The sequence below is a fragment of the Kutzneria sp. NPDC052558 genome, from assembly GCF_044547355.1.
Classification (GTDB): domain Bacteria; phylum Actinomycetota; class Actinomycetes; order Mycobacteriales; family Pseudonocardiaceae; genus Kutzneria.
Genome location: NZ_JBIUAG010000036.1, coordinates 57,672 through 114,552, shown reverse-complemented (window position 1 = coordinate 114,552; position 56,881 = coordinate 57,672). Strand labels below are relative to the sequence as shown.

Below are 56,881 nucleotides of genomic sequence, written 5' to 3'. Positions count from 1 at the left end.
GTGGCGAGGTGGTGGGCGATGAGTTGGCCGAGTTGGCCGGTGCCGCCGGTGATGAGGACGGTTTTGGTGGGGTCGAGCGGTGAGGGCCGGTCGGTCGCCGGCAGCCGAACCAGGCGAGGTTCGGTGATGGTGTCGGGTTCGGTCATGAGCAGGAACTGGTTGGGGTGTTCGGATTGTGCGGTGCGGACGAGTCCGTGGATGGGGGCGTGGTCGAGGGTGTCGTCGGTGACGATGGCGAGTCGGTGGTCGGCGGGGTGGTCGTGCTTGAGCCAGTCCTGGATGACGTCGAGGGTCTCGTGCACGTCGATCGCGTGATGGCGGACGAGGTGCAACCCAGAGTCGGGAGTGACCGGCACCCAGTCGACGCCGTACAGCGGCAGCGCCGGCCGGTTCGACATCGGACGTAGCGCAAGGGAATCGACCGCCGCGACCGGCTGACCGGACTGGTCGGCGATGGTCAGCGCGACCGTGTCCGAGCCGGTGGAGACCAAGCGGACGCGCAGCGCGGTGGCGCCGGTCCTGTGATTGCGCACACCGGACCACGAGAACGGCAGCAGGAGACGGTCACCAGCCAGCGGATGCAGGGCCGCGTCCAACAACGCGGGGTGGAGCGCGAATCGGTCGGCCGAGGCCTGTAGTTCCGTCGGCAGCTCGACTTCGGCGAACAGATCCGTGCCCCGTTGCCACAGGCGGCGCAGGCCCTGGAACGACGGTCCGTAGGCATAACCCTGGTCGGCCAGCGCGGTGTAGTCCACTGGGAGTTCGGCCGCGTCGTTGGGCGGCCACTCCGCCAGTTCGACGCCCTCGCCGGCCGTGGCGCTCAGCGTTCCGGTGGCGTGCTTGGTCCAGTCCGCCGGGTCGCCGTCCGTGGGCGCGGAGTGGATGGCGATCGACCGGCGGCCGACGTCGTCCGCTTCGCCGACGGTCACCTGGAGCCGGATCGCCCCCTGCTCCGGGAGAACGACCGGAGCGAGCACGGTCAGCTCGTCGACGGTCGGGGTCTCGGTGCGTTCGCCGGCCTGCACGGCCATTTCCACCAGCGCTGCCGCCGGCAACAGCACGGTGTCGGCGACGACGTGGTCGGCCAGCCAGGGATGCTCGGACCGCGACAGTTCGGCGGTGAGCACCAGGCTGTTGCTCTCGGCCAGCTCGACCTCGGCGCCCAGCAACGGATGCCGCACGGCCGAGACGCCGAGTCCGCTCGCCACCCCGGCCGGGGCGTCCAGCCAGTAACGGCGACGCTGGAACGCGTAGTTGGGCAGGGGAATCCTTTGCGCGCCGGGAAAGACTCGTGACCAGTCGACGGCCGCCCGGCGCAGGTGCCCGTGCGCGATGGCGACGGCCAGGGTCTCGGCCGTGGGCTTTCCCGGTCGGAGGACGGCAGTGGCCGCGTCCGATGCCTCGGTGAGGGCCGTGAGGGTGGCGTCGGGGCCGAGTTCCAGGTAGCTGGCGACCCCGAGGTCGGCCAGTGTGCGCAGGCCGGTGTGAAAGCGCACCGGTGCGGCGATGTGCTCGGCCCAGTAGTCGGGGCTGGTGAGTTGCTCGTCGGTGGCGGGCGTGCCGGTCAGGTTCGAGACCACCGGGATGGTCGGGTGGTGGTAGGTGATTTCGGCGGCGATGGCGCGGAATTCGGGCAGGGCACTGGCCATGTGCGGGGAGTGGAAGGCGTGGCTGACCCGCAGGCGCTTGGTGCGTCGCCCGCTGGCCCGCCAGCTGCTGGCCATCCGCTCGGCTTCGTCCGCGTCACCCGAGATGACGACCGCCTCCGAGCCGTTGACGGCGGCGAGGGTGACGGTGTCGGTGAGGGTGGGGGCGATCTCGGTTTCGGTTGCCTGGATTGCGATCATGGCGCCGTCGTCGCGGGCGGCTTGCATGAGTCGGCCGCGGGCGGCGACGAGTTTCGCGGCGTCTGGTAGATCGAACACGTCGGCGACGTGGGCGGCGGCGAGTTCGCCGATCGAGTGGCCGGCCAGGTAGTCGGGAGCCAGCCCGTAGGAGCGGACAAGGTGGTACAGGGCGACTTCGAGGGCGAACAGGGCTGGTTGGGCGTATTCGGTGCGGTGCAGGAGGTCGTCGGGGTTGGTGAACATGATGTCGCGGAGCGGTTGGTCGAGGTGAGGTTCGAAGGCGGCGAAGATCTGGTCGAGGGCGGCGGCGAATACAGGTTCGGTGGTGTAGAGGTCGTGGCCCATGCCGGTTCGTTGGCTGCCTTGGCCGGTGAAAAGGAACGCGGCCTTCCCGGCCAGGTCGCCGCGGATCAGCTGGTCGCCGACGAGCACCGCCCGGTCGGGCAACGCGGGTCGTGTGGCGAGCGTGTAGCCGATGTCAGTTCGATCGGAATCGGGATGAGCCGCGAGAAAACCGCGCAACTGGTCGACCTGGGCGTCCAACGCCGCCGTGCCCCGGGCCGACACCACCAGCGGCAGTGCCGTTCGACCGTCACGCGGCCGTTCGATCCGGGGCTGCCCGGCTGGTTCCTCGATGATGACGTGGGCGTTGGTGCCGCTGATGCCGAACGAGGAGATGCCGGCCCGGCGTGGCCGGTCGCCGGCTGGCCACTCCACCGGTTCGGTGAGCAGTGCGACGGCACCCGCCGACCAGTCGACGTGCGGGGACGGCTCGTCCACGTGCAGGGTGCGTGGCAGTGCGCCGTGCCGCATCGCCTCGATCATCTTGATCACGCCGCCGACCCCGGCCGCCGCCTGGGAGTGGCCGATGTTCGACTTGAGCGAGCCCAGCCACAGCGGCTGGTCCCGGTCCTGGCCGTAGGTGGCCAGCAGGGCCTGGGCCTCGATCGGGTCACCCAGCGTGGTGCCGGTGCCGTGGGCCTCCACAGCGTCCACATCGGACGGACGAAGTCCCGCCGCCGCGAGTGCGGCCCGGATGACCCGCTCCTGGGACGGGCCGTTCGGCGCCGTCAGACCGTTGCTGGCCCCGTCGGAGTTGACCGCCGACCCGCGCAGGACCGCCAGCACCTGATGACCGTTGCGCCGGGCGTCGCTGAGGCGCTCGACCAGCAGCAGGCCGACTCCCTCGCTCCACCCCGTGCCGTTGGCGCTGGCCGCGAAGGAGCGGCAGCGGCCGTCGGGGGACAGGCCGCGCTGCCGGCTGAACTCGATGAACGTACTCGGGCTGGACATCACGGTGACGCCGCCGGCCAGGGCCAGGTCGCATTCGCCGGTGCGCAGCGCCTGCGCGGCCAGGTGCAGGGCGACCAGCGAGGAGGAACACGCGGTGTCCACGGTCAAGGCGGGGCCGGTGAGGCCGTAGGTGTAGGCGATACGACCGGAGACCACGCTGGAGGTGTTGCCGGTCAACAGATAACCCTCCACCTCCTCGGGGGTCCGGCCGAGCCGCGCGGCGTAGTCGTCGTACATCACGCCGCTGAACACACCGGTGTTGCTGCCCCGCACGGTCGCCGGGTCGATACCCGCGTTCTCGAACAGCTCCCACGCGGTTTCCAGCAGCAGCCGCTGTTGCGGGTCGGTCGCGGTCGCCTCGCGCGGGGAGATGCCGAAGAACTCGCGGTCGAACTGGTCGGCGTCGTGAAGGAAGCCGCCATGGCGGCTGTACGTGGTGCCGATGTGGTCGGGGTCCGGGTCGTACAGCGTGGTCAGCGGCCAACCCCGGTTGACCGGGAACTCGCTGATCGCGTCGACTCCGTCGACGACCAACCGCCACAGGTCCTCCGGCGATCGCACACCGCCGGGGTAGCGGCAGGCCATGCCGACGATCACGATGGGATCGTCGTCGGACTGTCGGACGGCCGGACGCGCGGGTTCGGGGAGGGCGGGTTCGGCGAGCCGGCCGAGCAGGAACTCGGCCAGGGCGCTGGGGGAGGGGTGGTCGAAGACCGCGGTCGCGGGGATCGGGAGACCGGTCACCGCGACGAGGCGGTTGCGCAGCTCGATCCCGGCGAGCGAGTCGAAACCCTGTTCCTTGAACGCGCGGGTCGGATCGAACGTGGCCGGATCGGCGTGCCCCAGCACGGTCGTGGCCGCGCCGCGCACCGCGTCCAGCAACGCGACCCGCTGCTCCTCGGCCGGACGTTCGGCCAGCGCCGCCCCCCATGAGTCGCCGGTGGGCCGAGGTGCTGCCCGCCGCCGCCCCACGGCGGCCTTGGTGATCTTGGCCGGCACCAGCAACGGCCGGTCGGCGCGCAACGCCGCGTCGAACAGCGCCAGTCCATCCTGAGTGGACAGTGGGGCCACGCCGTTGCGGGCCCATCGGGCCACGTCCGCGTCGGCGAGCGAGTCGCCCATGCCGTGTTCCCACAGGCCCCAGGCCAGGGACACCGCCGGGAGTCCGAGGGCGCGCCGGTGGTGGGCCAACGCGTCCAGATAGGTGTTGCCGGCCGCGTAGTTGGCTTGGCCGGCGTTGCCGATGACGCCGGACATCGAGGAGAACAGGACGAATGCCGAAAGGTCGAGGTCCCGGGTGAGGTCGTGCAGGTGTCGGGCCGGTTCGATCTTCGACCGCAGCACGTCGTCGAGCCCCTCGTGCGTGAGGGCCGTGACGGTCGCGTCGGCCAGCACGCCGGCGAGGTGGAACACCGCGGTCAACGGGTGTTCGGCGGGAATACCAGCCAGGACCTCGGCCAGGGCGGCGCGGTCGGCCGCGTCGCACGCGACGACGGTGACGTCGGCATCGATGTCGGGGACGGGCCCGCCACTCCGGCTGAGCAGGAGCAGATGCCGCGCGCCGTGTCGGGCTGCCAGGTGCTGAGCGAACAGCCGGCCGAGCGCGCCGGTGCCACCGGTGATCAGCACTGTGCCGTTCGGGTCGATCCGGGGAGCGGCGGCGGCCTCGTCCGGCTCGGCCGTGGCGAGCCTGGGCACATGCAGACTCCTGCCGCGCACCGCCACCTGAGGCTCCCCGCTGGCCAGCGCGGCCGTCAGCAGAGGTGAGTCCGGCTGGTCGACGTCGACCAGGACGAACTGGTCGGGGTGTTCGGTCTGCGCCGTGCGCAGCAGGCCCCAGACCGACGCTGCCGCCAGCCCGGTCACCTGGTCGTCCGGCAGTACGCCCACGGCGTTCGTGCTCACCACAACCAGGCGGGCACCGGTCGCCCGGTCGTCGGCCAGCCAGGTCCGCACGAGATCCAGGGCCCAGGCCGCGACCGCGCGTGGCGACAGGTCCGACGGCACGTGCTCCACGCGGAAGCCCTCTGATGACGGGGAGTCCGGCACCGGGACGGTGGGCCAGGACAGGTGGCGCAGTCCTTCGACGCCGGTGGTGCGGGCCGGTCGAAGCGTGAGCGAACCGATGGCGGCGACCGGTGCGCCGCTCTGGTCGGCGATAGCCAGGGCGGCGGAGTCCGGGCCGGTTCGGGTGATTCGGACGCGCAGCGCGGTCGCGCCCGCGGTGTGGACGGTGGCCCCGGTCAGCGCGAACGGCAGCAGCAGCCGGTCGGCCGCGGCGTGGACGAGCGGGTGCAGGGCGGCGTCCAGCAGAGCGGGGTGCACGCCGAAACCGCGCGGCTCGTGCGGCAACGCGATCTCGGCGTACAGGTCGTCGCCGGCTCGCCAGCAGGCCCGCACGCCCCGGAAGGCCGGGCCGTAGACGTAGCCGAGATCGGCCAACCGGTCGTAGAACCCATCCAGGCCAACGGATTCGACGTCGGCCGGCGGCCACGCGAACAGCGGTTCCGGCGCGCTCGACGCCTCGCCGAGCACGCCGGCGGCGTTGTGTGTCCATTGTGGATCTTCGATGTCGGCGGCCGAGTGAATGCCCACCGGGCGGCGGCCGTGCGGGTCGGGCGGTCCAACGGTGATCTGGAGGTGCAGCCCGCCCCGGTCCGGCACGGCCAGCGGGGCGGCCAGCGTCAGCTCCTCGACGCCCGGCAGCCCGATCCACCGGCCGGCCGCGACGGCGAGATCGAGCAGGGCAGTGGCCGGGGCCAGCGCCCGGTCGTCGATGACGTGATCGAGTAGCCACGGGTGCTCGTCGGCGGAGATCCGGCCGGTGAACAGGAATTCGTCGCGATCGGCCACGCTGATCGCGGTGTCCAGGAACGGGTGGTCGAGGGTGGTCTCGGTGGTGGGCGCGGTGAGCCAGAACCGGGTGCGCCGGAACGGATAGGTCGGCAGGTCCACCGGCCGGCCGGCCGGGCACAACGCGAGCAGGTCCGGATCGGTGGCTCGGGCGACCGCTGCCAGCAGGGTCGCCTGCTCCGGCTTTCCCCGGCGCAGCACCGAGGCCGCGACGATCGGCTCGTCGGCCAGGGTCTCCCGGGTGAGCGAGGAGAGGGTGGCGTCCGGGCCCAGTTCGAGGAAGTGGGTCGTGCCGGCGGCGCGCAGGGCCCGCGCCGAGTCGCTGAACCGCACCGGCGCGGTGATGTGCGTGGTCCAGTACTCGGGATCGACCAGGTCCGCCGCCGAGGTCGTGAGCGGGATGGTCGGGTGGTGGTAGGTGATTTCGGCGGCGATGGCGCGGAATTCGGGCAGGGCACTGGCCATGTGCGGGGAGTGGAAGGCGTGGCTGACCCGCAGGCGCTTCGTGTCTCGCCCACGCGCCCGCCACGCCGTCGCGATCTCCTCGGCCTCGTCGGCGTCGCCGGCGATGACCACGGAGTGGGGACTGTTGACGGCGGCGAGGGTGACGGTGTCGGTGAGGGTGGGCGTGATCTCTGCTTCTGTTGCCTGGATGGCGATCATCGCGCCGTCGTCGCGGGCGGCTTGCATGAGCCGTCCGCGGGCGGCGACCAGCTTCGCCGCGTCGGCGAGGTCGAACACGCCGGCGACGTGGGCGGCGGCGATCTCGCCGATCGAGTGGCCGGCCAGGTGGTGCGGCGTGGCGCCGAATGAGCGAACGAGGTGGTACAGGGCGACTTCGAGGGCGAACAGGGCCGGCTGGGTGTACTCGGTGCGGTGCAGCAGGTCGTCGGGGTTGGTGAAGATGACGTCGCGCAGCGGTTGGCCGAGATAAGGGGTGAAGGCGGCGCAGATCTCGTCGAAGGCCGCGGCGAACACCGGTTCGGTGACGTAGAGGTCGTGGCCCATGCCGGCTCGTTGGCTGCCCTGGCCGGTGAACAGGAACGCGGTCTTCCCGGCGGCGGGGCTGAAGTCCGGCTGGCCCAGCGCCGCCAGCAACTCCTCCCGATCGCCGCCGAGGGCGATCGCGCGATGGTCGAAAGCGGGGCGGCGAGCCAGGGTGTGGCTGACATCGCGGAGATCGAGATCCGGGTGCGCGACCAGGTGGGAACGCACCCGAGCCAGTTGCTCGCGCACACCGGACTCGTCCTGGGCGGAGACAACCAGCAGAACCGGTCGGGTCACCGCGGCCGGCCGCGTGCTCAACTCCGGCGCTTCCTCGATGATGACGTGCGCGTTGGTGCCGCTGATGCCGAAGGACGAGACGGCGGCCCGGCGCACGCGGTCGCCCGCCGGCCACGGCACCGGTTCGGTGAGCAGTGCGACCGCACCCGCCGACCAGTCGATGTGCGGGGACGGCTCGTCCGCGTGCAGGGTGCGCGGCAGGACGGCGTGCCGCATCGCCTCGATCATCTTGATCACGCCGCCGACCCCGGCGGCGGCCTGGGTGTGGCCGATGTTCGACTTGAGCGAGCCCAGCCACAGCGGGTGGTCGCGGTCCTGGCCGTAGGTGGCCAGCAGGGCCTCGGCCTCGATCGGATCGCCCAGCGTGGTGCCGGTGCCGTGCGCCTCGACGACGTCCACATCGGACGGCCCGAGCCCGGCGTTGGCCAGCGCCTGCCGGATGACCCGTTGCTGGGCCGGGCCGCTCGGGGCGGTCAGGCCGTTGCTGGCCCCGTCGGAGTTGATCGCCGAACCGCTCAGCACCGCCAGGATCGGATGGTTGTGGCGGAGCGCGTCGGACCTGCGCTCCACCACGAGCATGCCGACGCCCTCGGCCCAGCCGGTGCCGTCGGCGGCCGCGCCGAACGCCTTGCAGCGGCCGTCGGGGGACAGGCCGCGCTGCCGGCTGAACTCGAGGAACATGCCCGGGGTCGCCATCACGGTCGCTCCGCCGGCCAGGGCCAGGTCGCATTCGCCGGTGCGCAGCGCCTGCGCGGCCAGGTGCAGGGCGACCAGCGAGGACGAACACGCGGTGTCGACCGTCACCGCCGGACCCGACAGGCCGAGCGTGTAGGCCACCCGACCAGACGCGACGCTGGCCGAGCCACCGGTCAAGAGGTACCCCTCGGCCCCGTCGGCGCGCTGGTGCAGCCGAGGGCCGTAGTCCTGCGCCATCACGCCGGCGAACACCCCGGTCGAGCTCTCCCGCAGCCCGGTGGGGTCGATGCCGGCCCGCTCCAGTGCCTCCCATGAGGTTTCCAGCAGCATCCGTTGCTGCGGGTCCATGGCCGCGGCCTCGCGCGGGCCGACACCGAAGAACGCGGCGTCGAACTGGTCGGCGTCGTGCAGAAAACCGCCGTGGCGGGTGTAGGACTTGCCGGGCCGGCCCGGTTGCGGGTCGTACAGGGCGGCCAGGTCCCAGCCGCGCCCGGCCGGGAACTCGCCGATCGCGTCCACGCCCTCGGCGACCTGGCGCCACAGGTCGGCCGGCGATCGCACGCCGCCGGGGTAGCGGCAGGCCATGCCGACGATCACGATCGGGTCGTCGTCGGCCGCGCTCGCCCGCGTGACGACTTCTGTTGCCGTGCCGGACAGTTCGCGCGCCAGATGCTCCGCGAGCGCGGCGGGGGTGGGGTGGTTGTAGGCCACGGTCGCGGGCAGCGCCAGGCCGGTGACCCCGGCGAGCCGGTCCCGGAACTCGACCGCCGTGCGCGAGTCGAACCCTAGATCCTTGAAGGTGCGCCGCGGATCCACCACGTCCGCCGTGACGTGCCCCTGCACGATCGCGACTGTGGTGCGGACCAGTTCGAGCAGGTCGGTCGCGCCGCCGCCGGAGTTGGTCGGGGCAACTGGCGACGGGGCGGGCGCGCGTTTCCCGGGTGCGGCCACGTTGCCGACCCAATGGCGCTCGCGTTGGAAGGGATATGTCGGCAGCGAAACGACCTGGGCCGGGCCGAACAGCGGGTCCCAGCGCACCGGGACGCCGTTGGCGAACAGCGTGGCTAGCGCCGCGAGCAGCGCAGTCGATTCGGGATGGTTGTGGCGCTGCGCCGGCACGAGCAACGCGTCGGGAGCCACCGCTCGGGCCAGGCCGGTGAGCACGGCGTCCGGGCCGAGTTCCAGGCCGCGGACCGCACCCAGCGAGGCGAGACCGTCGCCGAACCGCACGGCCGACCGGACGTGGTCCACCCAGTACTCGGGGGACGCGATGCGGTCGGCGGCCACCAGTGCGCCGGTCACATTGGAGACGACGGGAATGCGGGGCGGCGCATAGGAAAGACCAGCGGCGATCGCGCCGAACTCGGCCAGCATCGGCCCCATCAACGCCGAGTGGAACGCGTGGCTGACGGTCAGTCGCCGGGTGCGTCGGCCGTGCGCGGAGAACACCCCGGCCAGGGCCAGCACCGCGTCCTCGGCGCCTGAGATCACCGTGGCCGTCGGGCCGTTGACCGCGGCGATGTCGACCAGTGGGGTGAGCGCGTCGCGCACCTCGTCCTCGGTGGCCTCCAGCGCGACCATCGCCCCGCCGGCCGGCAGCGCCTGCATCAGCCGTCCGCGCGCGGTGACCAGCCTCGCTGCGTCGGTGAGGTCGAGCACGCCGGCCACGTGCGCCGCGGCGAGTTCGCCGATGGAGTGGCCGATGAGGTGGTCCGGTCGAACGCCGAACGCGGTGACCAACCGGTACAGCGCCACCTCGAAGGCGAACAGCGCCGGCTGGGTGTAGGCGGTCTGGTCGACGGCGGTCGCATCGGCGAACATCACCTCGCGCAGCGACCGGTCCAGGTGCGGATCGATGGCCGCGCAGATCTCGTCCAGTGCCTCGGCGAACGCCGGGAAGTCGCGGTACAGCCCGGAGCCCATGCCGGCCCGCTGACTACCCTGGCCGGCGAACAACATGGCGAGCGGCACGGCGTCCGACACGCTGCCGGTCACCAGGTTCGCCGCGGGCAGGCCGGCGGCCAGTGCCGACAGCCCGGCGCGGAACTCGGCCGGGTCGGTGCCGAACACCACGGCCCGGTCCTCGAACGCGCTACGGGTGCTGGCCAGCGCAAGGCCGATGTCGGCAGGCGACGCCTCGTCGCCGACCAGCGGCAGGAGCCGGGCCGCAGCGGCCCGCACGGCCGCCGTTCCCCGGCCGGACAGGACCCACGGCAGTGGTCCGGCGGTCGTACGTGGTGGTGCGGGTGGACGGGCCGGGCCCTCGGTCAGCACCAGGTGGCAGTTGGTGCCGCCCATGCCGAACGAGCTGACGCCGGCGACCAGCCGGTCGTCCGCCCACGGCGCGTGCTCGGTCTGCACGCGCAGGTTCAGTTCCGTGAGCGGGATGTCCGGGTTGGGGGTCTCGTAGTTCAGGCTCGGCGGCAGCTCGCGGTGGGCGATGCTCAGCGCGACCTTGATCAGGCCGACGATGCCGGCCGCGCCCTCCAGATGGCCGACGTTGGTCTTGGCCGACCCGACCGGCAGGGGGGTCTCGCGGTGCCGGCCGATGGCCGCGCCGAGCGCGGCCGCCTCGATCGGGTCGCCGACCCGGGTGCCGGTGCCATGCAACTCGACGTAGCCGATCTCGGCTGGGTCGATGCCGGCCCGCCGGTGGGCCGCGGTGATCAGCGCGGCCTGCGCCCGCGCGCTCGGCACGGTGAGGCCGTCGGTGGCGCCGTCGCTGTTGACCGCGTTGCCGCGGATCACGGCGTAGACCGGATCGTTGTCGGCGACGGCGGCGGCCAGCGGCTTGAGCACGACCAGGCCGCCGCCCTCGCCCCGCACGTAGCCGTTGGCCCGGGCGTCGAAGGTGTAGCAGCGGCCGTCCGGGGACAGCGCCCCGAACCGCGCGGCCCCGATCGTCCCCTCGGCCAGGATGTTCAGGTTGACGCCGCCGGCGATCGCCAGCTCCGACTCGCCGGTGCGCAGGCTCTCCACCGCGGCGTGCACGGCGACCAGCGCCGAGGACTGCGCCGAGTCCACGGTGACGCTGGGGCCGTGCAGGTCGAGGGTGTAGGAGACGCGGTTGGCGATGACGCCGCGATTGAGCCCGGTGACGGAGTGCGAGGTGATCGCGTCGGGGCCGTGGGAGTGCAGGAGTGCCGCGTAGTCGTCCCAGATCGCGCCGACGAACACCCCGGTTCGGCTGCCGCGCAACCGGTCCGGCACGATCCGCGCATCCTCGACCGCCTCCCAGGCCAGCTCCAGCACGAGCCGCTGCTGCGGGTCCATGGTCGCGGCCTCCCGCGGCGAGATGCCGAAGAAGCCGGGATCGAATTCGTCGACCTGGTCGAGGAAACCTCCCCGGGATATGCCGACGCCGGCCAACGACGCGCCGTTCCAGCGGTTCGCCGGGACGTCGGTCACGGCGTCCGTGCCCTCGCGCAGCAGCCGCCAGAACTCGGCGGGACCTCCGGCCCGCGGCAGTCGACAGGAAAGACCGATGATCGCTACCGCGTCGGACGCGGTGCCGGGCTCGATCGTCATCGCGGGCTTGTGCCTCCTCGTGCGAAGCGGACGACTCAGGAACTTGCGGCGGAACGCAGCTCGACCAGGGACCGGACCATCCAGTCCCTGGTCTGCGCGGCATGGGCCGGCGCGCCATGCACGTCGTCGTGCTCCAGCACCCGCAGATCGCGGATGTGTTCGCGCAGCAGGGAAAGATCGGTGGCCGGGACGATCTCGTCGCGGCTGGAGGCCACGTAGCGCACCGGAACGTCCACTCGGGACAGATGGGCGTCGGACAGGGCGAAGGGCGGCAGGGCGGTGTCGAGGCGTGCGCGGGGCACGCCGACCAGATGAGCCAGCGTGTCCACGGTGACCGCGGGCAGGCCCGCCTGCCACGAGCGGTCGGTGAACAGGTCGCGGACCGGCGCGCCGGCCGTGATGATCGCGCGCACCCGGTGGTCGTCGGCGGCGGCGCGCAGCGCCAGATGGCCGCTGAAACTGATCGCCATCACGTACGTTCGCGCGACTTCGGCCCGGTCGGCCAGCGCGTCCAGGACGGCCGGCAGCATGCGCCAGCTGTGCTCGTCGTAGCGCACGGTGTTCTCACCGACACCGGGCATCTCGGTCACGACGCCGGCCAGGCCGAGATCGCGGGCGGCCAGCAGCACTGGCGCCCATTGCTCCTTGAGGCTGACGATCCCGCCCAGGATCAGCAGCAGCGGCCTCGGGTCCGTTGTGGACAGTCCGGTGGTCCAGGCGCCGACCCGCCCGCCGAGGATCTTCCAGTCGGCGCGCTCGATGCCGGGGACCGCCCGTCGCCACTCGTCCAGCGCGTCGACGCAGTCGGTGAGCGCCGCGGCCCGATCCTGGCCGTCCACGAACGGAAAGCGGGCGAAGCCGTAGTACTGGCTGGCGGCCAGCGGCTCACCGGCGTCGAGCAGCGTGTCGGCCGCGCGGCTCCACTCGAGCGTCCACGAGCCGGGGCCGACGCCGTCGTGGCGGATCGCGGCGAACAGCGCGCGGTACCGCTCGGCCGGGATGCCCAGGGATTCGGCGTGGGTGGCCACGTAGCGTTTCAGCTCCTCGACGTCGTTCACCGCCGCGCCCCGTTCGCCGTCGCGGAGACCCCGGTCACCGCGAACTCCTCGAGTCCCTGCTTGATCTCGGCCAGCACGTCCGCGGCCGCCGCGCCGTCGATCACCCGATGGTCGAAGGCCAGGCTGAGCCGCATGACCGGCGCGATCACGATCACGCCGTCCCGCACCACCGGCCGGTCGACCACCTGGCCCAGCCCCAGCGTGATCGTGGTGCCCCCGACGGAGTGGAACGAGTCGACTGGCCGGTGGCCGAGCGAGGTCACCGAGAACGTGCCCCAGATCGCCGCGCGGCGCTCCAGCGGGCGCACCACCTTGCGGAACGCGCGGAAGGCGCCGCGCCAGCGCAGCCCGTGCAGTGTGCGCACACCGCTGAACTCGGGCGCGGTGTCGGGGTCGAGATCGCGCAGGCGCGTCACCTGGGCCTGGATCTCGTCCAGGCCGGCGGTGTGCAGGTCGCGCAGCACCACGGAGAGCACGACCCGCTCTCCGGCCATGGTCTTGTCCAGGGTGAGCTTGCCGTGCGCGCCGGGATACCGGGCGATCCTGGGCCGGACGCCGTCGAGGATGGCGGCGTTGGCCTCGGGATGCCGGACGAGCACCCGAGCCGCCGTGTGCAGCACGAAGGTGACCGGCGAGATCCGGCGCGTGGCGCGGATCTCGCCGATCCGACTGAAATCCACCTCGGTGTCCAGGAACACCGGCGCGAACTCACGGGTCTGCCGCAGGAAGTAGAGGGTGTGCCGGCGCTGCCGCGCGATGGTGCTGATGATCGGCTCGCTCACCAGCGTCTCACACCCTTTCCAAGGCGAAGCCCGCCTTGATCCACTTGCTGGACTCCACCGCGATGCCCAGCACCCGGTCGCCGTCGACCAGTCGCGGCAGCACCCGGGCCAGCTGCTGGAAGGGCAGCGCGTTGGCGTTGTTGCCGGTATCGGCCACCACGCTGATCTCCTCCGCGCCGGGCACGTCGAGCCGGGCCGTGATCTGGCTGGTCATCCGGCCGGACAGCTGCGGCGGCAACAGGTAGTCCACGTCGGTCGCGGTCCAGCCCAGCTCGTCCAGCAGCTCCTTGAGGATCTCCTCGGCCATCGCCGGCACGGACTCCTCTATCGCCTTGTAGTCCTCGCGCGACCCGGTGCGGCCGGGCGCGTGGTCGGCCGGCCCGAACCATTCCAGGATCTGGCCCGGCGCGCGGTCCTTGCCGGTCAACCGGGTCAGCACGGTGCGCAGCACGGTGGTCTCCACGCCCGGCTCGGCCGGCGCGCCGGACAGCACGGCCGCGCCGGCCCCGTCGCCGAACAGCGCGATGTTCACCAGTTCCGCCGGGGGCAGCGAACGCAGGTCCAGATCGAGGTCGTAGTGCTTGGCGATCACGTCGCCGCCCAGCACGAGCGCGGTGCGGTACCCACCCGCGGCCATCAGCCGCCGGGCGACGTCCAGCGCCTGGAACGCGCCGGCGCAACCGGACTGCAGCTGGAAGGTGGGCACGCCGTCGATGCCGAGGCGGTCGGCGATCACGTTCACGGTGGCCGGCATCAGGTTGTCGGGGGTGGCCGTGCCCAGCACCACCAGGTCGACGTCCGCGCCGGTCAGCCCGGCGTCGGCCAGAGCGCTGCCCCCGGCGGCCGTGCCGAGGTCGGCGAGGGAGTAGCGCACCTCGCCGCTGTCCAGGTCGACCGCGAGATGCCGGGTTCGGGTGCCCACGAACGCGTCCACCCACTGCACCCACAGCTGATCCATACCGAACCGGCGGGCCAGTTCGGCATTGCCCACGGGTGGCCCGGGCAGGGCGGTGCCGACCGAGAGAAGGCGGATTGACGACGAATCCATGTCGTCCAGCATCGGCACGGGCGCTAAAGCGGCGCTTGCGCCCGACTTGGCGTCCCACTCCGTGCGCACTAAGCGTTTTCGCTGATGTGGTCACGCCGCGCCGTCGGTACGGTGCCGATCAATTCGACCGGGCGCGGAATGGAGTGCGGATATGCACACGCGGAGGCGATTTCTGTCGCTGTCGGCCGGGACGATCGCGGTCGTCGCGAGCGGCGCCGGACTGGCCGCGTGCAGCGCGGCCCAGGGCCGCTCGGACAGCGGCGACGCCGGGCCACCCCGGGCCGGCGGCACGCTCACCGTGGCCGAGCCGACCTCGCCGATCGGCTGGGATCCGCACGTCGGCACGGAGGACCTGCTCGGCCTGATCCTGCGCCCGGTGTTCGACTCGCTGGTGGCGCAGAAGGCCGACGGCACGTTCGCGCCCTGGCTGGCCACGTCGTGGACGATTTCGCCGGACGGACTGAACTACACCTTCGTCCTGCGCGAGGACGTCACCTTCACCGACGGGACCCCGTTCGACGCCGCGGCCGTGCAGGCCAATCTGGAGCACGTGGTCGCGCCGAGCACGGCCTCCCGGTACGCGAAATCGCTGCTCGGTCCCTACAGCGCGACCACCGTGCTGGACGCGCACACGGTGCGGATCACGCTGAGCCGGCCCTATTCCCAGTTCCTCCAGGCCGTCAGCTCCACCTATCTCGGCTTCCACTCGCCGAAGGCGTTGCGGGAGCACCCGAACGACCTCGGCGCCGGCGGCCGGCACACGGTCACCACCGGCGCGTTCACCTTCGATTCGGTCACCCAGGGGCAGCAGGCCGTGTTCAAGCGCCGCCCCGACTACAAGTGGGGGCCGGGCTCGGCCAACCACACCGGACCGGCCTATCTGGACGGTTTCACCGTGATGTTCGTGCTGGACGACCAGACCCGGGTCGGCGCGGCCACCTCGGGCCAGGTCGACATCGCCGACCAGGTGCCGGCCAGCCAGCTGGTTGTGGTGCGTGACGCGGGCAGCGTGAACCTGGTCAGCCGGGACAGCCCCGGCGCGCCCTTCTCGTACTACATGAACACCCGCCGGCCGCTGTTCTCGGATGTCAATGCGCGCAAGGTGTTGCTGCACGGCGTGGACGTCGCGGGCATCACCAGGGGCCTGTTTCAGAGCCAGTACGCGCCGGCGACCTCGGTGCTCAGCTCCTCCACCCGCGATTTCGCCGACCAGAGCGGCCAACTCGGCTACCACCCCGACCAGGCCGAGTCGTTGCTGGCCACGCTCGGCTACACCGGCCGCGACGGCGCCGGCTACCGCACGAAGAACGGCCAGCGCTTCACCGTGCAGCTGCCGTTCGCCACGGCGAACACCACCGATGAGCGGCGCGCGTTCAACACGGCCGTCCAGGACGGGCTCAAGAAGATCGGCGTGGACCTGGTGCTCACCGAGCTCGACGCGCCGACCTACATCAACCGGGCCAGGGCCGGCGACTACGACCTCTCGGCGATCGCCTGGGGCGGCTCGGACGGCGCGGTGCTGTGGAACCTGTTCTATTCCAAGAACCTGGTGCCCGCCGGCGGAGCCAACGTGTCCTGGGTGGACGACGCCACACTGGACTCATTGTTGACCGGAGCGGAGAACACCGTCGAACCGGCCGAGCAGCGCCGGTTCTACCAACAGGCGCAGGCGCGGGTGATCGCCCAGGCGTATTCGCTGCCGACCTATGTGGCCAAACGCAGTCTCGCCGTCCGGCCCGTGGTCCACGACTTCGGTTTCGACGCGGCCGGCTGGCCGTTCATCTACGACATCTGGCGCGGTTGATGCGAGTAATGCGACGGATTCTGGCCGGGCTTCTGGTGCTGTGGGGCGCGGCCACGCTCACTTTCCTGGCCCTGCACCTGATTCCGGGCGACCAGGTCGATGCGATCCTCGGCCCCAGCCTCAGCGTGACGCCGGAGTTGCGCGCGCAGATCACCGCCCAGTACGGCCTCGACCATCCGCTGGTCGTCCAGTACCTCGACTACCTCGGCCAGCTGCTGCGCGGCGACCTCGGCCGGTCCTACCAACGCGATATGCCGGTGAGCGCGCTGCTGGCCGAGCAAGTCGGGCCGACCGTGCAACTGGCCCTGTCCGCCGCGCTCGCCGCGTTCGTGGTGGCGGTGCTCGCCGTGCTGGTCACGGCGGGCAGTGGCCGGTTCGGCCGGTGGACGGCCACGGCGATCGAGCTGCTCGCCGTGTCGGTGCCGAATTTCTGGCTCGGCCTGATCCTGCTCACCGTCTTCTCCTTCACCTTCCCGATCTTCCCGTCGGTCGGCGCGGGCGGACCGCTCGGCCTCGTCCTGCCGACCGCGACGCTGGCCCTGCCGTTGGGTGGCGTGCTGGCCCAGGTGATCCGGCAGGAGCTTGAGCTGGCCAACGGCCGGCCGTTCGCGGTGAGCGTGCGGGCCCGGGGCGCGAGCGAGTTCCATCTCACGCTGCGGCACACCCTCCGGCACGCCGTCACGCCGGTGGTCACCCTGTCCGCGTGGGTGGTCGGATCCCTGATCGGCGGCACCGTATTGGTGGAGAACATCTTCGTGCGGCCGGGCATCGGCCGGATACTGGTCGGCGCGGTCGTCTCCCGGGACATCCCGGTGGTGACGGCGGTGGTGCTGCTGTCCGCGGTCGCCTTCGTGGTCGTCAACACGGCCGCCGACCTGCTCTACCCGATCATCGATCCCCGACTGCGCGCGGAGAGCCGAGCATGAGCGTCGAACTGGCCCTGCCGGAGCCGCCGGCGAACGCGGTGTCGGCCCGGGCCGCCGGGCGGATCGGGACGTGGCTGGGCGTCGCGCTGGTGCTCTTGGCATTGGCCGTGCTGGCGTTCCCCGGCTGGTTCGCCGGCGGCCAGCCCAACGCCACCGACGTGTCGCACGCCTTCGAACCGCCATCGCCGGGACATCTGCTCGGCACCGACGAGCTCGGCCGCGACGTGGGCGCCCGCGTGGTCTACGGCGCGCGGATCTCCCTGTCCGTCGGGGTTCTCGCGGTGGGCATCGGGATGGTCGGCGGTGTCCTGCTCGGCCTGCTGTCCGGGCTGGGGCGCGGCTGGGTCGACACCGTGGTCATGCGGGTGCTCGACGTCCTGCTGGCCGTGCCCGAACTGCTGCTCGCACTGCTGGTGGTGGCGATCATCGGACGCGGCTCGCTGAACGTCGCGGTGGCCATCGGCGTGGCGGCCGTGCCGCATTTCGCGCGCCTTGTGCGGGGCCAGGCGCTGTCGGTGCTGCGGTCGGAATATGTGGAGGCGGCCAAGATTCTCGGCGTGCCGCCGGCGCGGTACCTGGTCCGGCACGTGCTGCCGAACGTCGGCGGCCCGCTCGTGGTGATGGCGTCCATCGGAACCGGCTCGGCGATCACCGCCGCGGCCGGGCTGAGCGTGCTCGGACTGGGACCTTCCGCGCCGTCGCCGGAATGGGGCGCGATGCTATCGGAGGGGCAGGCCTACCTGGGCACGGCATGGTGGATCGCGGTGTTTCCCGGCCTCGCGGTGGTCGTCGTCGTGCTGTCGCTGACGCTGCTCGGCCGCAGCGCGCAGGCGCGGCGGCTGCGCTGAGCGCCCGCCGCCGCGTGCGCCCGGCTACGCGGCGACCGGCGCGGCCAGCCCGACGGCGACCGCCAGGCGGTGGCAGGAGGCGATGCGGTCGTTCGGGTCGTAGGTGTTGCTCACCACCATGACCTCGTCCGCGCCGGCCGCGTCGGCGAGCTCGGTGAGCTGGGCGCGCACCAGATCGGGCCCGCCGGCCAGGTCGGAACGCAGGTCCAGCGGCTCGGCGACCCGCCGCTCCGCCGCGGTGTACCGGTGCGCCAGCGCCTGATCGGCCGGCCGCAACGCCTGCGGGTCGCCGGCCAGCTGCTGCACGTTGGCCAGCCGCTCCGAGGCGGCGATCGCCGCGCCGTGCTCGTCGTCCTCGCCGACCCAGGCCCGTAGCACCAGGATCGCGTGCGCCCGTTCCCCCTCGAACGCTTCGCGGTAGCGGCGCAACGCGGCCACGGCCAGCGCGGGGTCGCGGAAGCCGGCCGACAGCGCGTACGGCAGGCCGAATCGGGCGGCGGACTCGGCCGAGGACGTGCTCGCGCCCAGCAACACCACCGGCGGCGACGGCACATCGTCGGGCATGACCTGGATCCCCGCGGGTGCGCCGGCCGGGAATGGGCCGAGGCCGGCGAATGCCAGCACCAGGGCGAGTTGCCGGTCGAACGACGACTGGCCGCCCGGCTCCCGCAGCAGCGCGGACGCGGTGAGGTCGTTGTTGGCGCCGGTCGACCGACCGATGCCCAGATCGATCCGGCCCGGGAACAGCGCCTCCAGCGTGCGGAACTGCTCGACCACGTGCAGCGGTGCGTGATTGGGCAGCATGATGCCGCCGGCCCCGACCCGCAGCCGTTCGGTGACCGATGCCAGCCGGCCGATCAGGATCTCCGGTGCGGCGATCGCCCGGCTCGCCGTGCCGTGGTGCTCGGCGACCCACATCCGGGCGTACCCGAGCCGGTCCAGCGCCTTGGCCAACGTGAGGGAATCACACAGCGCCTGCCGGGGGCCGACATCGTGGCGGACCGGCCCCTGGTCAAGAACGGAGAAGATCGTCAACGGAACTCCTCAATGGTTTCTCTTCGCGGACCGACCGCAGATTAGCGTCGGCGCTCTCATTGCTTCTGAAGTCGAGCTAAAGCTGGGACAAGGAAAGGATTGGCTCCGGCTCGACCGCGCTTGCCCGGTCGGCGATCCGCTGGCTAGCGTCGAATCGGCGCAGGTCATGGCGACTGGTCGTCACATCCATTCCAAGGCGCGCGGAGGCCGTTTTGTCACTCCCATCAGCGGCGTTGTCGGCCGAGTTCGTGGACGCGCCGGCGTTTCCGCAGCGGCGCGTGTGCCCGTACGAGCCGCCGGTCAGCTACACCGAGCTCAGCGAACGGGGTCCCATCAACCCGGTCACGCTGTGGAACGGCCGGCGGGTCTGGGTGGTGACCAGCTACGCGCTCGGCCGCACCCTGCTGTCCGATCCGAGGATGTCCTCGGATCGCAGCCGTGACGAGTACCCGTCGATGGCCCCCAACCTGTCGGCCGAGGCGGCGCGCAAACTGGTCCTGGTCGGCATGGATCCGCCCGAGCACGACGTGCACCGCCGGCTGCTCTCGCCCTACTTCGGCCTGAAGCAGGCCCGAGCCATGCGACCGGCCGTGCAGGCGATCGTCGACGAGCTCGTCGACGGCATGCTGGCCAAGGGCCCGGTCGCCGACCTGGTCGCCGATTTCGCGCTGGCCATTCCCAGCCGCACCATGTTCGCGCTGATGGGCATTCCCGACGACGAGGCCGAGTTCTTCGAGTCGGTGACCTCGGGCATCATGCAGGGCGTCGACGCCGCGGGCGCGCAGGAGGCCGGCGCCCGGTTCGTCGCCTACCTGGACCAGCTGGTCGCGGCCCAGGAACGCGAGCCCGGCCGCGGTCTGATCGGCGAGCTCGCCCGGCTGGTGGGCGCCGGCGAACTCGACCACGCCGAGCTGGTGCAGATCACGATGGTGCTGCTGATCGCCGGGCTGGAGACGACGGCGTCGATGATTCCGGTGGGCGCCCTGGTGTTGCTGCGGCATCCCGAGCAACTGCGGGAACTGCAGGCCGGCACGGTGCCGCTGCCGGCGGCGGTCGAGGAGCTGCTGCGGCTGGCGGCCGTGACCGATTTCGCCGCGATCCGGTGGGCCAAGGAGGACATCGAGGCCGACGGGCACCGCATCGCCGCTGGTGAGGGCGTGGTGGTGTCCTCGCCGATGGTAAACCGGGATCCGGCCGTGCACGAGGATCCGTACGCCTTCCGGATCGATCGCGGCAGCCGCAAGCACATGACGTTCGGATACGGCATTCACCAGTGCCTCGGCCAGAACCTCGCCCGGCTGCAGCTGGAAGTGGCCTACGAGACGCTGTTCCGCCGCATCCCCGGGCTGCGCCTGGCCGTGCCGGCCGAGCAGGTCACGGTCCGGCCGGTGGGCACCATGCAGGGCGTGCGCGAGCTGCCCGTCACCTGGTGACGGCGGACGCCGGAATCCCCTCAGCGACAACACAAGGATGTGTGGTGACCCGTGGCTAATCCGGTTCAGGTGCATCTGGCGATCGCGCTCGACGGCGCCGGCTGGCATCCGGCCGCGTGGCGAACCGCGGACGTGCCGGCGCACGCGTACTTCGGCCTGCGCTACTGGGCCGACCTGGTGGCGGAAGCGGAAGCGGCGTGCGTCGACTACGTGAGCTTCGAGGACGAGTTGACCGTGCAGTCCCCCCTGCCCGCCGGTCGGGACGACCGCGTGGATCTGTTCCGGGGCCGGTTCGACGCGGTGCAGCTGTCGGCCAGTCTGGCCGCGCGCACCCGGAACCTGGGCTTCGTGCCGGTCGCGACGACCACCCACACCGAGCCGTTCCACGTGTCCACCGCGATCGCCACGCTCGACCACGTGAGCCTCGGCCGGGCCGGCTGGCAGGCCCGGGTGTCGCGCAATCCCAGTGAGGCCCGCAATGTCGGCCGCCGCACGATTCCCGAGATCGAGCTGCCCGGCGTCACCAGCCCGACCAAGACGAAGCTGCGCGCCGAGTTGTACCGGGAAGCCGGGGACTTCGTCGAGGTCGCGCGCCGGCTCTGGGACTCCTGGGAGGACGACGCGGTCATCCGGGACCTGCCGACCGGCCGCTACCTCGACCGGGACCGCTTGCACCACATCGACTTCACCGGTTTCGCGTTCTCGGTGAAGGGCCCGTCGGTGGTGCCGAGGCCGCCCCAGGGGCAGCCCCCGGTGGCGGTGCTCGCGCACGAGCCCAACGCCTTCGCGCTGGCCGCCCGGTGCGCCGACATCGTCTACGTGACGCCCACCGACGAGCACGATGCCGCCCGGATCGTCGGCGCGGTCCGGACGGCCGAGGCCGAGGTGGACCGCCGCGGGCCCGCGTTGAGGATTCTCGCGGATCTGGTCGTCATCCTGGGCCCCGACGCGGCCGATCGCCGGGCGCGCTTGGACGAGCTGGCCGGTGCGGCGCTGACCAGCGACGCCGCCGTCTTCGTCGGGTCGCCGGCCGAACTGGCCGAGACGGTGCTGCGTTGGCGGGCAGCCGGGATCGACGGCTTCCACCTGCGACCGGGTTCGCACGCCGACGACCTGATCGCCATCACCCGGGGCCTGGTGCCCGAACTCCGGGCGCGTGGGGCGTTGCGCGCCGAATACGGGTCGCCGACCCTGCGCGGCCGGTTCGGCCTGTCCCGCCCGGAAAACCGTTACGCGGCAGTGTGATCCTCGTTCGAGTGCCAGGGGAGTAGCATGGTGTCCACAGTGGAGCGCAGGTCGGGCGACAAACAGGTGATCCTGGCCGCTGGGTTTCCCCACGGCAGTCCGTGGATCATCTGGAGCGACCCGGAGTCCGGTCCGCAGGTCGACCTCGCGTCGTTCCAGCACGCGGTGCGGACGGCGGAGGACGGCAAGCTGGACTTCTTCATGCTGGCCGAGGCGCTGCGCCAGCGTGAGCACAAGGGGAAGCTGTTCGACCTGGACATCACCGGCCGGACCCACGGGCTGACCCTGCTCAACGCGCTGGCCGCGGTCACCGAGCACATCGGCCTGGTGGCCACCATCAGCTCGACCTACAACGAGCCGTACGAACTGGCCAAGCAACTGTCCACACTGGACCATCTGTCCGACGGCCGGGCCGGCTGGAACATCGTCACCACTTCCGATCCGGCGTCGGGGGCCAACTTCCGCCGGGGCGGCTTCCTGCCGCACGCCGAGCGCTACCGCCGGGCCGGGGAGTTCCTGGCCACCGCGCGGCAGCTGTGGGACAGCTGGCCGATCGACAGCGTGGTCGGCGACGGCGAGACCGGCCGGTTCGTCGACGATCCCGAGGTGGGCGGCTACCGGCAGGTCGGCTCGCAGTTCGACATCGCCGGCCGGTTCTGTCTGCCCGCCAGCCCGCAGCGGCGCCCGGTGCTGGTGCAGGCCGGCGACTCGGCCGACGGCCGGCAGTTCGCCGTGGACAACGTGGACATCGTCTTCAGCATGCACGCGGAACCCCACGCCGGCCGAGCGTTCTACGCGGACGTGAAGGCCAGGGCCAAGGCGGCGGGCCGGGACCCGGATTCGATCAAGATCATGCCCGGCACCCAGTTCGTCATCGGCGACTCCCGTGCCGACGCCGAGGAACGCTCCCGCGAGCTGGCCTACCGGCAGATCACGCCGCAGAACGCGATCGCCCGGCTGGAGCAGGTGTGGGGCCGGGACCTGTCCGACCACGACGCCGACGGACCGGTCCCGCCGGTGCTGGACAACCGGGGCGCGGCCCACTCGGGCGGCTACGCCCTCGGCGGCAAGCCGCCGTCGGCACAGGCGCGGGCGTGGTTCGAACGGGCCGAGGCGGAGCGGCTGACCATCCGGGAGCTGATCATCGCGGTGACCCTGCGGCACACGTTTCTCGGCACGCCCGGCCAGATCGCCGCCCAGATCGCCGACGCGGTCGCCACCGAGGCCGCCGACGGGTACGTGCTGGCCGGCCTGACCCAGCCCACCGGCCTCGACGAGTTCGTCAAGTCGGTGGTGCCCGAGTTGCAGGACCGCGGGGTGTTCCGCACCGAGTACACCGGCGCGACCTTCCGCGAGAACCTCGGCCTGCCACCGGTTCCCGGTCGCTGAGCGTTCGTGGGGGGGGGGGCCCGGGGGGGGCCCCCCCCCCCCGGCGCGCCACCACCCCCCCCGGGGGGGGTTTCTTGGGGGGGGCCCGGGGGCCCCCCCCCCCCCCCCCCCCCCGCGCCCCCCCCGGGGGGGGGGGGGGGGGGGGGGGGGGGGGGGCCGCGGGGGCCCCCCCCCCCCCACGACTGCGGCGAACTCACCGGGCCGGTTGCGGCCGGGGCGGGGTCTTGATGCCGAACAGCGCCAGCGCCAGGCCGAGCAGGGTGTAGACGATGCCGACCTGGAACGCGACGTGGTAGCCGTGCACGGCGGCCGACGCGCTCGGGTGGGTCGCGCCGCCGATCACCGCCCCGAAGATGGCGACCAGCACGGCCAGGCCGAGCGAGCCGCCCAGCCGCTGCGAGACGTTGAGCAGCCCGGACGCCGCGCCGGCGAAGCGGGGCTCCACATCGGTCAGGCCGACGCGGGTGACCAGGGTGAACAGCAGCCCGGCGCCAGTGCCGAACAGGATCATCGGGCCGAACAGCGAGACGAAGTAGTCGCTGTCCGGGGTGACGAAGGTCAGCCAGGACGTGGCGGCCACCGTCGACAGGCTGCCGATGATCAGCACCGGCTTGATGCCCAGCCGCGCCGTCAGCGGCGAGACCAGCTGGGCCGCGGTGAAGATCATGACGCCCCACGGCACGAAGGCGAACCCGGCCGCCAGCGGGTCGAGGCCCTGGATGCTCTGCAGGAACTGGGTGACGAAGAAGAAGACGCCGAACATGGTGCCGCCCAGGAACAACAGGATCAGGTTGGCGCTGACCCGGTTGCGGTGCCGGAACAACAGCAGCGGCATCAGCGGCGCGGCGACCCGGGCCTCGACGGTGACGAACACCGCGAGCAGGACGACGGCGGCGGCCAACGAGGCCACGGTCTGCGGATCGGTCCAGCCGTCGCTGGTGGAGCGGATCAGACCGTAGGTCAGCGCTGACACGCCGAGGGTCGACAGCAATGCGCCGGCGATGTCGAAGCGGCCCTTGGCACGCGCGCTGCCGGCGATGTAAAGCACCGCGAGCACGCCGACCAGCACGCCGATCGGCACGTTCACGAACATGGTCCAGCGCCAGCTCGCCCACTGGGTGAGCACTCCGCCGAGGATCATGCCGAGGACGCCGCCGGCCCCGGACACCGCCCCGTACACGCCGATGGCCTTGGCCTTGGCCGGCCCCTCGAACGAGGTGGTGATCAGCGCCAGCGCGGTCGGCGAGCCGATGGCCGCGCCGATGCCTTGCAGGGCCCGCGCGGCCACCAGCACGCCCGCGGTCGGCGCGAGGCCGGCCAGCAGGGAGGCCACGGTGAAGATGGTCAGGCCGGCGAGGAAGACGTTCTTGCGGCCGAGGATGTCGCCGGAGCGGCCGCCGAGCAGCAGCAGTCCGCCGAAGGTCAGGGTGTAGGCGTTGAGCACCCAGGACAGGCCGGTCGCGGAGAAGGCCAGATCGGTCCGGATGCTGGGCAGGGCGACGTTGACCACGCTGGCGTCCAGCACCACCATGAGCTGGAACGCGGACAACGCGGTGAGGATCAGCCCAGGTCGGCGCCGGTGTTGCGGCGGCTCGGCGGCGACCGCGCTGGCAGGTGAGGTGGACATCGGCACTCCGGTGCTGAGTCGGTGGGGGACCGCGAACTTAGGGTACGGATTAGTTCGCTGTGCCGACGGTAGCATGACGGGAGCCGTCTAAGAAACGAAATGGTACCCTCGGGTGAGGGTGCGAGGAGGCGTCCGCATGACCGTGACCGACTCGGGGAGACTGCCCGTCGCCGAGGGCGCGAAGCGCAGGCGCGGCGTGGAGCTGCAGCACGCCATCTTCGACACGGTGTTCGACCTGATCAACGAGATCGGCTACGCCCGGGTGACCATGGAACGGGTCGCGGTGGCCGCCGGCACCAGCAAGGCCGTGCTCTACCGGCGCTGGGACGACAAGGAGTCGCTGGTCCTCGACGCCCTGCGGGAGAGTCTGCCGACCATCCCGGAGGTGCCGGACCAGGGCAATCTGCGTGACGACCTGCTGGCCGTGCTGGAGGTCGTGCGCTCGGCGTTCGCCATGACCAAGGGCACCGCGTTCCACCTGGTGGCCGCCGAGGCCGGCGGGGACTGCCGGGCCCTGGCCGACGAGCGCGTGTTCGCGCCCGCGCACGACGCCATCCTGACCACGATGCGGCGCGCCGTCGAGCGCGGCGAGGCCCGGCCGGAGCTCGTCACCGACCTCGTCGCCGACATCGGCACCGCGCTGCTGCGCAGCCGGGCGATCGACGGCGAGATCCCACCCGAGTCCCTGGTCACCTCGATCGTGGACGAGGTGCTGCTGCCGTTGCTCAGGTCGACTCGCTGAGCCGGATCGCGCTCGACGGGCACAGCTGCTGGCCGAGCCGGACGGCCTCGCGCAGCTCCGCGGCGGGCTCGTCCTGGAGCACGATCACCAGGCCCTCGTCGTCGTGGTCGAAAACGGCAGGCGCGCTCAGCACGCACTGCGCCGCGCCGATGCACCGGCTCCGGTCGGTTTCGATCCGCATTGTCGCACCTGCTCCCTGGGTTGGCTTTTCGAGCGTAGGGGAGTCCTCGCGCGGGCGGCAACCGCGCTTTAGAGCTCGGCAAGGTGCTCATTAGTCACACCGTCGACACTGGGTGGAGTCAATGACCTCTCGCTGTGTCCACCTGTGACGGAGGCTGCCGAAGTGCGCATAGGAATCACTTATTTGAGCGCGTCGCGGGACATTGACCGGGCCACGACCGACGAGAAGTACGGCGATTTCTTCCGCGAGGTCGAGTGGGCCAACGACAAGGGATTCGCCGGCGTCTGGATAACCGAGCACCATTTCTCCACCTACAGCCTCAGCTCGTCGCCCCTGCTGCTGCTGACCAAGGCCGCGACCGTCGCCCCGGACCTGCGGGTCGGCACCGGGATCCTGGTGCTGCCGCTGTGGGACCCGGTCCGGCTGGTCGCCGACGTGTGCACGCTGGACGCGATCTCCGGCGGCCGGGTCGACCTCGGCATCGGACGCGGCTACCAGTCGCACGAGTTCCACGGCTACGGCCGGGATCTGGCCGATAGCCGGTCGATGTTCGAGGAGTCGGTCGACCTGATCACGCAGCTGCTCACCAGCGAGGACACCACCTTCGACGGCCGCCACTACCACGTCGACGCGCCGGTCACCGTGCTGCCCAGGCCCACCCAGACCCCGCATCCGCCGATCTGGCTGGCCAGCGTCAGCCCCGAGTCGACCCGGTTCGCGGTGACCAGGGGCTTCAACTTCATGGGACTGGCCCTGGCCACGCCGGCCGAACTCGCCCAGCAGTGGCGGACCATCGAGGACATCGCCGCGGAGACCGGCCAGTCCGTGACTGGCCGGCAGTACTCCGCCAACCGGTACGTCTACTGCACCACCGACCCGGACGGCCGCCGGATGGCCGCCCGCGAGGCCGCCCGCCAAATGGCCATGTCCCGGGCGCTGGCCAAGGGCGCGGCGCCGGTGCACGGCGTCGCCCCGGCCCCGGCCGAGATCGACCCGGCCGACGAGGCACTGGCCTACGAGCGGCTGCTGGCCGGCACGCCCGAGGAGATCGTCGCCCAGATCGAGGAGATCGCCGACTCGGGTGTGACCTACATCAGCGCCGGCTTCCAGTACGGGGCGATGTCGACCGAGGCGTCCGTCCGCTCGATGAAGCTGTTCGCGGAGGGTGTGTTGCCCGCGTTCGCCGGCACCACCGGAGCCGCGACTCCCGCCTTCTCCTAGGAGGAACCGTGCCCACCGTAGTGGCGATCTCCGGCAGCCCTTCGGCCCGGTCCAAGACCAACCGGGTGGCCGACCACGTGCTGGCCGTGTTGGCCGGCGAGGACACCGAGGTGGTCCACATCCGGCTGCGCGAACTGCCGGCCGAGGCGCTGCTGAGCGCCGACAGCGGCCATCCGGCCATCGCCGCGGCCCTGGCCGCGCTTGAGAAGGCGGACGGCGTCGTGCTGGCGACGCCGACCTACAAGGCCGCGTATTCCGGACTGCTCAAGGCGTTTCTCGATCTGCTGCCGCAGTTCGCCCTGTCCGGCAAAGCCGTGCTGCCGTTGGCCACCGGCGGCACCGTCGCGCACGTGCTCGCCCTCGACTACGGCCTGCGGCCGGTGTTGCAGTCGCTCGCGCCTCGACACGTCGTGCAGAGCTTTTTCCTGGTGGAAAGCCAGCTCACGCTGACCGAGGACGCGGTCCGGCTCGAACCCGACGCCGTGCGGACGCTGGCCGACATCCTGGACGACTTCGCGGACGCCTTCCGCGCCCCGCGCCGGGCCACCGCGGTCGCCCGGTCCAGCTGAGCCGGTCGGGACCCCTGGAGCTCAGTCCACCGGGCTGAGCTCCAGGCGTGGGATCGCGGCCAGCAACGCCCGGGTGTAAGGGTGACGGGGCCGGCCGAACACGTCGCCGGCCGCGCCCTGCTCGACCACCCGGCCGTCCTTCAGCACCAGCACCCGATCGCCGATCTGCTGGACTACGGCCAGGTCGTGGGTGATGAAAAGCAGCGCGATCCCGGTCTCCCGTTGCAGCGCGGCCAACAGGTCGAGCACCTGGGCCTGCACCGAGACGTCCAGCGCGGAGACCGGCTCATCGCAGATCAGGACCGACGGACCAGGGCCGAGGGCCCGGGCGATGGCCACCCGCTGGCGCTGTCCGCCGGAGAGCTCATGGGGCCGCCGGCCGGCGAACTCCGCGCCCAGCCTGACCTTGGCCAGCAGTTCGGTCACCCGCTCGGCCCGCTGTCGCCGGCCGAGCCGGGGAAGTGCCTCGCCGATGATGCCAGCCACGGTGAACCGGGGATCGAAGGCGGCATAAGGGTTCTGGTGCACGAGCTGGACGAAGCCGCGGCGCGCGCGTCGGGTCCGCTCCGGCCCCGCCGACCAGGGCTGGCCCGCCAGGCGCACCGTGCCGCTGTCGGGGGCGAGCAGACCGACGACGATCCGGGCCAGCGTGCTCTTGCCCGAGCCCGATTCGCCAACCACACCCAGGGTTTCCCCCGCGCGCAGGGTCAGCGACACATCGGCCAGCGCAGGACGGTCGGCGCGGGCGTAGGTCTTCCCGACCGCCTCGACCTCCACCACCGGCGGGCCCGACGGCGTCGTCGCCCGGCGGCGCCGGGCGGGCACCGCGTCGATCAGCTGCCGCGTGTAGGGATGGGCCGGACGGGTCAGGATCCGTGCCGTGGGGCCGGATTCCACGATCTGACCGGCCCGCAGCACCGCCACGCGGTCGGCCAGCCGTGCCACCACGGCCAGATCGTGGCTGATCAGCAGGAGCCCCCGGTCCTCCCCGGTGATCCGGCCGAGCAGCTCCAGAATCTGCTCCTGCACGACGACGTCCAACGCGGTCGTCGGCTCGTCGGCGATGACCAGCCGCGGCCGCGCGGCCAGCGCGGTGGCGATCAACGCGCGTTGACGCAACCCGCCGGACAGCTGATGCGGGTACTGCGCGGCGCGGGCCTCGGGATCCGGCACACCCACCTCGCGCAGCAGTTCGACGGCGCGAGCCGCCCGTGCCCGCCGGGTCTCGGTCTCGTGCAGTCCGATCGGCTCGGCCACCTCGGCGCCGACCGTCTGCAACGGATCCAGCGACACCAAGGCGTCCTGCAGCACCATGCCGACCGTGCGGCCTCGAAGCCGTTGCCAGTCCCTGGCGCGGAACGGCGCGGTGTCCACGCCGCCCACCCACAGCCGGTCCGCGCCGACCCTCGCCCGCCGGCCGGCGAGGCCGAGCAGGGCGCGGGCGGTCACGCTCTTGCCGGAGCCCGACTCACCCACGATCGCCAGGCACTCGCCCGGCTCGACGGTGAAGGACACGTCCCGCACGACGGGCGGCGCACCGCGGCCGAACGCGATGGTCAGCCCCGCAACGTCAACCAAGCTCACTGGGCACTCCTTCTGGTCGTGGCCGCGGCCACCGTGCCCCAATCCGCTAAAGCCGCGACTAAGCCGTGTCACATGGTGGACCCGGTTGACCGGACGGCGACGGGGCCGAGCGCGGAGCGGATCAGATCGAGCAAGCCGTTCTCCTTGTCGTGCAGGAAGAAATGGCCGCCGGGCACCACGTGCGTGCGGACCTCCACCGTGCTGTGTGTCGCCCACGCGTCGACGTCCCCCGGAGACACCAGCGGATCGGCCGCGCCGGCGACCACGTCGATCGGCACCGGCAGCGCCGGGCCGGCCGGCGGTCGCGGACCGTGGCACAGGCTCAGATCGGCCCGTAGCAACGAGATCGCGGCCGCCCGCCAGTCCGGGTAGCGCCGCACGGTCTCGGACATGCCGCCGATACGCAGCAGCAGCTCGACGAGCTGGTCGTCGGACATGCCCGACACCTCGGCCAGCGGGGCGCGCAGCAGGGGGCCGGGAAATGCCCCGACCAGCAATCGCGCCGGCAGCGGCCGGTCGGCGGCGAGCAGCCGGTCGGTCAGCGTGTGCGCGATCAACGCTCCCATGCTGTGCCCGTAGAAGGCGTACGGCCGGTCCAGCCACGGATCGAGCTCACGGCCGATCGCGGCCACCGCCGTGGCCAGGTCGGTGATGCGCGGCTCGCGCACGCGGGCCTCCCGACCGGGCAGCTGCACCGGATACACCGCGATGTCCGGCGCCAGCGCGGCGCGCCAGCCGCGGAACGCCGACACGCCGCCGCCGGCGTGGTGGAAGCAGAACAGCCGGAGCCGGTCGGCCGGGCCCGGCCGGACGTCCAGCCAGTCAGACACCGCCCACCACGACCGTGTAGATCGTGCCCAGGCTCGGTGCGGACAGCACGTCCGGCAGCGAGATGCTCCGGCCGGTGGCCCGTTCCAGCGCGGTCAGCAGGGTGAGCAGGTGGACCGAGTCCCACCCGGCCACCTGGTCCAGGCTCCGGTCCAGTTCGTCCGCGGTCACCGCCAACCCGATCTCGTCGTGGATCAGGGCGGCGAACTCATCGACTGTCATCCCAACTCCTCGGTCAACGTGACGTGCGCGGGCGGGGCGGCGATGTCGACCAGGTCGTGACGGAACACCGCTTCCGCGCCGTCGTCGGTCACCGTGCTGAAACCGTTGCGCGGATAGAACTCGCGCACCTTGCCGTTCTTCGCGGTCGACCGGTAGGTGCCGACGACACTGCCGGCGCCGGTGTCCCGGGCATGCCGCAGCAGCACCGACAGCGCGCTCTGCTCGACGCCCCGGGCGAACACCCGGCAACTGAGCAGGAAGTTGTCGATGTGCAGGGTGTCGGTCTCACGGTGGGCCAGGACCGCGCCGACCAGTCCGTTGTCGCCGAACCGGTCGGCGGTGCGCAGCGCGAGCACCAGCGCGTCCGGATCGCGGATGAGCGCCTGCACGTCGGCCGGCTGAAGGCGGCGCGTGGTGAGGTTGAACTGGTTAGTGCGCAAGGACAGCTGCGCCACCCGGTTGACCTCCTGCTCGCCAGCGGCGAAAACCCGCACGGCCACGCCGAGTTCGGACAGGTAGTCCTGGATCGAGTCGAAGGAGTTCAGGAAGTCCTTTCGGGCCAATTCGTCCCGGTACTTGGTCGGCCGGTCGTGATCGTCCGCGGTCAGCTCGACCGTGTCGAACCAGCCGTCGGCCAGCAACCGGTCCACGTGCCAGGCAGGCTCCTCGTCCACGCCGACCACCGCGACCTCGGGCAGCTCCCGGCGGACCAGACCGCGCTCGAAGGGGCTGTCGTCCACGAACACCACGCTGTCCACGCCGACGTTGAGGTCCAAGGCCAGCTCGACCAGGTTGTCGTGTTTGGGCCGCCAGTTGGCCACCACGCGCACGAAGTCCTTTTCACGCAACGTCATCTCCGGGTGCTCGCGCAGCACCGCCCGAACCGGCTCGACATCGTTCTTGCTGACGGCGGTCAGCAGCACTCCCTGCGCGGCGAGCTGGCGCGCGGTGCGCTGGAACGCGCGGAACGCCTCGCCCCGGTAGCCGCCTGCGACCTCGATGCCCTCCGGCCCGTCGTCGCCAAGCACCCCGCCCCAGACGGTGCCGTCCAGATCGAGGGCCAGCACCTTCTTCGTCCGTCCGGTCAGGTTTCGGGCCAGATGTCCGATCTCGCGGGCGTAGCTGGCCAGCAGCTCGGTTGACAGGTATGCCTTCGCGTAGACGCTCAGCCGGGCGTCGCCTGCGGGCACTCCGGCCGCCAGCAGCGGATCGCTGTCGAGCACGACCACACCACGATGGGCCGCGGACAGCCGCAGCAGACGGGCGTTGGCCTCACGCCACACAGCGCCGAGCTCGGCCCGGGACCGGTGGTCAACCAGCGCGGCGGAGCGGGTGCGGGGCAGCGGGATGGTGTTGAGCACCAGTGTGCCCACGCCTCGCTCGGCGAACCGTGCGGCCAGCCCGGCCACCAGTTCCACCTTGGCTTCGAAGACTTCCCGCACGTCCTCGGGACGCCACGGCGTCGAGATCTCGTCGAAGATCAGCTCCGGGTCGAGCAGACACAGCACGAGATCGGGCCGCGCCGCGTACAGGTCACTGTCCGGATCGGAGAGATCGAACACATAACTGTCGAAGTCCGACAGGACGGGCCGTAACAGGAGGCCGTGCCGGGCGAACTCACCGGTCAGCGGGGCGACCAGCGCCGCCAAGGTGCCGTGGCCGGTGACGGCGACGGTCAATGCCGGCGTGTCCGGATGCGCGCGCAGCACGTCGTCCGGGTCGAGCCGGGACAGCCAGGCGCCGGCCCGCCGCAGCAGGTCGGGGTCCTCTTGCGGCAGGTCGGCGAGCAGATCCCGAACCAGCGGGTAGTCCCCGGCCAGGCGGCCGGCCCGGTGCAGCCGCAGCAGATGCTCCGCGGCGGTCGTGGTGGTCATGCGCCCATCGTGGCCGCCGGCTCTGAAGCGGACCTAAGCGCGGACTTCGGCCCCACCTACGCTAATAAGTACTTTCTCCGATGTGGAGAGGCCCCTGACTTGGGCAAACTGGCCCCGTCCGGGGTCTCGACAGTGCCGTCGAGCGTGCGAGCACAGGGGTGAGGGGCACACGGTGTCATACCAGGTTCTCGGTGCACTGCGGGTGGTCGGCGAGCGCGGGTCGGCGTCGATCAGCGCGCACAAGGTGAAGACGTTGCTCGGTGTGCTGCTGGTCCGCGCCAACCAGGTGGTGCCCGCCGACCTGCTGATCAACGAGCTGTGGGGCAAGAACCCGCCGCGTCGGGCCACGGCGGGCCTGCACGTCTACATCTCGCAGCTGCGCCGGTTCCTCGCGGACATGGTGGCGCGGCCGGACTCGCTGGTCACCCGGGCGCCCGGGTATCTGCTCCAGGTCGGCTCGGATGAGCTGGACCTGTTGGTGTTCCGACGTCTGGTGCAGCGTGGACGCGCCAGCATGCGGGCCGGCAACCATGAGGAGGCGTCGGCCGCGTTCTCGTCGGCGCTGGACCTGTGGCGTGGTGCGGCCCTCGACGACCTGCGCGACGGCGAGATCATCGGCAGGTTCGCCGGCTGGCTGGAGGAACTGCGGCTGGAGTGCGTGGAGATGCTGGTGGAGTGCGACTTCGTGCTCGGCCGGCACCGCGAGCTGGTCGGCTTCCTCTACGACCTGGTCTCCGAGCACCCGCTGCACGAGGCGTTCTACCGGCAGTTGATGCTCGCGCTGTACCAGTGTGAGCGGCGGGCGGACGCGCTGCGGGTGTACAAGTCCGCGCGCGAGACCCTGACCGCGGAGCTCGGTCTCGAACCCTGTCGGTCCCTGCGCGACCTGCACCACGCGATCCTGCTCGGGGACGGCGAACGACTGGCCGGCTGAGCCGGCCGGTCGCCGCGGCCGGTCAGTCCACTTTGGCCATCAGATTGGCCAGCGCGGCCCGGGAGACCACGTTCAGCTTGCGATAGACGTGGCTGAGGTGCACGTCCACCGTGCGCGGGCTCAGTGACAGCTGTTCGGCGATCTCCCGGGTGCGGATGCCGGTGCCGGCGATCCGGGCGATCTCCCGCTCCCGTTTGGTCAGCACCGACAGATCCACCTCCGGGGCGGCCGGGTCGTCCCGGTCGACCGGGACGGCGTCGTCCTTGGGGGCGATCCGCCGACGCAGTGACTCGGCGTCCTCGTACAACACCACGGCGCCGCACTGGAGCGCGAGTTCCTTGGCCAGCACCAGATGCGCGTCCGCCTCGGCGATCCGGTGGTCCAGACCGGCGCTGTGCGCCGCGAAGGTGAGTGACCGGATCTGGGCGCCGGCCATGCCCAGCGAGCCGAACAGATCGGCGGCCTGCCGGTACAGCGCGGTCGCTGCGGTGTAGTCCCGGCTGGCGCGCACCAGGTGCCCCCGCGCGACCATGGCCGCCGCGTAGTTGTTGGGCTGGCCCACCGCCGCCGCGGCGGCGTCGCACCGGCGAACCCAGTCGGCGGTGCGGGAGTCGGCGCTGTTGGCGGCGGCGTTGGCCAACATCTCGTAGCAGCGCGGTCGGATCAGCGGCGGGATGCCCGGCAGGTCAGGGCCCCCGCCCGCGTGCAGCACCAGCGCCGCGCACCGGCGGTCGTCGCCCTCGATCTCCAGCACCCTCGCCAACAACAGGATCGCCTGCACACCGAACCACCAGCCCCGCGGCAACCGCATGGCCACCGCCTGCTCGGCGTGTGCCACGGCGATCCGACTTCCGTTCGAGCGGTCGATCCACGCCAGGTACGCCGACTCGAACATGATCGCTAGGTCCCGCACGTGAAGCGCGCCCAGCCGCCCGGCCACTTCGGCGGCCTCGGCCGCGGCCCGCTGGGCCTCCGCGAGCCGGGCCACGGCCTGGTGGGTCTGGCTCAGCCCGAGCAAGGCGATCACCAGCTCGCCGGGCCGGCCCAGCTGGCGGGTCTGCGAGACCTGCCGCGACAGGTGCCGCCCGGCATCACCCAAACGGGCCAGGATGCGCTCCACCCAGCCGAGCAGGGTCAGGCAGTCGGGGTGGTCGGCCAGCTCCGCGTCCGTGAGCGTGTCCACGATCGCCGAGCACTCGACGGCCATGCCGGTGGCCAGCTGGACCTCGCCGCGGTAGCTGGCCAGCAGGCCGCGCAAAGCGAGCATGGCGGCGGTGTCGACCCGGTCTCCGTGCGGACGGGCCAGTTCCAGCGCCGATTCCACCAGCTCCTCGTCGGGTAGCTCGCTGTCGAACAGGCCGGTGATGGCCTGCCGGCAGAGCAGCCGGACCAGCGCGCCGAGACGGGCCTGCGGATGGTCCCGCAAGCCTGCCAGTTCGACCGCGAGCACAGTGCCGGCCTCGGCGTAGTTGCCGAGCAGGCACTCGACCAGGGCGCACTCGGCCACCGCGCGGACGCGCTGCGCGCCGGTGACCTCCGGACAGTGCCGGATCAGCATCTGAAGCAGCTCCCGGGCGTCGGCCAGCTCACCTGCGGCGACGAGCGCGCCCGCGAGGACCAGCCGCAGCTCCGCCCGTTCGGTGTCCACGGCGGTCAGCCGCAACGCCAGCCGCAGCAGCCGAATCGCCTCCTCAGGCCGGTCGGCCAGCACGGCCGCCGCCGCGTCGGCAAGCACGGACAGGTCGTCCGGTTCGAACAGCGCGATCGAGTTCGTCACGTGCCAGGCCTGGTCCCCGGCCGACGCGCCGCGCTGGGTGAGCAGCCCCAAGGCCCGGCGGTGCGCGGCGTTGCGCCAGCAGAGGTCGGCGCCGGCGTACACCAGCTGGCGTAACAGCGGATGCCGGAACGTCAGCACGCCGAGGTCCGCCGCCGTCCGCAGCAGGTCCCGGCACTCCAGCGCCGCGGTCGCGGCGCACACCCGGTCCCGGTCCAGCTCGGAGACCGTGACCAACGCGTCGATGTCGCAGTCGACACCGAGCACAGCCGCCGACTCGGCGACGAGCATCTCGTCCGGGGAGAGCATGGTGAGTTCGCTCGCGAGCACCGCGGCGGCCAGCCCCGGCCACTCGGGCTCGCGTGGCGACGGCAGCCGCAGCTCGGTCGGCCCTTCCCGCTCCGACAGCGCCAGCAGATACAGCGGGTTGCCCCGGCTGATCTCGTGCAGATCGCGCAGGCGGCCCTCGTCCACCTCCCGCCCGTCGACGGCGAGCAGGCTCGCGGACTGGCCGATGCTCAGCGCGCCGAGCTCGATCCGCTCCACCGTGCCGGCCGCCATGCCGTGCGCGAGCGCGCCGGCCAGCCGGGCACACGCCTGCCGGGGACGGTAGGCGACGACCAGCAGCAGCGGCGCCGGCATCGGGTCCCTGGCCAGGTACCCGATGAACTCCATCGTTCGCCGGTCGGCCCAGTGGCAGTCGTCCAGCAGCAGGACCAACCCGTCCTGGGCGAGGTGCGTGAGCAGCGCGCGGACGGCGGGCAGCACATCGCGATCGGATTCGTCACCGGAGCGGTCCCAGGGCGCGCGCAGCAGGTGCGTGGCGATCACCTTGGCCAGGCTCGCCGGCAGCTCGGCGCAGGCGTTCGCGATCGTGGCCTCGCCGAGCGCGTTGGCCAGCGACCGGAACATGTCGCCGCGTTCGAACTCGCTGCTGCGCCCATGGCGCACGGTCAGCTCACGGCGCCGGGCCTCGGCGGCCAACTCCGCCAGCAGCATGCTCTTGCCGATACCCGGCTCGCCGGTCAGCTGGATCATGCTCCCGCCGCCGCCGGCGGCCAGCCGGTCGAGACCGGTCGTGAGTCGGCATAACTCGTCGCTGCGGATGTTCGCCGCATCGCTGGCCCAGCCGATCTGCGCACCACTCATCGCTGCCCCCCAAGTTTCGGTGTCACGACCCGGATCACCTACGACAGCCGTCGTGAGGCCGTGAAGGCCGGATGCGGTGTCGAGGACGGCGCGACTCCGTTGAAACGCCGTGCTCCGCCCAATTTACCGAAATTCCGGATAGCCGGAAGCCCTGCGGCCTTCTTGTCAAATGATAGAAACCCGCTGCGACCACTTGACATTTCGGCCGTTCGGGTGATCGGTTCGGAGGTCGGCGTCGTTCCGGTGGCGACGAACCCGCTCCGTGTCCATTGTGGATGGACGATCCGGGCTGGCCCGGCTTCCCGTCGGACTGTCAAGCGCCGGCGGCGAATGCGACAAAGTGCCTGTATCGGAGCCTGGGTGTGATCGATTCTGTTGTCACGCCTGGCTTGGCCGCGATGTCTCGGTCACATGCCGTGGGCATTCACGGCGAGAGGATCACTCGAATGCCGGCGATCGTGGACGGCGGGTGTGGACCCGCCCACTCGATTCGATAGATCGGCATAGGGAGATATCGCCGAGTCCCACCTAGTGAGATGCCACGTGTGTCGCGGGGCGGTGACCGCCCGGCCGGACCGACGCCGTGGCGTGCGGAGGCCTGGCCGTGACTGAGGGCGGCATCGCCCCCATTTCGCGGACGCCGATGCTGTCCATCCCGGCGCGTCCCTGGTCGACGGGCTGAACACCGTGCCCGCTCGGCCCCGGCTGGCCGACATGCCGGACCGGCAGCCCGCCGCCGAGACCTCGGAGTGGGCTGCTTTGGTGTGCTGGGTCGGGCTGGCGGAGAGCGTCATAGCCGCTCGCGAGGGGCGGCGCATGCAGCAGCCAGGGCTCCGGACGTCCGTTCAGGTTTGGCGAGGTGGAGCAGTTCGTGGCACCGCCCGGGCCAGGTGGCGTCGAGCGGGGCCAGGAGTTGGTCGGACAAGCCGGCCTCAGCTGGCTCTCCACCGGTTCCATCGGTTCACGTGCGGTCCGGATCACCAGTCCGCAGACGCCCCGAACGCCGGGCAGCACCGCCGTCTCCAGCAAGGTCAATCGCACCAACGGAAACGTCGGTGTCGCCGCGAAGCCGACGTTCCCGTTGGGACAGTTTCGCGATTCAGACAGCGGTGCAGGAGATGCCGTTGAGGGTGAAGGAAGTGGGTTTGCCGGTGTCGCCAGTGCTTTAAGGGGTGAGAACACAGCGGAGACCAGTCTTCTCCCGGAATTCTCGCCGCACTACAGGGAGAAGGTTCCCAGCGGCGTCCATTACCGGGTCATGTGCCAGGACTGCCGGCGGGTCAGCCACGGCTTCCCGCCTGAGGCGTACCGCTCCGGTGGTGGTGTCGAGACGCTGTTCGTGCACCAGGTGCGGGCGGGCCAGTGCGTCATCGGCTGGGGTGTCGTCGACGACATCCGCCCGTCCAGCACGAATCCCGCCAAGCGCTCGGTGGTCATCGAGGGCGGGTTCGAGTTCGACCACGGGGCGAACGACGCCGTGATGATCATGAACCCGCTGCGTGACGAGTGGACGCTGCGCGCGATCCCCGGCAGCAAATGGATCGGACGCGACGCCCCCACGACCGAAGAGACCGCCGACACCGACGCGGCGACCGCCGATGCGTCCCACAGGCGTGCCGGGCTATGCCGAGTCGCACGACCGGTTGGAACTGGTGATCGCTCAGCACGGCGACAGGATCGTGGTGTGGACGGACGAGCCCCGGCACCCGCCTTGCTTCACCGCCGAGGGCAAGCCATTCACGCTGCTCGGCCATGTCCTGCATGGCCTCGGTGTCGGCCCCGAGCTGATCGCGAACCTGGCGTCCCGCAGGACTACGTGACCTTGGCCGACGTGGCACGCGAGCGGCGTCGCGGCGGGCCGCCCCGATCGGCCAAGTGATCGCCGAACCGCCGCTCGCGACAACTCTGGTGACACCATCATGGAACTGATCATCGCGCCCACCGACAACCCCTACCGTCAGCAGGAAAACCTTGCTCTGCAGGCGTTCTACGAGGATGTCCTGTTCGCGTGCTCGTCCTGCGCCAGTGAGAACACCGTGGAGTCGATGGATCTCCCGAAGGACTCGCCGCATCACGGCGCGGTCGCACCGAAGCAGGTCGCCGCCGACGACGACAACACGCACTACATGGTGGCCTGCGGGGACTGCGGGCAGGTCACCCAGGGAGTCCTGCCCGCGCGGTTCTCACAGGAGAACGGCTGGATCATGGAAACGATCTGGCACGTCCACGTGGGCGACGTCGTCGTGGGCTGGGGCGTCATCGACAAGATCCGCCCGTCCAGTGACGGCATGGCCTACATCGTCACCACCAAGGACGGCTACACGTTCGACTACCCCGACGGCGACGACGTAATCGTGCAGCACCAGAACGACTGCGGCCCGATCCCGGACGAGAACATGCGGGAGTTGGGCTACGCCGAGCTGCACGACCGGATGCGGCGCGCCCTCTACGACTTCGGCGACCGAACCTTGGTGTGCCAAGGCTTGGTGACGGAGCCGTCGCCGTACTTCGTGGACGGCAATCCGGTGACCTTGCTCGGCCATGTCCTGGCCGAGCTCGGCGTGGACCCGACCCGTGCCGGAGCAGTGATCCACTACAACGACCGTCCTCCCGGGCAGATGTTTCCCGCCGCCGGCTTCGAGCTGACCGAGCAGGCCGAGGCGACCGCCGACCTGGTGTGGCAAGCCGAGATGCGCGGACACTCGTGGCGCGCGTGCATCGACAGCACCGTCCCGGGGCCGAAGGTCGATCAGGTGGTGCCGGACGACTGGACGACCCTCGCCGAGATCGAGTACGACCGCCGCGAGCGTGAGCGCGCCACGCGTGAAGCCGCCGCCGCTGCTAACCCTGTGCCGGACAAGGTCATTCGCCCGCTGGGCTTCACCGAGCTGGTAGCGCGGCTGCGACACGTCCTGATCTTCGAGGGCGACACCGCCATCTGCGGGTGGGACAACGAGTTCGAGCCCCCGCCGGGATACTTCAACGAGAACGACGGCACGCCGGACGGCCTATTCGGTCACGTCCTGGCCGGGCTCGGCGTTCGCCCCGAGCAGGTGCTCACCCATCACGAGCAACGGGACATGGTGTTGGCGGGCAGGGCGTCCTGGGACGACGTGATCGCCGAGACACTGCGGGCGGAGGCGCCGGTCGCGCACCTGCCGTTCCGGTTCGCGGTCGACGACGTGGAGGTCTGTGGCGTCCGGATCGCCAAGGGGGAGCCGGTGCTGATGTGCTTCGCCGCCGTCGGCCGCGACCCCGAACTGCACGGCGAGACGGCGGCCCGGTTCGACATCACCAGGGCCGGCAAGGAGAACCTCTCCTTCGGGTACGGGATCTACCGGTGCATCGGGTCCGCGTTGGCTCTACTGGAGACGCGTATCGCGTTGTCGCTGCTGTTCGACCGCTTCCCCCGGATGTCGCTCGCGGTACCGCTGCGGCGGTTGGAGCCGCAGGGCACGTTCATCATGAACGGCGACCGCGCGCTGCCGGTGCTGCTCACCTGACCCGGTCCCACCACGTGGCCCGATCCGTCCCGCTGGGACGGACCGGGCCGTGGCGTGTCAGCGGTCCTGGCGGCCGAACGGGGTCAGGTCGAGGTAGTTGGCGGTGTTGATCAGGATGTCCAGTCCCCTGGTGTACGCGGAGTAGGTGTGGAAGACCCGGTCACCGTCGCGCAGGAACACACTCACGCCGGGGATCGCCGTCGAAGGTGTAGTCCTCAAGCACTTCGACCATCGGCAGCTCACGGCGCCGCGCGCTGACCGCGTCCCGCTGCCTGGTGATCTCCTTCTCCTGGGCCAGCAACTCCTTCCTGGCGGCCAGCCACTCCTGCCGGGAGACGATCCTCGGCAGGGTCTGCTCGGTGACGGATTCCACGGTGGTGCTCTCCTTCTGGGTTGAGGTGAAACGGAATCAGGCGGCCTGCTCGGCGGCCTGCCGTTCGGCCGGCTGCCCGACGTTGATGCGGCGCAACACGGTCATGGCGATCACGGCGAGTCCGACCAGCAGCACGGCGGCCACCACGGCACTGACGTCCAGGCCGGTCATGAACGCGGCACGGGCCGGCGCGAGCAGGTCGTCGCGTGCGGGCTGGGGCAACTGCCCGGCCACCGAGACCGCGCCGGCGATGCTCTCCCGCGCGGTCTGTGCCGCCGGCACGGGCACACCCGACGGGAAACCGGTCAACGCGTGCCGGTAGATCGTCGCGCCGAGGCTGCCGATCAGCGCGACACCGAGCGCGATGCCGAGGTTGTTGCTCGTCTCCGACAGGGACGCGGCGGCGCCGGCGCGTTGCGGCGGGACCGAACCGACGACCAGGTTGCTGCTCAGCGCCGAGGCCGGGCCGATGCCGAAGAAGGCCACGACCGTGCCGACCACCAGTACCGGCAACCCGGTTCCGTCGTGCACGGTCGCCATCAGTAGATAGCCGACGGCGGCGAGGCAGAGACCGGCGGCGGTGACCATCGCCGGGTGCGCCCGGCGGGTCAGCGGCACGGCCAGCATGGAACCGGCGGCCATGGCCAGCGAGGACGGCACCATCCACAGGCCGGCCACCAGCGGCGAGAGCCCGGCGACCAATTGGAAGTACAAGCTGACCAACAGCATGACGCCGCCCTGGGTGGCCGGGGCCAGCAGCAGCGCGGCCAGGGCACAGCTGAACGTGCCGTTGCCGAACAGCCGCACGTCGACCAGCGGCGTGGCCAGCCGGCGCTGCCGTCGTACGAACACCACGCCGGCCACGACGCCGGCCAGCAGCGCCACGGTGGGCCAGAGCTGCCATCCGGCCCTGGCCAGTTCCTTGACGCCGTAGACGACCGGCAGGATCGACGCCAGTGACAGCAGAACACTGACCAGGTCCAGCCGGCCGGGGTTGTCGTCGCGGTACTCCGGCAGCAGCAGCGGTCCCGCGATGACCAGCACGACCATCACCGGCACGGCCAGCAGGAACACCGAGCCCCACCAGAACCAGCCCAGCAGCGCGCCACCGAGCACCGGGCCGGCGGCCGCGCCGGTCATGAAGCAACTCACCCACACCGAGATCGCGAACGCCCGCTGCCGGCCGTCTCGGAACATGTTGCTGATCAGCGCGAGGGTGGAGGGGGCAAGCGTGGCGCCGGTGATCCCCATCAGCGCCCGCCCCAGTATCAGCATGTCGGTGTTGACCGAGAAGGCCGACAGCACCGAGGACGCGGTGAACGCGACCGCACCGATCAGCAGCAGCCGGCGGCGGCCGATCCGGTCGCCGAGGTTGCCCATGGTGACCAGGAAGCCGGCCACCATGAACCCGTAGACATCCATGATCCACAGCTGCTGGACGCTGTCCGCGCCGAGCACGGTGCTCAGCCGGGGCACCGCGTTGTTCAGCACGCTCAGGTCGAGGGCGAGCAACAGGGTCGGCAGCCCCAGCACCGCCAGCCCGAGCCACTCCCGTCGTCCCGCTACCGGTTGCGCGACCTGGCTCATGATCCACCTTTCTCGTGGCCGGCCAGCCGATGGGCCGTATCCTCAAGTGAGTCGGAGCCGATGCGCCGATCTCGACAGCCCGTGGGATACCGGGCCGCGCGATCGTCGCGACGCGGTCCAACCGAAGGGGTGCGCCGGTGAAGTACCTGCTGTTGATCTATGGCAATCCCACCTGGTCAGCGCGGTCCGACGAGCAGCGCCGGCAGCTGGACCGGGACCATGCCGAACTGTTGCGCGAGATCACCGAATCGGGTGAGTGGCTCGACGGCGCCCCGCTGACCGACTCGGCCGAGACCAGGACGGTGCGCACCGACGACGGCGGCACCATCGTCACCGACGGCCCCTACGGCGAGGCCAAGGAGTACCTGGCCGGCTACGACGTGATCGACTGCGCCGGCATCGACCGGGCCGCCGAGATCGCCCGGCGCATCCATGGCGGCGCCGCGGTGGTGCGGATCCGGCCCATCGCCGACATGCCCCCGAGCGCGGACCCGCCCGGGGTGTGAGCGACATCGGGTGGCCCGGTCTGGTGCGCGAGTTCGCGCCCCAGGTCCTCGGCGCGCTCGTGCGCGGTTACGGCACCTTCGACATCGCCGAGGACGCGGTGCAGGAAGCGCTGCTGGCGGCGACCGTGCAGTGGCCAGCGGAAGGGGTGCCGGACAACCCGAGGGCTTGGCTGTTCACCGTGGCCACCCGGCGGATGACCGACCTGCTGCGCAGCGAACACGCCCGGCGCCGCAGGGAGGACACCGAGGCGGCCATGCGGCCGTCGGACTGGGAGCTGGCGCCCCCGCCGGCCCAGCACCGCGACGACACCCTCACCCTGCTGTTCCTGTGCTGTCACCCGGCACTGGCCGTGCCGGGGCAGATCGCGCTCACCCTGCGCGCGGTCGGCGGCCTGACCACAGCCCAGATCGCGCACGCCTTCCTCGTCTCGGAGACGACCATGGCGCAGCGCATCAGCCGGGCCAAGAGCCGGATCAGGTCCTCCCGGCTCCCGTTCCGGCTGCCCGCGCCGGACAGCTGGGCGCAGCGGCTCGGAGTGGTCCTGCGGGTGCTGTACCTGATCTTCAACGAAGGCCACACCGCCACCTCGGGACACGACCTGCACCAGGCCGGCCTGACCGGTGAGGCGATCCGGCTGGCCGCCGACCTGCACCGCCACCTGCCCGACGACGGCGAGGTGACCGGTCTGCTGGCGCTGATGCTGCTCACCGACGCGCGCCGCCCGGCCCGCACCACCCCGGACGGCGGGCTGGTCCCGCTCGGTGAACAGGACCGCGGCCGGTGGAACCGGGATTACATCGCCGAGGGCCTCGCCCTGATCACCGACGCGCTGGCCAGGCGGCGTCTCGGCCCCTACCAGTTACAGGCCGCCATCGCCGCGGTGCACGCCGAGGCGCCCCGGGTCGAGGACACCGACTGGCCACAGATCCTCGGCCTCTACGAGCTGCTCTCACAACGCGCGCCCAGCCCGGTCGTGACACTGAACCACGCGGTCGCGCTGGCCGTGGTCCGCGGCCCGAGGGCCGGACTCGACCTGCTCGCCCCGCTGGAGGCCGACACCCGGCTGGCCCACCACCACCGGCTCGCCGCCGTCCGCGCGCACCTGCTGGAGATGGCCGGCGACCCGGCGGCGGCGCACGCCGACTACCTGCTCGCCGCGCGGCAGACCGACAGCCTGCCCGAGCAACGCTATCTGGAGAGCCGCGCCAGCCGGCTGCCCTGACCGTCCACTGTGTACCGTCGCATCTCGCAATAGGCCGAACGTGCGGTGGCGAAAGCGGAACTGGGAAGCGACCGAAAACCCGGCGGTATTACCGTAGCGATGCGGAGATCTGGGCAATGATCGATTCGCTTGGTGATGTTGGTGCGGCTCTGTCTGGAGCGAAGCCAGAGAGCCTGGCGGGCTTGTACGAGGCCGTTTGACCTGCAAGTTTGCTACGACCAAGCCGCGTACACGGCCGATGTGATCATTCAACCGATGGGGCGGATGAATAGTAAGTGTGTCCGAGGGCGGACCTGCGCACTATCCACCCGGCTTCTCTTGGCCGAAGTCATGTGACGTTGCGGGCGGCGGCTGTCCCAAGTGGACCAGGTGCGCTTCGACCCGTCCCTAAGCTGGGGACGGGTCGGCGGCGGTTCTACCTGCGAGAATAGCGACGGACAGGTGGGACGAGGTAAAGCGGCCCGTCTCCACAGCACGCGCCGGAGACCGAGTGAGGTGCCCCGACCTGGGCACCACCAACATCCCTCGCGAGGACCTCGTCAACCGGGCCATGGAGACCTGGCGGTCGACGAGGAACTAGCGATCATCTTCGCCAAGGCCAAGCTCGAGTCGAACCAACCGATAGTGACTGGATACCTGGGCATACGGCCGGTACCTGGAGCGGCGACGTGCTGGCCGTCACCAGCACCTGATCGCAGACGACCGTGCAGACGCCGATGCGCATCATCGCCGCTTGGCCTCGCAGCACGACCAGAGCGAGGACGACCCGCTTGCTGAGTTGGCGCCGTCGGTGGAGAGACGCCCGTGTCGCGAATACGCGGAGCGCTGTCGGAACCGAATCGGGCTGAATGCCGTCCCAGATCCGCGGACAGCTGGGACGATAGGCTTGGCGGACACTGATTCTGGGGAGAACAGATGGCTGACGGCTTCAGCGTCGATCTTGGCGCGCTGGAAGACGCTGCGGCAGGCGTCAACACGACCCTGGTCGACCTCAAGGCGCACAAGGTCAGCGACCTGGGCGGCGTCAAAGGCGACTACGGGCATGACGACCTCGCCGACACGGTGGCCGACTTCTGCACCCGGTGGGAGCTAGGGGTCGAAAACCTCGCCAAGGACGGTCAGGAGGTCGCGACCCGGCTGTCTCAGAGCGTGCAGGCGTATCTGCAGGTCGACCAGGCGGCCAAAGGCATGTTCGACAAGATCCTGACGCGCACCACGGGCGACGACCCCGGTGTCCACTGATGCCCGCGGAACTCGGTGAGACGAACAACCCCAAGGACCTGGTCCCCGGCAACCCGGGATCACTCACTTCCATCTATCCGGCGTGGCGGCAGTACGGAGACGCCCTTCACCAAGCCGGCGCTGGCCTGAGCCGCATCGACACGACCGAGGGGTGGAGTGGTCCCGCCGGGGACGCGTTCCGCGCGAAGTTCGAGGGCCAGCCCGGCAAATGGCTCGAAGCAGGTGACTGCTTCCACGAGGCCGCCGCCGCTCTGGAGCGCTACGCCACAACCCTCACCTGGGCGCAGGGCCAAGCCGCCCAGGCGATCCAGCAATGGAACACCGCGGAAGCCGCCACCCGCCAAGCCACCGACCAGCACACCCGCGACGAACAGACCGCCGGGCACCAGCTACCGTTCAACGATCCCGGCGCCGCGGGACGCCAAGCGGCACAACAGACCCTCAACGCGGCTCGCGCGCAGCTGCGGTCTGCCGGCGACGGAGCTGCCGCCACCATCGGCGCGGCCCGAGACAAGGCACCTGAGGAACCCGGCTTCTGGTCCGAGGTCGGTGACTTCTTCTCCGACCTCGGCGCGGGACTGGCCAACGCAGCCGGCACGGTCGTCAACGCCGTCGCGTCTTACGGCAACGCCATGATTCACCATCCGCTGGACACAGCCACGACCATCGCTGGCGCCGCCCTGACCGTCGTCGGCGCCGGTGGCGAAGTCGGCGGCATCGCCCTCGACGCGACTGGTGCGGGAGCCGTACTCGGTGTGCCGACGAATATCGCGTCGGCTGGCGTGATCGCGACCGGCATGGCGATGACCGCCGCGGGCGGCGGCGACCTCGCACGTCACGCCGCCGGTGACGACGAAGTCGAGGTCATGCGGACCGACCACACCGGAGCCGAGGACGAGGCATTCGAACCCAACGACGGGTTCCGCGGCAGCGAGTTCAACCGCGACGAGATCGAGGAGTTCATCAACGGTCACACGGGTGACTCCATGCCCGGAATGAACCGTCCCTCACCGCAGCAGGTGAGCGAGGTTCTGGACAAGGCCACTCCGGTGCGGCTGCCGGGCCAGAACGCGGAGGAGTTCGTCGCCACGGTCAACGGCGACAAGATCCGTGTCATCGTCAACTATGACATGCCCTGGAGATCGACGACGTATAAGATTGGACAGTGAACGTGCGAGACGATCTGCCGCCCGACGTGCGGGCGATGTTCGACGACGCCGAACTCGCCGAGATCGCGGCGAGCAAACCTCAAGCCGGCGAGGACAAGCCGGACGCTCTGGGCCTCGCTCGGGCCTGGCAGCTGCACGTCGAGAAGATCGACAACGACCGTGAGCTACCGTACGACGACCACAGCGTGTGGACCGAGCACGACCTGGCCGCCAGCCTGTTCATGCGCGACTTCGTCGAGAACGCGCTGAGCAAGCTCCGCCCCGAGCTCGCGGACAAGGTACGCGGCTACGTCGCCAAGACCGACGACAGGTTCCGCTCCTTCACCGCTGATGATTCCGGCGAGCGTATGGCCAGGATTGCCCATGTCGACATGGGCGGCCGATCTTGGTGGTGGTTCCGGGTCCCTACCTCGGGGCCGATTGTCCAGGATCTTGCCCGGTACTGATTCGTCCGCCTCCGGTGAAGTCGTGGGGCTGACCCGGTTCGATGAACAGGGTCAACCCCAATTCGCCGTATCAACCGGACGACTGGCTCACTGGGATTCGCGTAAGACAGTAGTTTGTCGGGCATTAGAAACAAAATAAGGTTCAAGTCCCTAGGGACTTGAACCCCCACGTGTCCGAGGACGGACTTGCACACTATCCACCCGTATCGCCCTGAGCGACGCATCATGACAGGCACGCCGGGCGGCCGTCCCACCTGGACCAGCAGCGTGGGCGCCGGACCTGCTGGCCGCGCGATGGTAGGAATGCTCGGGTCTGCGGCGAACACCAACGCAGTTGGGGCGTCCTCGGTCCCGCGCCTCGTGACGACCCCTGTGATCAGTAGTGCGCCGGTTCGCGGCGAAGTCACGTACCCGAAATCGGTGTCGCTGACCGAACCGGCGAACGTTTGTGTCACCGCATGAGAACTCTGGTTGACGTGACAGCAAAGCAGGCGAATCCGGCACGGCCGATCGGGTCGGTCCCGCTCCGGCGGGGTTGATTCCGTTGACACTGAACGAGATCCGGCATCTGTTCGTCCGTCTGGTGATCGTCCCTGCCGGCGGTCGTGTGGACTGCCTGCACTGGTCGCGGTGGCGACGACGTCATCAGTACCGCGCGCAGCAGGCTCACTACCTGCGGCAAGCCCACCAGGAACGATGAAGATCACGATCTATTACTGGAGTACTAAGCAACTTGCTCACAATGCGTCGCCAGGGAGTTGAACCCCCACGTGTCGGAGGGGGAGTTACCCACTGGGCACACGTTTTCCACCAGCGGACCCTGTTATTGCTGGCGATTTTGGGTCCTTACGCCGTGATCGCCACCGCTGCCGCCACAAGCCACCCTTCACGATCTGCGGTCCAGCACCTCGGCGAGCTGACCGTACGTGGGCGCCAGCCGCCGCAGCGATGCCGCTGCGGCCTTGGAGTCGTCAGTGACCACCAGGTACTGCAGGCTTCCGACCAGTCGCGCCTGCTCAATGGCGATGGCGGACGCCGTGTCCAGGCCGAGCGAGGCCAGGCAGGCGGCGGCGTCCGCGAGCCGTCGGGCACCGGCCGGGATCGCGAAGTGCACCAGGTGGCCGCGGACGCCGTCCGGTAGCCCGGCCTCGACCTGCTCGGCGAAACGCTCCACGGCCTCGGCACCGCCGAGCGTGCCGGGCGGTACCGCCACGTCGGCGCGACCGGCCAGCCACGCCGCCGCCGCGGGCAGCGAGCGACGCAGCGCGGCAGGCACGGATACCTTGTACCGCAAGGCAAAACCAGCGCGCAGCACATACCCGGCCTCGGTGTAGGGCACGCCCGCGCCGCGCCAGGCGTTGAGGAACGCGTCAGTCGGCAGCGTCGCGTACGGGTGGCCGTGCGGGTCGTGCAGGACCACGGCACCGTCGTCGATGCCGAGCACGACCACGTAGTGGTCACCGAAGTCCGCCGGGGTTCCGGGCTGGTAGAGCAGCAGGCCCATGTCAAGCGGTCCGGCGAGCACCGGGCCTGCGGCGAGCGCCGTGGTCAGCCGCGCCAGCGCCTCGTCGGGGTCGTGGCCGTCGCTGCGCTGGCAGGTCCAGCCCAGCAGCTCGATCGCAGCGTCCAGCCCGATCTCCGGCGTCCAGCCGTACGGGTCGAACAGCGGCAGTGTGCCGTCGATCAGCTCGAATCCGAACGGCGAGCCGGTGAGCGCCTCGATCACCCCGGGCGGCGGCGAGGTCTCGCCCAGCATCATCGCCAGCGAGTTCGCGTAGCAGTACGGACCGGAGCCGGTGTAGGGGATCATGGCCGCCAGTAGAGCAAATTTCCCGGGAATTTGGGGCGGCATAAGTGCTTTAGGTCGGCAGTGAGCCCGCGATCAAGGCGTACGCCGCGCTGTTCCAGGACTCCGCTCCGCACCGACTCAGGTGACGCGAAAGACCGGCCAGCCGATCTCGGTGCGCCAGGCGGCGGGATCGCTGACGTCACGAGGGCCGACGAGGTAGACCTCCCGCACCGGCCCGGCCACCGACATCGCGTTCTCCACCACCCAGGTCCCGAGTTCGCCGTACGTGACCTCGACGCCGTCGTGCTCGCCGACGTGGGTGGTGACGGCCAGTTCCGCGGCCGGAAGAACGGCGGCATGCACGCGTCCGGTGCGAGGTGGCGCAGCGGTCGGCAGGTAGACGAGCGCGTGACCGCGTTCCTGTTCGAAAAGGGCGTTGTCGTAGCAGCCGCCCGGCGGTCCGGTCACGGCATCGCCGACGGCCGTCTCCAGTTCGGCCATCGCGCCCGCGTACCAGGCCTCGACGTCGCCCTGGCCGAGCACGGCCTCCACCGCCGCCACCGTCCGGGCGGGCTCCGCACGCAGCTCGACCTCGATCGGCGCGGGGTCGGGCCGCAGCAGGCGCCGCAGCGACACGACTGCGGCCCGGGTGCGGTCGAGCACGTCCTCGAGGCGTTGCAAGTGGTCGGCAACCAGGGCCGCCCGGACCCCGGGGTCCGGGGTCCGCAGGATTCGCTGCACATCGCTCAGGGGGACGTCGAGTTCACGAAGCCGGTGGATGACCTGCGCGGCCGGGATCTGGTCGACGCCGTAGTACCGGTAACCGGTGGTCTCGTCCACCACCGCGGGTTCCAGCAGGGCCGCCTCGTGATACCGGCGCAGGGTCCGCACGCTCAAGTGGGTCAGCCGCGAGAACTCCCCGATGGTCAGCATCCCCGCATTCTGGACTCTCTCCCCGGGGGAGAGTCCACGGCTTGACCCTCCCACGCCGTGAGGTCACACGGTGGGCTCATGACACAGCACACCGATCTCCCGTCCGAGTTGCTTCCGACCACCGTGCGTGACTTCTTCGCCGCCCACGTCGCCCGCGATGCCGACACCGCCTCATCGTTCCTCACCGAGGACGCGGTGATCGTCGACCAGGACGAGACCTTCCGCGGCCGAGAGGAGACGCACGCGTTCCTGCGGGACGCCGGGGCCGAGTTCGAGTACACGACCGAGCAGCTCGGCGCTCGCCGCGTCGACGACGCCCACTGGGTGGTGACCGTGCGGCTCGAGGGCACCTTCCCGGGTGGTGTCGCCGAGCTCGACTACCGCTTCGCGCTGCGGGGTGACCTCATCGCCGAACTCGTCATCGCCAACCACGTCGCCTGACCGAACCCGCGCCACCTCGATCTTCAGTGGAGAGAAATGTCTAGTTCAGATCGCGATCGTCTCGACGGTCGCCGGGCGTTGGTCACGGGCGGGTCGAAAGGCTCGGGCAAGGCCGTCGCGGAGAGACTGCGAGAGCTGGGCGCCGACGTGTACGTGACGGCGCGAACGATGCCCGACGGGCACGAGCACCCCGACCGATTCATCGAAGCCGACATCACGACGACCGAAGGCACCAGCGCGGCTCCGCCGAAACCTTCCGGGACGAGGACGTCGCCTACGCAAGCCGCATGTGGGAGGCGGGCTGCGACGTCGAGCTGCACGTCTGGCCTGGCGGGTTCCATGGGTTCGACGTCGTGGCTCCCCACGCCGTGATCTCCCAGGACGCCATCGCTGCCCGAGTGGTCTGGCTGCGCCGTCAGCTGGGCCGTGTTCCCCGCTGAGGCGCGGCCAACACCGGCCCGCTGAACAAGACCTCGAGCAGCCGGCCAAGTCGCCGACCTGTGCCTACCGGCGAAGGGACGCTGATCCGACTATGCGCGTATCAGCCGAGCACGTTGCGGTGCCGGCGCACGAAATCGGCGAACCCGAGGGCCGCGTGACCGGTGGGATCGGGGACGGCCGAGGTGACCATCTCCGCGCCGCCGTCGCGGTAGGCCCGCGCGACCTCGATCAGGGTGTCGACCTGGAACGCCGGCATCCCACGGCTCAGCAGCGCCGCGCGGGCCTGCTCATCGGGCAGCCCGAGGTAGCGCACGGGCTTGCCCAGGACGTCGGAGAACACCTCGGCCGCTTCGGTGTGGCTCAAGGCCTTCGGGCCGGTGAGGCTGTAGATCTTGCTGTCGTGACCTTCGGTTGTCAGCACCCGCGCGGCCACGTCGGCGATGTCGCCGACGTCGACGAAACTGATCGGCGCGGTGATCAGGGGGAAGCTGAACCGTCCACTCTCGCGGATGGATGCCTGGCGGAGGAAGTTCTGGAGGTAGAAGTTGGGCCGCACCATGGTCCACCGCAACCCGGACGAGGCCAGCGCGTCTTCGACCGGCCGGTGCAGCGCCAAGGGGCGAGTCCTCGGGCTCGACGCCTTGGCGGACCGGGGTTACCTGGCCGCGGCGCTGCTCAACGCCGCCCACGCGGGCGGCGCTTGCGGCCCTGTCCCGGCTCCTGCCGAAACTCTGCGAGCCGGGCGGCCCCTGCCCCCGGCGGTCCGCTGCCGTGACGCATTAGTTCGGTCGGTGTTATAACTAACGCGTGGCGGCGCACAACCTCGATGTCGCGAACCGGGCCTCGATCCGGCGCACGAACCTCGGCCTGGTGCTGCGCCGCCTGAGCACCCGCGGCGCCCGCTCGCGGACCCAGCTCGCGGAGGACCTCGGCCTGCCCAAGGCCACGGTGTCCAACCTGGTCAACGAGCTGGTCGAGCGCAATCTCGTCCGCGAGGGCGACGTGCAGCGCGGCGGCAGCGTCGGCCGCCCCCGACAGGCGGTGGAGCTGCACGGCCGCACGCTGTGCGGGCTCGGCGTGGAGATCAGTGTCGACTATGCCCGGGCGATCGCGCTGGACCTGCGCGGCGAGACGTTGCTGGACCAGCGCATCACCATCAACGCCGCGCGCGACAGCGACGTGCTGCTCGACGCCGTCGCCGAACTGATCACCCGGGCCATCGACGACATGCGCGCGCAGGGCGTCGAGGTCGTCGGCGTCACCGTCGCCGCGCCGGGCGAGATCGACCGGGATGCCGGCGTCGTCGTCTTCGCCGCCAACCTGAACTGGTCGCAGCTGCCGGTCGTGGCCGGTCTCCGGGCCCGGCTCGCCGCCGACGCCCCGCCCATCGCGGTCGGCAACGACGCGCGACTCGGCGCCATCGCCGAGCACGCCATCGTCGGCCCGGTCGGCATCAACGACCTCATCTACATCACCGGCGAGATCGGCGTCGGCGCCGGCATCATCACCAACGGCCAGCTGATGCTGGGGGCCGCCGGCTACGCCGGCGAGGTCGGCCACATGCCGCTCGATCCCGATCCGCAGCCGTGCGCCTGCGGCCGGCGCGGCTGCTGGGAGACCATGGTCGGCCTGTCCGCGCTTCTGCGGCACGCCGCCGATCCCGACGACCCGGTGCGCGATCCCGACCGCGACCTGGAGGTCCGGCTGGCCGAGATCCGGACCCGGGCCGCCGTCGGGGACGAGCGCACGCTGGCCGCACTCGACCGCATCGCGCACGGCCTCGGCCTGGGCATCGGCCTCCTGATCGGCGTCCTCAACCCGCAGGCGGTCGTGCTCGGCGGCTACTTCGCGATTCTCGGCGACCACCTGCTGGCGACGACCCGGCGTGTGGTCGACGAGCACGTCCTGGCCCCACATGCCGGGGGCTGTCAGCTGCTGGTCTCGACGTTGGGATTCACCAGCGCCGCACGCGGCGCCGCCCAGGAGGCGCTGGAGCCCGTGTTCCACGACCCGGGCTCCGTCTCGGCGCCGGCGAACTAGCCTTCGGTCATCCGGAAGTCGTAGCTGTGGGGCAGGGGATGCGCGGTGCGGGGCAGGGTCGGGTCGAGCCGTTGGTGGTAGGCGAACCAGAGCCGGTCCAGAGCGTCCTCGCCTTCCCGGAGGTCGGGCACGACGATGCCGACGCCGATGAGGCGGCCGGCGCGGTCAAGACTGTCCGCGGCGATGGCCGCCGAGCACTCGAGCATCTGGATCCGGCCGTCCGCCCGCAGCTCCGGTGGCAGCCCGTCGACGAGGGCCAGGGCGTCACCCGGGCGGTTCGCGGCGAGGAGCGCCTGGAGCGTCTCCACGGTGAGGGCCCGCAGGGGAGTGGGCAGCATTTCGCCGGCTCGGAGCAGCGAACTCGCGGCGCGGTCGGCGTTCGGTTCGCACACGGCGAGATTGCGCAGCGCCCAGGGATTGGCGGTCGCCGCCAGTGAGGCGCGCCACGCGTCGCGGGCCGCGTCGGCCTCGCCCGCGTGCCAGCGCGCCACCCCGCGGTGCAGCCAGGTGAGCCAGTTGTCCCCGGCGTGTTCGAGCCGCTGCCGCCAACCGTGAGTGACCTGATAGGACAGTGGCGCCTTCAGTGAGGCCGGCATGTCGCCGGTGGCCAGCAATGTCAGCCACGGTTCCTGCTCGTCGCCGGTGGTGTCGAACGGGACTCCCGGCAACTCGAGCGACGGGTCGCCGGTCGCGGAGCGGTGGAGCCGTTCCATGGCGCCCCAACCGGATCCGTTGTGCAGCCGCTCGGTCGGTGGCTGGTCCAGCCACTGCCGGGCGGCGTCGTGCTCGGCATCGACGAGGTGGCGGGGGACCAGCTCCTCCAACGCCTCCTCGACGGCCGTGCAGGCACCGTCCCAGTCGCGGCCCTTCGCGGGATCGGCGGTGAGCAGGCCGTAGACCTCCAGCCATGACCACTGCGCGCCGGCCGGCATCGGCAGGTGCTCCAGCTGCGTGCGGGCCAGGCCGGCCTGGATCTCCAGGTACGGCTGGTCGGCCGGCGACAGCCACTCCTGCCAGCGGCGGCCGCCGCCGGCCTGCCCCCACAGGAACAGCTTGCGTCCGCGCAGCCGGTCGGTCGAGGCCTGCACCAGGCCGCTGCCGTCAGCCTCCAGCGCGGCGATCCAGCGCCGGCGGGACGGCGCGATGTCGTAGAAGTAGTCGGCGGCGTGCCGACTGTTGGCCGGGTAGCTGCGATCCACGCCGTCGTGAACGGGGATCGGCACGCGCCGGAGGACGCCGTCATAGGCGAGGTTGTAGGCGGCGTCGGCCGGGGCCAGCACGCGGGTGTCGGGCGTCTCCGGCACGGCGATGTTGGACCACCAGTAGACGGGGACCTCGTGCGCGTTCGGGTTGATGATCCGAACGTGCACGTGGAGCAGGGCGGAGCCCTCCGGCGCGTACGCGTCGATCTGGTACACGAGCTCCCGGTTGCGCTCGAATTCCCACATGCGCAGGACTTCGACGCCGTCGGGCCGCACCACCCGGGCGGCGTGCACGGGGGCGCAGGTGAGCGGCGTGTGGCCGGTGGTGCCGAGGTTCCACTCGACGCCGCCGGCGAACCAGGCGTTGCGCAGCGCCAGGTTCGCTGGTTGCAGGATCGCGTTGCGGTGCAACAACTCCCGTCCGGTGGGCAGGTGGACCAGCGACCGCATCCGGCCGCCGAAGTCGAGCAGGAACTCGGCGCGGATCACGCCATTGTCGACGACGGCCACCGTGAGCTTCCCGTCGGTGAGTTCCCGCCCGTAGTCGTCCTGCACGGTGTACGGGAGCAGCGTCGCCGGTCGCCCGTACGCGAGGTTGCGCGCCATGTCCGGGTCCGCCGCCGAGGCGTCGACCAGCGGCGTCACCGGGTGTGGCGGGGCCAGTGGCGGCAGCGGGTTGTCCGGGCCGAGCGCGGCGACGGGCAACGTCACCGTGTCGAGGTGAACCACGCGGCGCCTCCGGTTGTGGTCGGACGGGCACACGAACCCTGCCGCTACCCTAATTAGTTCGACTAGTGTTATAACTAACAGCCCTCGGGAGTCAAGAGCCGCCCTCACCCCAGTGGAGTCGCGATGCGCACCCTGCCCGTCGTCGCCCGCCCGCGAACGGCCGTCGCCCTGGCCGTGGCCGTCGCCCTGCTCGGCGCGCCGCCGGTCGCCTCGGCGAGTCCGCCGACCTCCGGCTACACCGTGACGATCGGGTCCACGAGTCCGTACCAGTTCCCGACCGACACCCCGGCGAGCCCCTTCGTCGACAAGGACGGCACGTTTTACTTCCAGCAGTCCGCGTCCCTCTACGGCGCGACGCAGCCCCGGTACTGGGACTTCTACACCGGCGCCGACTTCGACAGCGCCAGCCGGTCCGCCGCGATCAGCGACGCGGTCGATCCCGCCGAGCCCAGGGACAAGAACAACGACACGAGCTGGCGGTGCGACAACAGCCCCACCGGTGTCGCCGCCACCGACCCGCCAGCGGGCTCGTCCTACTCGCAGAAGAACTTCTGCGACCTGGTCGGCGTCTGGGTCGACCCGGACACCGGAAACTGGTACGGCCTGGTGCACAACGAGTTCACCCCGGAACCGTTCGGCGCCAACTCGTTCTCGCACTACGACGCGATCGACTACGCCGAGTCGACCGACCAGGGCAAGGTGTGGACCATCAAGGGACACGCCATCACCTCGCCGTACAGCACGGTTCGCGGCGACACCACGGCGTTCCCGAACGGCACCTTCGACTACGGCGACGGTGACCCGAGGCTGTTCGTCGACCAGGCTTCGGGCTACTTCTACGTCTACTACGCGTCCCGGATCGTGCCGAAGGCCGGCACATCCGGCAGCTACGACGGCCTGGCGCACGTCGCCCGCGCGCCGATGTCGTCGAAGATGGCCACCGGCTCGTGGCAGAAGTGGTACGACGGCTCCTGGTCGCAGCCCGGCGTGGGCGGCTTGGAGAGCAACATGACGCCGGTGACGACGACCGCCACGACCGGCTACACCGCCGTCGACCACGACTACAAGCCCACGAACGCGGGTTCCGTGCCGCAGCAGATCACGGCCGGCACGCTGCCGCCGAAGTCGGAACTGTTCGTCATGAACATCGCCTACGACGCCTACCTCGGCCTGTACATCGGCGAGCCCGAAGTGGCCGACAGCTCGACCAAGCTGCCGCAGCGGTACTACGTCACAGACGACCTGTCGACGCAGAAGTGGTACTACGTAGGCGATTCCGGCAGCTACGCCTCGAACTCCTGGTACCGCTGGTTCGTCGACGGCGCGAACCGGACCAGCTCCACCATCGTCGGCAGGAGCTTCCGCTCCTACTGCTCCATCGCCTGTGTCGGCTCGGACGGCGAGTACGCCAACATCACCGTGGACTCGGCGTCGCCGGCCGCGCCGCCCGTCGACCTGAGCACGACCTACCGGATCAGCAACGGATCGGGACGGGTTCTCGCCCAGGTCAGCGGCAGCTCCGCGACCACGTCCGTGCCGGCCTCGACCGGCTCGCTCCTGGAGACGTGGGCCTTCGCCGCCAACGGCGACGGCTCGTACACGATCAGCAACGGCGCCACCGGCCAGGCCCTCGGCGTCGACTCGACGTCGACAGCCAACCGGGCGTGGGCGACCAAGCCGACGGTCACCGCGAGCGGATCCACCGTCGGGCAGCAGTGGTTCATCCTCGCCGGCGCCTCCTCCGCGACCGGGGCCAAGACCGGGACGTATCGGCTGGTCAACCGGTACAGCGGCTTGGTGCTGGGGCTGTCCTCGGACTCAACCCGGCTCGCTGAGACGACGCCCGCCCGGTCCTGGACCAACACCACCGGCGATGCGACCGGCGGGTCGCGCACGGCGGCCGAGCAGACCCTGGGCCTCACCGCGACCGGCGAGCCGCCCGTCCTCGACGGCACGCACCGGATCTCGGTGTCCGGCCAGGGCCTCGACGACCCGAACTGGTCGACCGCCGCGGGCACCCAGCTCGTCACGTGGCGGCTCAACGGCGGCTCCAACCAGAACTGGACGTTCACCCGGCAGACCGACGGCTCGTACACCATCGCCAACGCGTATTCCAAGCTGTGCGTGGACGACGAGGGCGGCGGCACGGCCGCCGGCACTCGCGTGATCCAGTGGACCTGCTCCGGCAACAGCAACCAGCGCTGGAAGGCCGCCAGGACGGCCGGCGGCTACAGGCTCACCAACGTCCATAGTGGACTGCTACTCACCACCGCATCGACCACCGACGGCGCTTTGGTGACGCAGCAAGCGATCGCGGGCTCCGCGCTGCAACAGTGGGCGATCGGCTGAGGACTTCGGGCAGGGTGCCCCGGCGCCACTAGTGCGGGTCGTCGGCCTTGCACGGAGTTCCGCCGCGGTGCGAGCTATACGTGGTGGGGTCCGGCGGCACGGTCCGTGGCAACCAAGTCATCGCGCGGTGACCGGCGGATTCGACGGCCAGAGCGCTCTGATCAGCGCGCTGGCCGGCACCAGGGAGTTCTTGTGTAGAAGCAGGAACGCCAGGGTGGCACGCTGTCTGAGGCCGCGCAGCGGTAATTGGCGATCGCCATCGTTCACCGTCAACGCGCCAAGTACGGTGAAGCGCATCGAATCCCCCTCAAAGACATGAAGTGGACACCTCGACAGGAACCGTGTGCCCCTCGTGCGGGGCGCACTCCGCAGCTTCGAGTGGTTTCCCCAGGAATAACTCTTGCGGATGTTAGCCTCGGCCGTGACTCGCGGCGACGTAACGACTACTGACGCAACTGTCCTTGCCTGATTGTCACTGTAACGCGTCATTGTCATCTGCTGGTGGCATAGTGCCCGATGACGACGCGACCGCCCCTGTCGAAGCTCCACTTCGCGCACGGAGTCGCCGTCGGTGATCGACAGTTTTGGGCGAAGTCCAGGCAAGAGCCCAGGTGGGCTCCGTCGCCGTCACCAAGAGAATCTTCGACATTTCTGTAGTAGTCGGTCCGAGAGCTGGGATTGTCCAGGTGCCTTGTGCGTGTGGCTGAGAAGGCCGAGGCTCTGCGCCCGATCGGATCGTCGCGTGTCGACGGCGGTCCGGCGGTCCATGGTGCGGTCGTGGGTAGGACGAGTTCGTTGTGTGGAGCCGATGGCTCGGGCGGCATTGCTGTGAATTAGCTGTGTGAAGGCAAGCGCGGCCAGCGTGTCGACTTGTCCGCGCACCTATACCCGAAGGTCCTCTAGTCGTCAATCTCTCGGCGTAGTTCAAGGACCTGGGGGGAATACTCTCTGCTTGGTCGATGCTTTCGGGGGCGAGCTGTGTGCACCAGCGGTTGTGCGGGCACGTGCCTTCGACGAGCCGGTGGTGACAACTCCTTGCTGGAACCCAAGCGCCCCGCACGTATGCGGTCGCGATGCCTGGGTTCGCCGCCGCCCCTTCCGTACGCGCCGACCGACGAACCGCAGCCGACCATC

At 70.8% G+C, this 56,881-nt stretch carries 40 protein-coding genes and 1 pseudogene; 21 read left to right on the top strand and 20 right to left on the bottom strand.

Annotated features, from left to right (window positions below; genetic code table 11):
- The 4 genes from ACIG5F_RS41195 to ACIG5F_RS41180 all read right to left on the bottom strand — a co-directional run.
- A partial coding sequence (locus ACIG5F_RS41195) for a beta-ketoacyl synthase N-terminal-like domain-containing protein (RefSeq protein ID WP_396525581.1) occupies window positions 1–11,501 on the bottom strand: 11,501 nt, incomplete at its 3' end.
- A 35-nt stretch (window positions 11,502–11,536) separates the two neighbouring features.
- The gene (locus tag ACIG5F_RS41190; RefSeq protein ID WP_396525579.1) at window positions 11,537–12,559 is read right to left on the bottom strand and encodes an alpha/beta hydrolase; all 1,023 of its coding nucleotides are present in this window, start codon (window positions 12,557–12,559) and stop codon (window positions 11,537–11,539) included.
- The gene (locus ACIG5F_RS41185) at window positions 12,556–13,341 is read right to left on the bottom strand and encodes a 2-oxo acid dehydrogenase subunit E2 (protein WP_396525577.1); all 786 of its coding nucleotides are present in this window, start codon (window positions 13,339–13,341) and stop codon (window positions 12,556–12,558) included. Before ACIG5F_RS41185 ends, ACIG5F_RS41190 begins: the two co-directional genes overlap by 4 nt.
- A gap of 7 nt (window positions 13,342–13,348) precedes the next feature.
- A complete protein-coding gene (locus ACIG5F_RS41180) occupies window positions 13,349–14,389 on the bottom strand; it encodes a 3-oxoacyl-ACP synthase III family protein (protein ID WP_396525576.1) in 1,041 nt (346 codons plus the stop codon).
- A gap of 151 nt (window positions 14,390–14,540) precedes the next feature.
- Between ACIG5F_RS41180 and ACIG5F_RS41175 the strand changes: the two genes are divergently transcribed.
- The 3 genes from ACIG5F_RS41175 to ACIG5F_RS41165 are packed head-to-tail and all read left to right on the top strand — an operon-like array spanning window position 14,541 to window position 17,967.
- Complete coding sequence (locus ACIG5F_RS41175; RefSeq protein WP_396525575.1) at window positions 14,541–16,193, top strand: ABC transporter substrate-binding protein; 1,653 nt, start codon at window positions 14,541–14,543, stop codon at window positions 16,191–16,193.
- A gap of 8 nt (window positions 16,194–16,201) precedes the next feature.
- The gene (locus tag ACIG5F_RS41170; RefSeq protein ID WP_396525574.1) at window positions 16,202–17,119 is read left to right on the top strand and encodes an ABC transporter permease; all 918 of its coding nucleotides are present in this window, start codon (window positions 16,202–16,204) and stop codon (window positions 17,117–17,119) included.
- Complete coding sequence (locus ACIG5F_RS41165; RefSeq protein ID WP_396525573.1) at window positions 17,116–17,967, top strand: ABC transporter permease; 852 nt, start codon at window positions 17,116–17,118, stop codon at window positions 17,965–17,967. The genes ACIG5F_RS41170 and ACIG5F_RS41165 overlap by 4 nt, the downstream gene beginning before the upstream one ends.
- Before the next feature lie 24 nt (window positions 17,968–17,991).
- Here ACIG5F_RS41165 and ACIG5F_RS41160 read toward each other — a convergent pair whose 3' ends face one another.
- Complete coding sequence (locus ACIG5F_RS41160) at window positions 17,992–19,002, bottom strand: MsnO8 family LLM class oxidoreductase (RefSeq protein WP_396525572.1); 1,011 nt, start codon at window positions 19,000–19,002, stop codon at window positions 17,992–17,994.
- A gap of 212 nt (window positions 19,003–19,214) precedes the next feature.
- On the opposite strand from ACIG5F_RS41160, the gene ACIG5F_RS41155 reads away from it, so the two are divergent.
- Genes ACIG5F_RS41155 through ACIG5F_RS41145 form a run of 3 tightly spaced genes read left to right on the top strand, consistent with a single transcriptional unit; the run spans window position 19,215 to window position 23,069 of the window.
- Complete coding sequence (locus tag ACIG5F_RS41155; protein WP_396525571.1) at window positions 19,215–20,435, top strand: cytochrome P450; 1,221 nt, start codon at window positions 19,215–19,217, stop codon at window positions 20,433–20,435.
- Window positions 20,436–20,486: 51 nt separating this feature from the next.
- Window positions 20,487–21,680, top strand: coding sequence for an LLM class flavin-dependent oxidoreductase (locus ACIG5F_RS41150; RefSeq protein WP_396525570.1), 1,194 nt, complete (start codon window positions 20,487–20,489; stop codon window positions 21,678–21,680).
- Between the two features lie 39 nt (window positions 21,681–21,719).
- Entirely contained in the window at window positions 21,720–23,069 is a 1,350-nt protein-coding gene (locus ACIG5F_RS41145; protein WP_396525569.1) for an NtaA/DmoA family FMN-dependent monooxygenase, read from the top strand.
- 193 nt (window positions 23,070–23,262) lie between these two features.
- On the opposite strand, the gene ACIG5F_RS41140 is transcribed toward ACIG5F_RS41145, so the two are convergent.
- The gene (locus ACIG5F_RS41140) at window positions 23,263–24,696 is read right to left on the bottom strand and encodes an MFS transporter (RefSeq protein ID WP_396525568.1); all 1,434 of its coding nucleotides are present in this window, start codon (window positions 24,694–24,696) and stop codon (window positions 23,263–23,265) included.
- A 136-nt stretch (window positions 24,697–24,832) separates the two neighbouring features.
- Between ACIG5F_RS41140 and ACIG5F_RS41135 the strand changes: the two genes are divergently transcribed.
- Complete coding sequence (locus ACIG5F_RS41135; RefSeq protein WP_396525567.1) at window positions 24,833–25,438, top strand: TetR/AcrR family transcriptional regulator; 606 nt, start codon at window positions 24,833–24,835, stop codon at window positions 25,436–25,438.
- On the opposite strand, the gene ACIG5F_RS41130 is transcribed toward ACIG5F_RS41135, so the two are convergent.
- Window positions 25,422–25,619, bottom strand: coding sequence for a ferredoxin (locus tag ACIG5F_RS41130; protein WP_396525566.1), 198 nt, complete (start codon window positions 25,617–25,619; stop codon window positions 25,422–25,424). The two genes, ACIG5F_RS41135 and ACIG5F_RS41130, sit on opposite strands and share 17 nt — an antisense overlap.
- A gap of 183 nt (window positions 25,620–25,802) precedes the next feature.
- Between ACIG5F_RS41130 and ACIG5F_RS41125 the strand changes: the two genes are divergently transcribed.
- Window positions 25,803–26,840: an LLM class flavin-dependent oxidoreductase gene (locus ACIG5F_RS41125; protein WP_396525565.1), complete on the top strand. Its 1,038-nt coding sequence runs from the start codon at window positions 25,803–25,805 to the stop codon at window positions 26,838–26,840.
- Between the two features lie 8 nt (window positions 26,841–26,848).
- The gene (gene ssuE / locus ACIG5F_RS41120; RefSeq protein ID WP_396525564.1) at window positions 26,849–27,409 is read left to right on the top strand and encodes an NADPH-dependent FMN reductase; all 561 of its coding nucleotides are present in this window, start codon (window positions 26,849–26,851) and stop codon (window positions 27,407–27,409) included.
- 21 nt (window positions 27,410–27,430) lie between these two features.
- On the opposite strand, the gene ACIG5F_RS41115 is transcribed toward ssuE, so the two are convergent.
- The 4 genes from ACIG5F_RS41115 to ACIG5F_RS41100 all read right to left on the bottom strand — a co-directional run bounded on the left by ACIG5F_RS41115 (window position 27,431) and on the right by ACIG5F_RS41100 (window position 31,917).
- Window positions 27,431–28,993, bottom strand: coding sequence for a dipeptide ABC transporter ATP-binding protein (locus ACIG5F_RS41115; RefSeq protein WP_396525563.1), 1,563 nt, complete (start codon window positions 28,991–28,993; stop codon window positions 27,431–27,433).
- 68 nt (window positions 28,994–29,061) lie between these two features.
- A complete protein-coding gene (locus ACIG5F_RS41110; RefSeq protein ID WP_396525562.1) occupies window positions 29,062–29,823 on the bottom strand; it encodes a thioesterase II family protein in 762 nt (253 codons plus the stop codon).
- Window positions 29,816–30,043: an acyl carrier protein gene (locus ACIG5F_RS41105; protein WP_396525561.1), complete on the bottom strand. Its 228-nt coding sequence runs from the start codon at window positions 30,041–30,043 to the stop codon at window positions 29,816–29,818. The genes ACIG5F_RS41110 and ACIG5F_RS41105 overlap by 8 nt, the downstream gene beginning before the upstream one ends.
- The gene (locus tag ACIG5F_RS41100; RefSeq protein WP_396525560.1) at window positions 30,040–31,917 is read right to left on the bottom strand and encodes an HAD-IIIC family phosphatase; all 1,878 of its coding nucleotides are present in this window, start codon (window positions 31,915–31,917) and stop codon (window positions 30,040–30,042) included. The genes ACIG5F_RS41105 and ACIG5F_RS41100 overlap by 4 nt, the downstream gene beginning before the upstream one ends.
- 172 nt (window positions 31,918–32,089) lie before the next feature.
- Here ACIG5F_RS41100 and ACIG5F_RS41095 point away from each other — a divergent pair, with 172 nt between their 5' ends.
- A complete protein-coding gene (locus tag ACIG5F_RS41095; RefSeq protein WP_396525559.1) occupies window positions 32,090–32,851 on the top strand; it encodes a BTAD domain-containing putative transcriptional regulator in 762 nt (253 codons plus the stop codon).
- 22 nt (window positions 32,852–32,873) lie between these two features.
- Here ACIG5F_RS41095 and ACIG5F_RS41090 read toward each other — a convergent pair whose 3' ends face one another.
- Window positions 32,874–35,774, bottom strand: coding sequence for an AAA family ATPase (locus tag ACIG5F_RS41090; protein WP_396525558.1), 2,901 nt, complete (start codon window positions 35,772–35,774; stop codon window positions 32,874–32,876).
- Between the two features lie 859 nt (window positions 35,775–36,633).
- Between ACIG5F_RS41090 and ACIG5F_RS41085 the strand changes: the two genes are divergently transcribed.
- Both ACIG5F_RS41085 and ACIG5F_RS41080 read left to right on the top strand, forming a co-directional pair.
- Window positions 36,634–37,653: a hypothetical protein gene (locus ACIG5F_RS41085; protein ID WP_396525557.1), complete on the top strand. Its 1,020-nt coding sequence runs from the start codon at window positions 36,634–36,636 to the stop codon at window positions 37,651–37,653.
- Between the two features lie 40 nt (window positions 37,654–37,693).
- Complete coding sequence (locus ACIG5F_RS41080; protein ID WP_396525556.1) at window positions 37,694–39,277, top strand: cytochrome P450; 1,584 nt, start codon at window positions 37,694–37,696, stop codon at window positions 39,275–39,277.
- 57 nt (window positions 39,278–39,334) lie between these two features.
- Here ACIG5F_RS41080 and ACIG5F_RS41075 read toward each other — a convergent pair whose 3' ends face one another.
- From ACIG5F_RS41075 to ACIG5F_RS41065, 3 genes are read right to left on the bottom strand one after another with little or no spacing between them, the layout of a single operon-like run.
- A complete protein-coding gene (locus tag ACIG5F_RS41075; protein ID WP_396525555.1) occupies window positions 39,335–39,463 on the bottom strand; it encodes a DUF899 family protein in 129 nt (42 codons plus the stop codon).
- Complete coding sequence (locus ACIG5F_RS41070; protein ID WP_396525554.1) at window positions 39,438–39,650, bottom strand: DUF899 family protein; 213 nt, start codon at window positions 39,648–39,650, stop codon at window positions 39,438–39,440. Before ACIG5F_RS41070 ends, ACIG5F_RS41075 begins: the two co-directional genes overlap by 26 nt.
- A 36-nt stretch (window positions 39,651–39,686) precedes the next feature.
- On the bottom strand, window positions 39,687–41,237 hold the full coding sequence (locus ACIG5F_RS41065) for an MFS transporter (RefSeq protein ID WP_396525553.1): 1,551 nt from the start codon (window positions 41,235–41,237) through the stop codon (window positions 39,687–39,689).
- A 137-nt stretch (window positions 41,238–41,374) separates the two neighbouring features.
- Between ACIG5F_RS41065 and ACIG5F_RS41060 the strand changes: the two genes are divergently transcribed.
- From ACIG5F_RS41060 to ACIG5F_RS41040, 5 genes are all read left to right on the top strand, one after another.
- Complete coding sequence (locus tag ACIG5F_RS41060; RefSeq protein WP_396525551.1) at window positions 41,375–41,743, top strand: YciI family protein; 369 nt, start codon at window positions 41,375–41,377, stop codon at window positions 41,741–41,743.
- Window positions 41,740–42,966 carry an RNA polymerase sigma factor gene (locus ACIG5F_RS41055; protein ID WP_396525550.1) on the top strand — a complete coding sequence of 409 codons (1,227 nt, stop codon included), beginning with the start codon at window positions 41,740–41,742 and terminating at the stop codon, window positions 42,964–42,966. Before ACIG5F_RS41060 ends, ACIG5F_RS41055 begins: the two co-directional genes overlap by 4 nt.
- Before the next feature lie 915 nt (window positions 42,967–43,881).
- Window positions 43,882–44,208: a type VII secretion target gene (locus tag ACIG5F_RS41050; RefSeq protein ID WP_396525549.1), complete on the top strand. Its 327-nt coding sequence runs from the start codon at window positions 43,882–43,884 to the stop codon at window positions 44,206–44,208.
- Window positions 44,208–45,377: a putative T7SS-secreted protein gene (locus ACIG5F_RS41045; RefSeq protein ID WP_396525548.1), complete on the top strand. Its 1,170-nt coding sequence runs from the start codon at window positions 44,208–44,210 to the stop codon at window positions 45,375–45,377. Before ACIG5F_RS41050 ends, ACIG5F_RS41045 begins: the two co-directional genes overlap by 1 nt.
- Entirely contained in the window at window positions 45,374–45,823 is a 450-nt protein-coding gene (locus ACIG5F_RS41040; RefSeq protein ID WP_396525547.1) for a hypothetical protein, read from the top strand. Before ACIG5F_RS41045 ends, ACIG5F_RS41040 begins: the two co-directional genes overlap by 4 nt.
- Before the next feature lie 886 nt (window positions 45,824–46,709).
- Here ACIG5F_RS41040 and ACIG5F_RS41035 read toward each other — a convergent pair.
- Together ACIG5F_RS41035 and ACIG5F_RS41030 are read right to left on the bottom strand one after the other, a co-directional pair.
- Complete coding sequence (locus ACIG5F_RS41035) at window positions 46,710–47,633, bottom strand: hypothetical protein (protein WP_396525546.1); 924 nt, start codon at window positions 47,631–47,633, stop codon at window positions 46,710–46,712.
- A gap of 117 nt (window positions 47,634–47,750) precedes the next feature.
- Window positions 47,751–48,545 (bottom strand): MerR family transcriptional regulator, encoded by a 795-nt coding sequence (locus ACIG5F_RS41030; protein WP_396525545.1) that lies wholly within the window; start codon window positions 48,543–48,545, stop codon window positions 47,751–47,753.
- Between the two features lie 78 nt (window positions 48,546–48,623).
- On the opposite strand from ACIG5F_RS41030, the gene ACIG5F_RS41025 reads away from it, so the two are divergent.
- Window positions 48,624–48,986: a nuclear transport factor 2 family protein gene (locus ACIG5F_RS41025; protein ID WP_396525544.1), complete on the top strand. Its 363-nt coding sequence runs from the start codon at window positions 48,624–48,626 to the stop codon at window positions 48,984–48,986.
- Window positions 48,987–49,225: 239 nt separating this feature from the next.
- Window positions 49,226–49,426 (top strand): annotated as a pseudogene (locus ACIG5F_RS41020) (alpha/beta hydrolase); the annotation flags it as partial.
- Window positions 49,427–49,527: 101 nt separating this feature from the next.
- Here the strand turns inward: ACIG5F_RS41020 and ACIG5F_RS41015 are convergent.
- Entirely contained in the window at window positions 49,528–50,043 is a 516-nt protein-coding gene (locus ACIG5F_RS41015) for an NmrA family NAD(P)-binding protein (protein WP_396525543.1), read from the bottom strand.
- Between the two features lie 191 nt (window positions 50,044–50,234).
- On the opposite strand from ACIG5F_RS41015, the gene ACIG5F_RS41010 reads away from it, so the two are divergent.
- The gene (locus tag ACIG5F_RS41010; RefSeq protein WP_396525542.1) at window positions 50,235–51,467 is read left to right on the top strand and encodes an ROK family protein; all 1,233 of its coding nucleotides are present in this window, start codon (window positions 50,235–50,237) and stop codon (window positions 51,465–51,467) included.
- Here the strand turns inward: ACIG5F_RS41010 and ACIG5F_RS41005 are convergent.
- The gene (locus ACIG5F_RS41005; protein ID WP_396525541.1) at window positions 51,464–53,380 is read right to left on the bottom strand and encodes a DUF5107 domain-containing protein; all 1,917 of its coding nucleotides are present in this window, start codon (window positions 53,378–53,380) and stop codon (window positions 51,464–51,466) included. The genes ACIG5F_RS41010 and ACIG5F_RS41005 overlap by 4 nt on opposite strands.
- Window positions 53,381–53,521: 141 nt before the next feature.
- Here ACIG5F_RS41005 and ACIG5F_RS41000 point away from each other — a divergent pair, with 141 nt between their 5' ends.
- The gene (locus tag ACIG5F_RS41000; RefSeq protein WP_396525540.1) at window positions 53,522–55,747 is read left to right on the top strand and encodes an RICIN domain-containing protein; all 2,226 of its coding nucleotides are present in this window, start codon (window positions 53,522–53,524) and stop codon (window positions 55,745–55,747) included.
- 117 nt (window positions 55,748–55,864) lie between these two features.
- On the opposite strand, the gene ACIG5F_RS40995 is transcribed toward ACIG5F_RS41000, so the two are convergent.
- A complete protein-coding gene (locus tag ACIG5F_RS40995) occupies window positions 55,865–56,044 on the bottom strand; it encodes a hypothetical protein (RefSeq protein WP_396525539.1) in 180 nt (59 codons plus the stop codon).
- Between the last annotated feature and the right edge of the window lie 837 nt (window positions 56,045–56,881).

Excerpts from the sequence above, each read along its gene's own strand:
- ACIG5F_RS41000 (WP_396525540.1), top strand. The coding sequence starts at position 53,522 with ATGCGCACCCTGCCCGTCGTCGCCCGCCCGCGAACGGCCGTCGCCCTG.
- ACIG5F_RS41170 (WP_396525574.1), top strand. The coding sequence starts at position 16,202 with ATGCGACGGATTCTGGCCGGGCTTCTGGTGCTGTGGGGCGCGGCCACG.
- ACIG5F_RS41105 (WP_396525561.1), bottom strand. The coding sequence starts at position 30,043 with ATGACAGTCGATGAGTTCGCCGCCCTGATCCACGACGAGATCGGGTTG.
- ACIG5F_RS41080 (WP_396525556.1), top strand. The coding sequence starts at position 37,694 with ATGGAACTGATCATCGCGCCCACCGACAACCCCTACCGTCAGCAGGAA.
- ACIG5F_RS40995 (WP_396525539.1), bottom strand. The coding sequence starts at position 56,044 with ATGCGCTTCACCGTACTTGGCGCGTTGACGGTGAACGATGGCGATCGC.
- ACIG5F_RS41090 (WP_396525558.1), bottom strand. The coding sequence starts at position 35,774 with ATGAGTGGTGCGCAGATCGGCTGGGCCAGCGATGCGGCGAACATCCGC.
- ACIG5F_RS41050 (WP_396525549.1), top strand. The coding sequence starts at position 43,882 with ATGGCTGACGGCTTCAGCGTCGATCTTGGCGCGCTGGAAGACGCTGCG.
- ACIG5F_RS41175 (WP_396525575.1), top strand. The coding sequence starts at position 14,541 with ATGCACACGCGGAGGCGATTTCTGTCGCTGTCGGCCGGGACGATCGCG.
- ACIG5F_RS41140 (WP_396525568.1), bottom strand. The coding sequence starts at position 24,696 with ATGTCCACCTCACCTGCCAGCGCGGTCGCCGCCGAGCCGCCGCAACAC.
- ACIG5F_RS41035 (WP_396525546.1), bottom strand. The coding sequence starts at position 47,633 with ATGATCCCCTACACCGGCTCCGGTCCGTACTGCTACGCGAACTCGCTG.
- ACIG5F_RS41025 (WP_396525544.1), top strand. The coding sequence starts at position 48,624 with ATGACACAGCACACCGATCTCCCGTCCGAGTTGCTTCCGACCACCGTG.
- ACIG5F_RS41100 (WP_396525560.1), bottom strand. The coding sequence starts at position 31,917 with ATGACCACCACGACCGCCGCGGAGCATCTGCTGCGGCTGCACCGGGCC.
- ACIG5F_RS41135 (WP_396525567.1), top strand. The coding sequence starts at position 24,833 with ATGACCGTGACCGACTCGGGGAGACTGCCCGTCGCCGAGGGCGCGAAG.
- ACIG5F_RS41030 (WP_396525545.1), bottom strand. The coding sequence starts at position 48,545 with ATGCTGACCATCGGGGAGTTCTCGCGGCTGACCCACTTGAGCGTGCGG.
- ACIG5F_RS41180 (WP_396525576.1), bottom strand. The coding sequence starts at position 14,389 with ATGGATTCGTCGTCAATCCGCCTTCTCTCGGTCGGCACCGCCCTGCCC.
- ACIG5F_RS41130 (WP_396525566.1), bottom strand. The coding sequence starts at position 25,619 with ATGCGGATCGAAACCGACCGGAGCCGGTGCATCGGCGCGGCGCAGTGC.
- ACIG5F_RS41065 (WP_396525553.1), bottom strand. The coding sequence starts at position 41,237 with ATGAGCCAGGTCGCGCAACCGGTAGCGGGACGACGGGAGTGGCTCGGG.
- ACIG5F_RS41165 (WP_396525573.1), top strand. The coding sequence starts at position 17,116 with ATGAGCGTCGAACTGGCCCTGCCGGAGCCGCCGGCGAACGCGGTGTCG.
- ACIG5F_RS41045 (WP_396525548.1), top strand. The coding sequence starts at position 44,208 with ATGCCCGCGGAACTCGGTGAGACGAACAACCCCAAGGACCTGGTCCCC.